Here is a 57,671-nt window from a genome sequence, read left to right on the forward strand (position 1 = left end):
ACGACAACGCTATCCCAACCGAATACCAACACAACTTAGGCATCCGGAAAGGACCAATGAAATAAAAAAGGGGCCCACCCCGGCGACACGCCGAGCGGACACACTTTTTGTCTATTAACCCTGACTTGCCTAGTCCCCTTCAATTTCCCTCCCCAAAGAAATCAAGCCCGCACCTACTTGAAAAATCAAGTGGGGCAGGCTCAACGGTTACAAGCTATGTTACTGACATATCAGCAATATCGTCAAGGTTGTGATCGCTACAAACAGGAACTACCCTTTCAGCGACCACTTCGCGCCATCGGCTGTATCCGTAACCTCAATGCCGGCCTCGGCCAGGCGGTCGCGTACCTCGTCGGCGGTGGCCCAGTCCTTGGCCGCACGAGCCTCGGCTCGGCGCTCCAGCTCGGCCTTCACCAGCACATCCAGGGCGCCCATCGCCACATCGGAGCCACCGGCGGAGGCCTTGGTGGATTCCAGCCACGTCTCGCTCAGCGGATCCACGCCCAGCACGGCAGCCATCGCGCGAACCTGCCCGGCGATCTCCTTAACCTGCTGCTTTGCCTCGTCCGTGGGCTTTGTGTCCAGTAGCTTGTTGCCCTCGCGAACCACGTCGTGGATCACGGCCAGCGACTGCGGTACGGCCAGATCGTCGTCCATCTTCTCCGCGAACTGCGCCGGGACTTCCCCGACCGGCAGCGCCTGCGGATCCACCGCAGTCTCGCCGGTGACGTACTCGGTGGCGCGCACCAGGAACTTTTCGATGCGGCGGTAGCCCGCAGCGGCCTCACCCAACGCTGCCTCGGAATACTCCAGCATCGAGCGGTAGTGCGCGCTGCCCAGGTAGTAGCGCAGCTCAACCGGCCGCACCAGCTTCAGCACGTTCGGGATAGAAAGCACGTTGCCCAGGGACTTCGACATCTTCTCGCCGGACATCGTCACCCAACCGTTGTGCATCCAATAGCGCGCGAACCCATCGCCCGCTGCCGTCGCCTGCGCTGCCTCGTTCTCGTGGTGCGGGAACTGCAGGTCCAGGCCACCGCAGTGGATGTCGAACTCACTGCCCAGGTAGGTCGTCGCCATCGCGGAGCACTCAATGTGCCAGCCGGGGCGGCCACGACCCCACGGGGTATCCCAGGCCGGCTCGCCCGGCTTGGCTGCCTTCCACATGGTGAAGTCGCGCGGGTCGCGCTTACCGGTGCCCGCAGATTCATCCTGATCCATCTCGTCCAGCTTCTGGCCGGAAAGGAAGCCGTAGTTATCGATCGTCGCGGGCTGAGCGTAAACATTGCCGTCTGCGGCGTAGCCGTGGCCGTTGTCGATGATGCGCTGCATGTACTCGATCATCTGCGGTACATGCCCTGTAGCGCGGGGCTCGATGGAAGGTGGGGTGACGCCCAACTGGTCATAAGCCCAGTTAAACGCACGCTCGTGCGTGGCGGCCCACTCCCACCACGGGCGGTTGTTCTCCGCGGCCTTGGTCAGGATCTTGTCGTCAATGTCAGTGACGTTCCTTACGAAAGCGACATCCAACCCCTTGGCCTCCAGCCAGTTGCGCAGAATGTCGAAAGCGACTCCGCTACGCACATGTCCGATGTGCGGGATCGACTGCACGGTCGCTCCGCACAGGTAGATCGAGGCATGGCCTTCACGGATAGGCTCAAAGTCGCGGAGCTGGCGGGCGGCAGTGTCGTAAATTCGCAAAGTCACACCACACAGTATAGGCATGCGCATCTGGCATCTTTTCCCATGCGTGTCAGTATCGTGGAAGACATGAGCACTCAAAACACCCCGCGATTCGCCACCATCCGCCTCAACAACCGGGGTGCATGGCGCCCAATCGCAGTCACCTCCTTCTCTGAGGAAGGTGGCGAGGGCAAGCTCCTCGCCGAATTCCCCTACAAGGCGCAGGTCAGCAACACGGAACTGGATTCCCTCCCCACCGTTTCCTTCACCGCCGACCAGCTGGGACCGGTCGTACCTAATCCCGGGAAAATTTTTTGTGTCGGCCTTAACTACCGGGAACACATCGCAGAGATGGGGCACCCGATCCCAGACCACCCCACCCTGTTCGTAAAATACGCCTCCGCCTTGGCGGGCCCGTTCGACGAAGTCGTTGTTCCCCCAGAGCTCTCCGCGCAGGCGGACTACGAGGGCGAGCTTGCTGTCATTATGGGCGAGTTCGGCCAGATCGCGGGCTACACCGTGATGAATGATTTCTCCCAGCGCGATTGGCAGTACCGCACCCAGCAGTGGCTACAAGGAAAGAACCTGGATCGCTCCAGCGGATTCGGCCCGTGGATGGTGCCGGCCGAACACTTCGATCCGATTGCGGAAGGGGCGGTGTTACGCACCTGGGTCAACGGCGAACTCCGCCAGGAGCACAGCGTTGCCGACCTGGTGTTTAAGCCGCAGGATCTGGTGGATTACATCAGCAATTTCGCCTCGTTGGCACCTGGTGACGTCATCGTGACGGGCACACCAGAGGGCGTCGGCCACGGCATGACCCCACCGCAGTACCTGGCCGATGGCGACGAGGTGCGCATCGCTATCGACGGCATCGGGGAAATCTGCAACCGCATTAACTGCTGAGCTGAGCCAAACGCGGCTCGGCCTTCTTGATGGCGCTCCGCACTGCCGCGAAAAGTAACAGGCAGATGGGAAGCGCAATTACAATCACACTGATCCTGGGCGACCAGAACAATGGCAGGTATCTACTAGGCAATACCGATATGAGCAGGCACTGGGCGGCAGTTAGTAGCAGCAGTCCATAGAAGCTCTTTCGCAGGTCCACTACGAGGCATGCGCCGAAAATCACCGACAGTGCAATGAGCGTGTACTGCAACATGCCTGGGTTGCCCAGGAGCGCGACAACGCCGCATTCGCCCAGGCAAAGACCAAGGAAAAGCCAGTCGCAGGCCGCCCACGTGCGAACAGTTAGTTCTTCCAACTGGGAAAGCCGGTTATCCCAGAACATCACCGCAGAGCTAACGATAGCGATGGAAAACACGAAGTTAAACGGGATAACTCCGGACGAGCTCCACGAAGCCCAAGGAATGGGAATAGTAGTCGTGCCGAACAGTACGGCGCCCACGACGCCGAATATCTGAAGCATCACCGCGTAGGTCGCGGAATGTCCACGCCAATATATCTGTGCTCGATGCTGGGCAGACACTATCCCTCCCTACACTCGGAGTTCGCCCGATTCAGGATGAACTTCACGTCCACTCCCTCATTCGTTCCATGCACCCCGCGCCATTGTCCGGAAGGCGTCAAGGTCGCTCGTTCCAGCTCTTCTTCCGTCAGATCGGGAAGAGACTCCGCTACAGATACGGGTTCCTGCGGAGTTCCCCAACACGATGGGGCCCCCTTAAGTGCAGGTTCGTTGCTGAGGAGCTCGACCAGGAGCGCGCGCTTTACTTCCTGTTGCTGATTCGAGTGAGCGAGCCAGATATCGCCGTCCCGTTGCGGTTCGGCGTCAATCAGCCTATAGGTAGTGACGCCCAGAGATTCCCACACCTTGCGGTTAGCATTTACCTGTTCAGATGGGGTTTCGCGCCAGTAACACACCGCTCCCTCGCAGATCATATGCTTTTGGGGGCGGGGCACCGCGGAGCTATAGTTTCCACCTTGGGCGATTCCGTAACCTAATCCACAGCTCACGCCGAGTAGAACAATGGCTGCCAAGCGGAGTGGCCACGCAGGCAACCCCGGAAGCCAGTTTCCATGAAAAGCCGCGATCAACAGCAACGAGCAAACGCATATGGCTCCCAGCACCAGCGCCGAAGCCTTCCACAGAATCGGGTCCACGCTCTGTGATACTTGGCAACAAGAGCTAAACGGCTGCCCGAACATTTGTCGCCACGCCACGTTTGAGAGCGACACCGGGTAAGCGACCAGGATATAAGGAAGAAGCAAGCCGACGGCGATCGCCACAATTGCTGGTAGGTACAGCCCTAAAGTTGCTCCCAAGCTCAGCCATGCCACGCCGTGAAGAGCAATAAAGACCAACCCTGTTGCAAGGAACCGTCCGGACTCTACGTAGCCGATATTCGCTAACTGCACTGCGAGGTACGCCAGCACCACTACCACCGCAAGCAATAGTGGCAGCGCCAAGGATCTGAGCCAGACTTTAAAAACATCCCGCACAGACCCGCGGGACTTAAAAAAGGAACGGAAGCGTGCCATCTCTTTGGCACCGACAAAGCCCAGGATTGGCCCCAGCGAATAGTAGAGGGCCAAACTGTTGGAGACTGCGTTGTCCTGCGTAGGCACCGGGTTGGCATTGGGTGCAATGCTCAGCAAACCAAGCACAGAAGCCGCGAGTACGAGAGCAACGTTGAGAGCATTAATCCTCGTCATGGCCACCGTTCCTGGAAAAGGCCGCCGCAAGGTTTCTCACAGTGTCGGAATAGCGAAGTAACTTTTCTGGCTCTAGTGGTTCACGCCCGATTCGTAGAAAATCGCCCAGGGGTCCCTGGAATTCGACTCTGCCTTCATGCAGCACGAGCACATGCTCGAACGGTTTCTCCACTTCCAAGGGCTGATGGCTAGAAACCCAAAGGCCAATGTCCGATTCCGCAATGGATCGATAGAGCCCTTGAAGTTCCCGTTTCGCCAGCGGGTCGAGTGCAGCGCTAGGTTCGTCTAGCAGAATGTGCTCCGCGTTAGAGTTCAGGGCGGTAGCGATTTGCACGCGGGCTTGCTGCCCGCCAGACAGCTTGCTGCATTGCTTATGTGCATGTGTTTTGAGTCCGACGAATTCAATCCAATAGGCTGCGGACCTCTTGCTCTCCGCCCAACCGGCACCATTTAGCCAAGCGACGTAGGAAACATAGTCGACCACACGCGCCCCATTGATGCTTTCGAAATGCTGCGGGACGTACACCGCTCGGCCCAACTTCGGCACAGCGCCCTTGGATGGTTTTAGCTGCCCGGCAAGCAACTTCATAAGCGTGGTCTTACCGGCACCATTGACACCCAATATCACCGTCGGGCTAGCGGGAACCTCGAGGGAGCGGACCTCGATCCCTTCATCAGAGCGCGGGTAGCTAAAAGAAAATGAGTAGCTATTCGACAAGGAAGTTCCAGACCTTTAGTGCGCGGAGATTCTGTTTGATGGAACAAACCTACGAAGACATAAAAGGATTGTCAATAACTAATTCTGCGCCTGCCACACAACCGCCGTCGCCACGGCCGCCACGCCCTCGCCACGGCCTGTGAAACCCATGTGATCGGTCGTGGTAGCAGAGACGGAGACCGGAGCACCGATCAGCTCCCCCATGATCTTCTCGGCCTCTTCGCGCCGGGTACCCATCTTCGGACGGTTACCCACCATCTGCACCGCCGCATTGCCGATCACGAAGCCCTTGGACTCCAGCAGCTCGCGGCACTCGCGCAGTAGGCGCTCGCCGGAGACGTTGTCGTATTCCTTGCGCCCCACCCCGACGAAACTACCCAGATCCCCCAGCCCTGCGGCAGAGAGCAACGCATCCACTACCGCGTGCGCCACCACGTCGCCATCGGAGTGTCCTTCGCAGCCATCCTGCCCCTCCCACAGAAGGCAAGCCATCCAGCAGTCCTTACCGGGCTGCACCTGGTGAGCATCCGTCGCAATACCTACGCGGGGAATGATGTGTGGAGTATTCAATTGCGGTCTACCTCTCGCCTCTGCTTGCGTTCTACTTGTCTGCCACTAGCTTTCTAGCCCTCGCTGCCATTCAGGATCATCTGCGCCACGCGGTAGTCCTGAGGCGTGGTGATCTTCATAGCCAGCGGGTCCGCATCCACCGCCACCACCGGAAAACCTGCCATCTCCATCAGCGAGGCATCGTCCGTCACCAGCGGCAGCGGCGAGGCACCCACCCGATCCACCGCGTGCGCGGAACTTATCTCCGTGGTGCGCAGGTACTGCTCGTTAGCCTCGATCAGCTTCTCCAAGTCGAATACCTGTGGCGTGGCAGCTGCCCGCAGGCTGGCGCGGTCTGGGGTCTGCTCCACGACCGTCTGCCCTGCGCGCGGGCCGGAGGTGGGGGCGTCAATAACTTTAATGGTGTCTACCACCGGCAACACCGGGATCGCACCGTACCAGGAACCATCTGCGACACCACGGCGTGCGCGGTCGACAACCTCGGCGATCATGGCGGGCGGGGTGAGGCAGCGGGCGGCATCGTGAACGGCGACGAAGCGCCCCTCAGTGGCCTCGCCCGCAGCATTTAGCCGCCGTTGGATCGCAACCAGCCCCGCGTACACAGAATCGAATCGCTCGCCGCCGCCGAGCTCCACGCTGACGGTCATGGGCGCCCACTCCGCGGCGTTGATGGGATCGCCGACGATGCTTTCGGCGTGGTCGCGCATGTTCTCGCTGACCAGCACGATCGCTTCTTCGATGTTTTGGGACGCCGCCAGGCCGTCCAACGACCTTTCCAGCAACGACCGACCGTTGAGCTCGACGAAAGCCTTTGGGGTGTCGAAGCCCAGGCGGGTACCGCTACCGGCGGCGGCGACGAGTGCGTAGACGTTCGCTGTCACAGCGCCTGCCCGGCTTAGTCTTCGCCGTCCAGCTCGTCGTCCAGATCGATGGAGCCACCGGACTTGGAATCCTCGTCCACGCCTGCGGCACGGGCTGCAGCGGCGGCCTCGCGGTGACGTTTGATGGCAGCCTGCATCTCGGCCAGAAGCGCGTCGGTCTTCTTGTCGTCCACACCCTCGGCCAGGGCGAGCTCGCCCACGAGGATCTGACGGGCCTTGGCCAGCATGCGCTTCTCACCGGCAGACAGGCCGCGGTCCTGGTCACGGCGCCACAGGTCGCGCACGACTTCGGCGACCTTGTTCACGTCGCCACTGGTCAGGCGCTCCTGGTTCGCCTTGTAGCGGCGGGACCAGTTACCCGCCTCTTCCACGTCGGTCTCGCGCAGCACGGAGAAGACCTTGCGCAGGCCTTCCTCGCCCACCACGTCACGCACGCCAACCTTCTCCGCATTCGCGGCCGGGACGCGCACGGAAAGGTCGCCCTGGTTAATGCGCAGCACCAGGTAGTCGACGGTTTCCCCCTTGAACTCCCGCTGCTCGATGCCCTCGATGACGGCGGCGCCATGGTGCGGGTAAACGACCGTATCTCCGACTGCGAACTCCATAAGTGTTCCTCTAACGTCCTTCCGAAAGGCTGTGACAGGCTGTGCCGGGCACTGACAGGCACTGCGTAAATACCCGAGTAAATACCCGTTAGATTCTACCGTAATCGACCGCACTACCCGCATTTGGGGCATAAAACCCCCAGCAAGCGCGCACTAGGGGGCACTAATTAACCTTAAAGGCCTCCTTGGCTAGGTGTACCGGCCCCCTACAAGCTAGGCTGGGTGCAGACGTTTTTATTCAACTGCTTTTAAGACATGCCTCAGATGGAGGAACGCATCGTGAAGACCCTCAAGGCCCAGCCGCTGAAGACGACCTTTGCCCGTGGTGCGCTGGCGCTGGTCGCAGCAGGTTCCGCACTCGCCCTGTCCGCGTGTGGTGCAGGTCAGATTTCCCAGACTTCCAGCCAGGTTGCCGCAGTCAACGGTGCTAGCGGCACCGCGGAGCACGCTGATGTGCAGGACGTGACGGTGGTTGTCGGTCCGGATAACGCCCTGGCGCTGAAGTTCACTATCACCAACGAGGACACCCACGGTGAGCCTGTCAAGGTTGAGTCCGTGAAGGTGGAGGGCAAGGAGATCTCCGGCCTGGAGAAGACCGAGATCCCGGCTGGCGGCTCCCTGGTTGCCGATGGCAAGTTCGCTATGGAAGACATTGAGGCCAAGGAGCAGAAGCAGCTGCAGTACGCCACCACCTCCATCAAGGGTCTGGATGACGTTTACGTAGGCGGCCACAAGAAGGTCACCTTCAAGCTGAATGTCGGCGAGGTTGAGCTGAGCGCTCCGGTTTCCGCTTACGTTCCGGAAGCAGGCCAGCTGCACCGTGACGAGGACGGCAGCCTGACCAACAAGTAGCCCCAAGAGCAAGCTTTCAGCGTAGGCTTCCTCAAAATCGAACAAACGCCGCCGCCGGACATTGGTTGTCCGGGGCGGCGTTTATTGTTGTGGGCATGGCAAGTAAGTCGAGCAAAGCGAGCCGGGTTTTCGTCTGCACCTCCTGCGACCACCAGCTGTCGAAGTGGATGGGGCGCTGCCCACAGTGTGGGGAATGGGGATCTCTGGAGGAGCGGGACACGCGCTCCTTGGGCTTAGGCGCAATGGGGCTCGCCGGTGTTGCGGGCGCTGCCGCCAGTGCGGGGCGCCGCGGTGGGGGACGCGGGTCCGGCGGCCTAGTTCCAGGGGCCAGTGCCCAACCGGTCACCCAGGTGGATCCGACCATCGCCAAGCACCGCCCCACGGGCATCGGGGAACTAGACCGCGTTCTAGGCGGCGGCATTGTCCCAGGCAGCGCTGTGCTGCTGGCGGGCGAACCGGGCGTGGGCAAATCCACCCTGCTGCTAGAGGTCGCCGCGGCGTGGGCTACGAAGGGCCATACGGTGCTGATCCTCACCGCGGAGGAGTCCGTGGGGCAGGTGCGCCACCGCGCGGAACGCACCGGCGCGCTGCACGACAAGCTCTATCTGGCCAGCGAGAACGACCTGGAGAATGGCCTGGCGCAGGTCGATGCACTAAACCCGGAGCTGATCATCGTGGATTCCCTCCAGACTATGCAGGCCACTGGGGTGGAAGGCGTTGCTGGTGGCGTGGCCCAAACCCGCGCGGTCACCAGCACGCTGACGACCCTGGCGAAGATGTCGGGCACGCCCGTCATCGCGGTGGGGCACGTGACGAAGGATGGTGCGGTCGCCGGCCCCCGCACCATCGAGCACCTGGTGGATGTCGTGTTGAACTTCGAGGGCGACAAGCACTCCTCCATGCGCTTTCTGCGCGGTATCAAGAATCGCTTCGGCGCCACGGACGAAGTCGGCTGTTTCGAGCAGACCGCCCACGGCATCCAGGAGGTCGCGGACCCCAGCGGTTTGTTCCTGCACCATCGCACCGAATCCGTGACCGGCACCGCAGTAACCGTCGTGATGGACGGGCGCCGTGCCATGGTCGGCGAGTTGCAAACTTTGGCACTTAACAGCGAGTTCAAGAACCCGAAGCGCTACATGACGGGCATGGATGCCTCGCGTGTGTCGATGGTGCTGGCCGTGCTCTCTGAACGCTGCGGGTTGCCGCTGGCGGACAAAGAGGTCTACGCCGCCACGGTCGGCGGGATGAAGATTCTGGAGCCCTCCGCGGACCTCGCCACCGGGCTTGCGCTGGCCTCTACTGCGAAGCGCACCCCGCTCCCCTTGGGCTTGGTCGCCCTCGGCGAGGTGGGCTTGGGCGGGGAAGTGCGGCGCATTCCGCAGCTCACCCAAAGGCTGGCGGAGGCCCACCGGCTAGGCTTCCACACCGCACTAGTGCCGAAGAACTGCCATTATGAGGCCCCGAGGGGCATGAAAGTAAAGGAGGTCTCCACGCTCTGCCAGGCCGTCAACTACTGCCTGTCTACTGACTAGGTCACCAGTCAAGCCATTACTGGCTACTGCAGGTTAAACGAGGCCGGCTGAGAAGTATTGTCGCCCACGTGGGCGTACAGCAGGTAGCTGCCCGGATCGACCGGCTTGCGGTCCTCGCACTTACCCGGAGCGGAGGTGGTACGCGACCAGGCAGCCATCTCGTAGTTCGCGGACTCGCCGGCCTTGATCTTCGTATCGCCTACGACCTCCGGCTCGTTGCAGTCGATGTCGCCCCACACGCGCTCATAGTTGCCCATGGTGAAGACCTCGAACTTCAGCGGGGAATCATCGAAATTGATGTCACAATCCGCGTTCGTCGGGTTCTCGATCTTCACGAAGAAGTTCGGCTGCTGCTCCGCGTTGAACGTCGGAGCACCCGGCCGAGCGGTGACGCGCAGGTCGGCAAGCGAGCAAGAATCCTTCTTCTCGTCCTTGTTCTCGTCGCTCTCGTCGTCCTTGTCTTTATCTTTGTCCTTTTCGGACGCCTTCTCGTCCTCCGAGTCGCTCGGTTCCGTACCCTTCGGCGGCTCCGGCGAGCTAGTCATATCCTGCTGCTCGGAGGTAGTGATGGCAGTCTCGGTGGACGCCGTGTTCTCGGAGTCCCCTCCTCCACTGACCAGGCTGATCAAAGCCCAGATCACACCGATAACAACGACCAAGATCACCACCGCAGCAATGCGGCGGCGGATATACACTTCGCGTGGCAACGGGCGCCTGTTGTCTTCATCAGTCACGCAACTAATGCTAAAGGCTGCCCGCTAAAAGACTGCGCATAGACACGGGATGAACGCCGCAAAACTCCTAGTGAACGCGCTGTGCGCCCTCAATATCCAACCCGTAGCTGACCAGCGGCTCGGCCAGGCCATCGGACAGGCGGTAACGCAGGCCCACGACGGCACAACGATTGTCTGCCAGACGCGCCTGAATCTCCGGCGAACGATCCACGATGTGGTCGGCGATCTCCGCCACGTGGTTGCGTTCGAAGGCGTCACTACTTTCCATGCCGCGCTTCTTCGCGGACAGCAACGAGGGCGTCACCTTTTCCACGAGCACGCGCTGGAAGCCCGCAGGCATGTCGCCGCCGTTCAACGCCTGGGAGGCAGCGGCAACCGCGCCACACTTTTCGTGCCCCAGCACCACAACCAGCGGTACCTCCAGGGAGTCCACCGCGAATTCCAAGGAGGCCAGCACGGACAAGTCGGTGATCTCGCCGGCGGTGCGGATCACGAAGACATCGCCTAGCCCCTGGTCGAAGAGGATCTCCACCGGCGCGCGGGAATCGGAACACGCCAACACCACGGCCTGGGGCTTCTGCCCCTCCTGCAGGGAAATGCGGCGGCTCAAGTCCTGGTGCGGGTGGTCGGAATCGCCGCGCATGAAACGTTCGTTGCCTTCGCGCAGGCTATCCCAAGCCTGCTGCGGGGTCTGATGTTGGCTAGAAGTCATGGTTCCATTGTGCACCGCGCTACAGTGATTCGTGCAATGAACTCCCCTTCCGCCGCCTCCCCCAACCCGCCCACCGGCTCGCACAGCAGCCTGCCTGCCAAGTTGAATTATTGGTACGCGCGCAATGCCCGCGACCTGCCCTGGCGCCACCCGGACACCAGCCCGTGGGCGATTCTGCTGAGCGAAGTCATGAGCCAGCAAACGCCCGTCGCCCGCGTGATTCCCCTCTGGCAGGCTTGGCTGGAACGCTGGCCCACCCCGGCAGATCTGGCCGAGGCGCCGCGATCCGAGATCTTAAAAATGTGGGCCAACCTGGGCTATCCCCGGCGCGCGCTGCGACTAAAGGAGTGCGCGGCCGCCTGCGTGGAACGCCACGGCGGCGAGGTACCCAGCGACATCGCCGAGCTCGAAGCCCTGCCAGGGATCGGCCACTACACCGCCCGCGCCGTCGCCGCCTTCGCCTTCGGCCAGGCCGTGCCGGTTGTGGATACGAATGTGCGCCGCGTCTACCGCCGCCTTGTCGACGGACGCTACCTACAGGGGCCCGCCCGCGCGCGCGACTTGGCGGATGTGGCCACGTTGCTGCCCCACGTCGATCCGGACCCTCGTTTAGTTGGACGCCAACTGCCTCCACCGCCCCAACCCCAGCCCACTGACACGGGCACCCGCTCCTGGGAGGGCACAAACACGGGCACTGACGCCACCAGCGGCGCAGACCGAGACGCCGCGAATCTGATGTGCGCTGCACTCATGGAACTCGGCGCTCTGATCTGCACCGCGAAAAGCCCAGCATGCGACCAGTGCCCCTTAATCGACGACTGCGCGTGGGTGCAGGCGGGCAAGCCGCAGCCGACGGAGGCGGAGGCACAGGCCGCGGCCCGGCGCGTGCAGAAGTTCGTGGGGACCGACCGCCAGGTCCGCGGAAAGATTATGGGGCTACTGCGGAAAGCGGGGGAAGGTGGCGTCACAAAGAAAGAGATAGACCTGCTGTGGCCCGCAACCGAACAACTCGAACGAGCCCTGCAATCGCTGCTCGACGACGGCCTGGTGACCCGCGACGGCGCAACGTACCATCTACCGCACTAGAAGCGGGCGGGAGCGCTTAGGTTCCGCGGGTGGTCATACCCTAAAGTAATGGGCATTACCCATATCTAAATAGGAATTTACTTATGTCGACATCTTCATCCTCGACTGCCAAGCGCCCGAGCATGACCGGCACGGTGGTCGCCGTTGGCCTCATGCTGTTCTCCATGTTCTTCGGCGCTGGAAACCTGATCTTCCCGCCGATGCTGGGCGTGGAATCCGGCGAGAACTTCACCCCTGCCATGACCGGCTTCCTGCTGACCGGCGTGCTCATGCCAGTGGTGACGGTCATTGCCGTTGCGATCTCCGGCGCCGGCGTACGCGACTTGGCCTCCCGCGCGGGTGCGCTGTTCGGCCTGATTTTCGCCATCGTTGCCTACCTTTCCATCGGTGCGCTCTACGCCGTACCGCGCGCCGCTGCGATCGGCTACGAGCTTGGCGTGGAGTCCACCTTTGACCTCTCCGGCGGCTGGTGGCGCCTGGCTGGCACGTTCGCCTTCTTCCTGATCTGCTTCCTGCTGACGCTCTGGCCCGGCAAGGTCGTGGACACTTTGGGCAAGGTTTTGACGCCCATCCTGCTGATACTTCTAGCTGCCCTGGCCATTATCGGCCTGCAGAAGCTGAACTCCCCCAGCATTCCCGCCACCGAGGAGTACACCTCCAACCCGCTGGTCAGCGGTATTTCCCAGGGTTACTTCACGATGGATTCCATCGCGGCGCTAGCCTTCGCGCTGATCGTGGTGAGCTCCTTTAGCCAGAAGGGCGAGACCGACCACAAGCGCATCGTCAAGCTCTCCGGAGTGGCAGCTTTCACCGCAGGTTTCTTCCTGATGCTGGTTTACCTGGGCCTCGGCCTGGTTGGCGCCCGCATGCCAGAGAAGGAAAACTACAGCGACGGCGCGGCAATCCTGAGCTCGGCTGCGCAGCTAACCATGGGCAACGCAGGCGAGTTCGTGTTCTCGATGATCGTGCTGCTGGCCTGCATCACCACCGTGGTTGGCCTGACCGCGGCGACGTCCACGTTCTTCCACGAGCTAGTTCCGGCCATCAGCTACCGCTGGTGGGCGACCATCCTGACGCTCGTTGGCCTCGCTATCGCCAACCTGGGTCTGGAAAAGATCCTGAACGTCTCCGGCCCGGTGATCGGCCTGATTTACCCGCCGGCGATCGTACTTATCGCGCTTTCCTACGTGCACCTGCTGTGCCGCCAGCACAAGCTGGTGTTCTCCTACCGCATCGGCGTGGCCGTGGCCTTCCTGTTCTCCTTCATCGACTTCCTGGCCGCCCTGAACGTGCCGGTCGACGATCTGCAGAGCGCCTTGAGCTGGATCCCGCTGATGGATGCAGGCATGGGGTGGCTGCTACCCACCATCCTCCTGACCGCCATTGGCTTGGTCATCGACCTCACCCGCAAGGTGCCAAACGACGAGGACAAGGACGTAGATCTGGAGGCTCTGGATCCGTTCACGGCGAACGTGGACGCCGAAGGCACCGAAGACAGCGCTGAAGTAGCCGCAGACAGCGCAACCGATGCCCCCGTTTCGCGGAGCTAATTAGCGATACCTAATACTTCGGGCGGAGAAAACACTTAGGATCCCCCTATGACGTTTTCTCGTAGAAGTTCCAACCGTTCCCGTACCCTAACCGCCACCTTCGCAGTGCTGCTGCCCGCAGCCATCGCCGCTTCCGGAATGACCCCAGCCGCCGCAGCACCCGGCGGACTCTATGGCTCCGTCGAGGGATCCGCCTCCAAGGCCGCCGCTACAGGCAGCGGCAAATCCGTAGTGGGTTCCCTGCCTAACTACGACCCAGATGGCTTCTACTCCTCTCTGCCTTTGCAGGTGAAGGGCAAGCCAGGGGAAATCATCAAGACAGCCCCCAGCAACTTTGCCCTCGGAATCCCCTTCGTCGATTGGACGAATAGCGAGGCCCAGCGCGTGGCCTACGTTTCCACCAACTCCCGTGGCGAGACCGTACCCGTCACCGGCACCGTGCTGGTGCCCCGCGCTCCCTACACCAGTGGCGGGGAGCGCCCGCTGCTGGTCGTAGCTCCGGGCACCCAGGGCAGCGGCGATGCGTGCGCCCCAGGCAAGCTGCTGCCAATGGGCTTGGAGTATGAGGCCGCGCCCGTTGCCGCCGCTCTCTCCCGTGGCTGGGCCGTCGCACTGACAGATCTGAACGGCCTGGGCACTCCGGCGCAGCACACTTACATGAACCGCGTGGATCAGGGCAACGCCACCTTGGACATGGCCCGCGCGGCAAAGAACATGCCTCGGGTACCGAAGGCCGCGCCGGTCGCGGTGTGGGGTTACTCGCAGGGCGGCGGTTCCTCCGCTGCAGCTCTGGAGCTGGCTCACACCTACGCCCCGGAGATCAACCTGAAGGCGGGCTACGCCGGCGGAGTGCCGGCGGATTTGGCTATGACTGCCACCGCCATCGACAACGGTCCGCTGGCCGCCGCCCTGGGCTACACGCTGAATGGTTTCCTCGTCTCCAATCCGGAGATCCGCGGCGCCGTGGAGGAAAAGATGAACGACAAGGGCAAGGAGTTCGTCCGCCAGACCGCAAGCGAATGCATCCCCGAATCCCTCGCGCGGCACGCCTACACGGATACGCGCACGCTGACGAAGAACGGCGAGTCACTCACGGAGCTGCTGGAGCAGGAGCCGTTTAAGAAGCTTGTTGACGCCCAACGCATCGGCAGCCGCTCACCCCAGGTCCCTGTGTACGTGGGCCATGGCACGAACGATGACACGATCCCGGTTGAGCAGAGCCGCCGCATGGCCCGCCAGTGGGCGGAGGGTGGCACGAAGGTGAACTACGCGGAGCACAATATCCCGCGCACGTTCCCGCTGGGCGATCACATGGTGCCGATGATCACGCACCTGCTGCCTGCCCTGGACTGGGTGGATAACGTGATCCACGATCGCCCAGTGCAGTTCAACAAGGCCTAGTTAACAAGGCCTAGCCAAAAGGCTTAGTTAGCCTTTCTGATTCCAGTCATCGCTGGAATCTGCGGCGTCAAAACCCTTATCCTCCGGCACGTTGCCCTCGGCGGCGACAGAGACCGCCTCCTGGGCCTCGTCAGCGGCGAAGTCCTCCTCACCGACCTCCGGCAGGGGCTTTGGCTTGGTGCCGAAGACGAACTTCGCATCGTCGCCCTTGGACTCGCCGTCCCAGTTCTCGACGTCGACGGTGACGATCTCGCCGGCGCCGATCTCGCCGAACAGGATCCTCTCGGACAGGTGATCCTCGATCTCGCGCTGGATCGTGCGGCGCAGCGGGCGGGCGCCCAGTACCGGATCGAAACCACGCTTGGCCAGCAGGGACTTCGCCTGCTCGGTGAGCTCCAGGTCCATGTCCTTCGCCTGCAGGGCGGTGCGCACGCGGCCCAGCAGCAGATCCACCATCTGCACGATCTGCTCGCGGGTCAGCTGGTGGAAGACCACGATGTCGTCGATACGGTTCAGGAACTCCGGGCGGAAGTGCTTCTTCAGCTCGTCGTCGACCTTCTGCTTCATCCGCTCGTACTGGGTGTCCTCGTCGGCCTCACCAGAGGAACTGAAGCCCATGCCCACAGCCTTGGAGATGTCCCTGGTGCCCAGGTTCGAGGTGAAGATCAAGACGGTGTTCTTGAAGTCCACCATGCGATCCTGGCCGTCGGTAAGGCGACCATCCTCCAGCACCTGCAGCAGGGTGTTGTAGATCTCCGTGTGGGCCTTCTCGATCTCGTCGAACAGCACCACGGAGAAGGGCTTGCGGCGGACCTTCTCGGTCAGCTGGCCGCCCTCGTCGTAGCCGACGTATCCCGGAGGCGCACCGAACAGGCGGGATGCCGTGAACTTGTCGTGGAACTCGCCCATGTCGATCTGGATCAGCGCGTCGTCGTCGCCGAACAGGAACTCGGCCAGTGCCTTCGACAGCTCGGTCTTACCCACACCGGACGGGCCGGCGAAGATGAACGAACCGGACGGGCGCTTCGGGTCCTTCAGGCCGGCGCGGGTGCGACGGATGGCACGGGAGACGGCCTTGACGGCATCGTCCTGGCCGATGATGCGCTTGTGCAGCTCGTCTTCCATGTGCAGCAGGCGGGTGGACTCTTCCTCGGTGAGCTTGAACACGGGGATGCCGGTCCAGGTGCCCATGACTTCGGCGATCTGTTCCTCGCCCACCTCGGCGACTTCGTCCAGCTCGCCGGCGCGCCAGGCCTTTTCCTTCTCCGCGCGCTCTTCGCCCAGCTTGCGTTCGTCGTCGCGCAGGGCTGCTGCCTTCTCGAAGTCCTGGTCGTCGATGGCGGCTTCCTTCTTGCGGCGCACCTCGGCGATCTTGTCGTCAATATCCTGAATAGCCTTCGGGGCGGTCATGCGCTTGATGCGCATGCGGGCGCCGGCCTCGTCGATCAGGTCCACGGCCTTATCCGGCAGGAAACGGTCGTTGATGTAGCGGTCCGCCAGCTGGGCTGCGGCCTTCAGCGCACCGTCGGTGATGGATACGCGGTGGTGCGCCTCGTAGCGGTCGCGCAGACCCTTCAGGATCTCCACGGTCAGCTCCACGGAGGGCTCCGGGACCTGTACCGGCTGGAAGCGGCGCTCCAGCGCGGCGTCCTTCTCGATGTGCTTGCGGTACTCGTCCAGGGTGGTGGCACCGATGGTCTGCAGTTCGCCGCGGGCCAGCTTCGGCTTCAGGATGCTGGCAGCGTCGATCGCACCCTCGGCGGCACCTGCGCCGACCAGGGTGTGGATCTCGTCGATGAACAGGATGATGTCGCCGCGCTGGTTGATCTCCTTCAGCACCTTCTTCAGGCGCTCCTCGAAGTCACCACGGTAGCGGGAGCCCGCCACCAGGGAGCCCAGGTCCAGGGAGTACAGCTGCTTATCCTTCAGCGTCTCCGGCACCTTGCCGTTGACGATGTCCAGCGCCAGGCCCTCGACCACGGCGGTCTTACCCACACCGGGCTCGCCGATCAGCACCGGGTTGTTCTTGGTGCGGCGGGAAAGCACCTGCATTACGCGCTCGATCTCGTTCTCGCGCCCCACGACCGGGTCCAGCTTGCCATCCTTCGCTGCCTGAGTGAGGTTGCGGCCAAACTGGTCCAAAACCAGTGAGTTGGACTTCTGGCCGGGGCGGCTCGGCGCGCCCTCCGGGCTGCTGCCCACACCGGCGGTAGCGGGCTCGCCGCCACCGCTTTCTTCCTCGTTCCCCTCGTAGCCGCTGAGCAGCTGGATTACCTGCTGACGCACGCGGGACAGGTCTGCACCGAGCTTGACCAGCACCTGCGCCGCCACGCCTTCACCCTCGCGGATGAGGCCCAGCAGGATGTGCTCGGTGCCGATGTACTTGTGGCCCAGCTGCAGCGCTTCGCGCAGCGCGAGCTCCAGTACCTTCTTGGCGCGCGGGGTGAACGGGATGTAGCCGCTCGGCGGGTGGCCACCGGTGCCGATGATGTCCTTGACCTCGGTGCGCACGGCGTCCAGGGAGATGCCCATGGATTCCAGGGCCTTCGCTGCGACACCTTCGCCTTCTTGGATCAGGCCGAGCAGGATGTGCTCGGTGCCGATGTAGTTGTGATTCAGCGCGCGTGCTTCCTCCTGCGCCAACACAACGACGCGGCGCGCGCGATCCGTGAACCTCTCGAACATGGTGTGCTCCCTTTTTCAAAAGATGTAGCTTGCGTATTCGCCAATGTTGCCCACCTTAGCCGTGAGCGTGGACAACTCATATCGCCTTTCACACAACACTGTGTTGTTGTTGCTTTATTCCGACGCCACCTCGGCCTCAACCACCCACATATCAGCAGGTAAACAGGCATTCTGAACTTAAGTTTCTAAGCTGTACGCCGTCAGCGAACGCGCCCTTTAAACCCCTATTCCGCAGCTCCCCCACAACCTGTCCCTTCATAGTTATTTTTTCAAACCGAGAACTTTTTAACCCAGAAACATTAAAGTGATGCACGCCACTAAAGCTCGGGGCAGTGGTGCACAAGGGATCCGTCCGGAGAGGAACCCCAACAAAACCACCCCAGGGATTCCACCCCAGAGATACCGCCCAGTGAAACCGCCCCAGAGAAGCCAACCCAGAGAAACCAACCCTGGGAAGCCAACTCAGTAGAGACCAACCCAAGGAGAGTCACCCAGAAATGAACGCAGCAGCAGCCGCCCAGTTGCCCAAGCCCTCCCTTACCGACCAGATCGGGACCGCCGGCACACTTCTTAAAGGCACACTGCCCCTGTTCAAATCGGGCGTCCTGGGATCTATGGGCCCCGTCGCAGCCGGCAAGGCCCTCAAGGGAATCATCCAGTGGAGCTTCCTGCCCGCCGGCCTGCTGGCCATCGGGGCCGCGCGCGACCCCTACCACACGGCCATCATCGACGACGCCGGTTCGATGACCTACCAAGAACTGCACGAGCAGTCCACCGCCCTGGCGCAAGCCCTCTTCCGCACCGGTGTTCGCGAACGCGACCGCATCGGCGTCCTGTGCCGGAACCACCGCGGCTTCATCCTCGCCCTGTGTGCACACGGTCGGTTGGGCACGGACATTGTGCTATTCAACACTGGGGCGTCAGCAAAGCAGACCCAGGCCGTGCTACAGGAACAAAAAATCGACATCCTGTTCATCGACGAGGAGTTCCTGCCACTGCTGCCAAAGGATTTCGACGCCTGCCCCGTCGTCGTAGCCTGGGAAAACGGCGATACGCTGGGACTTACCCGCGAGGCGGAGGAAGCCCTGAAGAAGGCCTCCAACGTTAGGGATGCGATCGACAGTGGCGACTACGCCACCCGCAGCGAAGACTGGCCCTCCCTGCACGAGGTGCTGAGCACCACCCCGGAAAACCTCTCCATCCCCGCCCGTCCGCGTCAGGGGCGCACCATCATCCTGACCTCCGGAACCACCGGCACCCCGAAGGGCGCGCGCCGACCGGAGCCGAAGACGTACATGCCGGCGTCCTCCATCATGAGCCGCATCCCGATGCGCCACCACCGGCCGTCGTTCCTCTCCGCGCCAATGTTCCACACCTGGGGCTTCGCGCAGATTCAGCTGGCTCTCGCGCTGCGCAACACCATGATCATGCAGCGCCGCTTCTCCCCCGAAGCTGCAGTGAAGCTGATCAAGAAGAACCGCCCATACACCATTGCAATGGTGCCGACGATGCTTCGCCGCATGCTGGAGGTCGTGCCGGAGAACCTCAACTCGGGCACGAAGATCATCGCCACCTCTGGCGAGGCGCTGCCACCGAAGGTAGTGCGTGAGACGCAGGAGAAGTTCGGCGACGTGCTGTACAACCTCTACGGATCGACGGAGGTCAGCTGGGCTTCCATCGCCACTCCGGAAGATCTGCGCAAGCACATCAACACTGCAGGTAAGCCGCCGATGGCAACGACGCTGAAGGTCCTGGACGACAACGGCAAGGAGCTGCCAAACGGGGAGATCGGACGCATCTTCGTGAAGAACGACATGCTGTTCGAGGGCTACACGCGCCCCGGCTCCGACAAGGAGATTATCGACGGTATGGTCGCCACCGGAGACCTGGGCTACTACAACGACGAGGGTCTGCTGTTCATCTCTGGCCGTAGCGACGACATGATCGTCTCCGGCGGTGAGAATGTCTTCCCGCAGGAGACCGAGGACGTGATCAACTCCATGGATTGCGTCGCCGAGTCCGCCGTGCGTGGCGTGGACGACCCGGAGTTTGGCCAGGCGCTGTGCGCGTGGGTCGTGCCGGAGGGCAAGAGCGCCGCCGAGCTGACTGACGAGGAGAAGGCGGAGTTCGAGGAGAAGGCCAAGACGGAGGTCAAGGCTCACCTGGCGCGCCACAGTGTGCCGCGCTACTTCGTCTACCTGGACAAGCTCCCCCGCAATGCGGTAGGCAAGGTAGTCCCGCGCGAGCTGCCGCAGCCCTAGCCAGCCGTCCGCTCGTAGCCGCCCATCCCGCAGAGGGCATCCCAGCTGACTTAAATGTCGGAAAAGTTGCAAAACGTTATTGGGCACAATTTTCGCTAATGGAAAAGCCCTGCTCAGAGAGGCATACAACAAGAGCTGAAAGTAGCAAGTTTGCAGTTTTGCAACTTTTCCGACATTTAGCACCCTGCAGAGCTAACTGAGAGAGTGGGCGCAAGCAAATGCGCCATAATGAGGGGCATGACTAACAACAGCTCCGACATCAACCCCAGCAACCCAAGCCCCAGCGACCCCAGTGGCTCGGTCAATCCAGCCAGCTCTAGCAACCCAAGTCCCAGTAACCCCAGCCCCCTCCGCCCGCGCGTGCTGTCCATCGCCGGCACGGACCCGACAGGCGGGGCGGGCACGCAGGCGGACCTGAAGTCCATCATGGCGGCGGGCGGCTACGGCATGTCTGTCATCACCGCGCTGGTCGCGCAGAACACGCAGGGCGTGCGCGAGATCCACACTCCCCCGCTGAATTTCCTCCGCGCGCAGCTGGATTCCGTCTTCGACGACGTCACCGTCGATGCCGTGAAGATCGGCATGCTCGGCGGCACGGAGACCATCCAGACCATCCGCGATTACCTGCAGGATCACCAGGTCACGACGGTGTTGGACCCGGTGGCGGTGGCTTCCTCGGGCGACCGGCTGCTCACTGCGGACGCCGAGGACGCACTGCGGGACTTCGCTGCCGCTTCTTCGGTTGTGACGCCGAACCTCCCCGAACTAGCACTCCTGACCAAGACCGAACTGGCCACCAGCGAGCAGCAGGCCGTGGACATTGCCGCGAAGTGGGCGCGGGAAACCGACACCACCGTCATCGTGAAGTTGGGTCACCTGGATGGACCGGAGGCCGGAAACATTGCAGTATCTCCTGCCGGGAAGACGCACAAGGTCAGCTCCCCGCGCGTGGAAACAAAAAACACCCACGGTACGGGGTGTTCTTTGTCTTCCGCCCTAGCCACTCGGCTGGGCGCAGGTGATTCGCTAGAGGATGCGTTGGATTGGTCCACTAAATGGCTCAACGAGGCCATAGCCAATGCCGACCGTTTGCTAGTCGGTAAAGGCCATGGCCCCGTTGATCACTCGGTGCACCTGTTCTAGGCAGCTAGCCGGCTAGGCGCGGGCTCGAGCGCGCGGCTCGCAGCCAGACTGCTAGCCAGCTAGGCGCGGGCAGCAGGCGCGCAGCCAGCTACTACGTGAGTTCCTTGGAGGAAAGACCCAGCTCCCGGCGAGCAACAACCAGCTGCTGAATCTGCTGGGTGCCCTCGAAGATGTCCAGGATCTTGGAGTCGCGAGCCCACTTCTCCAGCAGGTCACGCTCGGAGTAGCCGTAAGCGCCGGCGATCTCAACCGCACGCAGGGTCAGGTCGGTAGCCATACGGCCGGCCTTCGCCTTGCACTCGGAAGCTTCCTTGCTGTTCGGCTGCTTGTTGTCGGCCATCCAGCCTGCGCGCAGGGTCATCAGGTATGCAGCTTCCCAGTCGCTCTCCAGACGAATGTACTCGCTGGCAGCTGCGGGCTGGTTCCACTCAGGGGCGTCATAATCGATCTCTACACCTGCGTCGGTGAGGATCTCGCGCAGCTTCTCCAGGGCAGCGCGGGCAACACCAACGGCCATGGCGGCAACCATCGGACGGGTGTTGTCGAAGGTGGCCATCACACCGCCGAAGCCCTTCTTGGTGTCCACCTCCGGGGAGCCCAGCAGGTTCTCCTTCGGGATGCGGACGTTGTCCAAGATGAAGTGCGCGGTGTCGGAGGAGCGGATGCCCAGCTTGTGCTCCAGGCGAACCAGCTCGAAGCCCGGGGTATCGCGCGGGATGACGAAGGACTTGATGGCTGCGCGGCCTGCGGACTTGTCGACGGATGCCCAGACGACAACGTGGGTGCAGCGCTCGCCGGCGGTGACGAAGATCTTCTCACCGTTCAGTACGTACTCGTCGCCATCCAGCTTGGCGGTGGCGGCAACAGCTGCGGAGTCGGAGCCGAACTGCGGCTCGGTGATGGCCATGGCGGCCCAGATCTTGCCGAAGCGCTCGAGCTGCTCGTCATCGGCGACGGCTGCTACGGCTGCGTTGCCCAGACCCTGGTAGGGGATGGACAGGGTGAGTCCCACGTCGCCCCAGCAGGTCTCGATGACGTTGAGGATGGAGGCCATGTTGCCGCCATTCTTGACGCCCTCAGTCTTCTTCTTGTCATCGCCGCGGCCACCGGAGGCACCAGCCATTGCCTGGCCGGCGTCTGCCATGCCCTCGACCAGGCTGGCCATGGTGTCCAACTCGACGGGGCGCTCGTGCTCCGCGAGGTCGTACTTGCGGGAAATCGGGCGGAAGATTTCGGCGGCGGCCTGGTGCGCTTGGTTCTGGCCCGCCTTCAAACGCTTGGGGAGTTCCAGATTAATCATGATGTGGTTCCTTCAAGTTCCTAGTGCTTATTCGATATGGATTCGAATTGTGGCGGGGTTAGACGACGACTACGCCCTCGGCGATGCCGATGGCGCGCATGTCGCGGTACCAGCGCTCGACCGGGTGCTCCTTGGTGAAGCCGTGGCCACCGAGCAGCTGCACGCCGTCGAGGCCCATGACCATGCCCTTGTCGGATGCGTAGCGGCGAGCAAGGCCAGCTTCGCGGTTGAAGGACAGGCCCTGATCCAGGCGGGAAACACCGCGCAGCAGGATCAGGCGCAGGCCGTCGAGCTCGATGCGCAGGTTGGCGACCATGAAGGCCACTGCCTGGCGGTGCGAGATCGGCTCGCCGAATGCTTCGCGCTCATTGACGTACTTCTTGGTGTACTCGAGGATGGCCTCGCCGGTGCCGGCTGCCAGTGCGGCCCAGCCCAGGCGGGAGCGGCGGATGATCTCTGCGTAGTTTTCCTTGCGCTCGTCGGCGGCCAGGTCCTTGCCGCCCAGCAGCTGACTGGCGGGAACGCGGACATCCTTCAGCAGCAGGCGACCCAGGGCGGCGGCGCGCAGACCCATGGACGGGTCAGCCTCAACGACCAGGCCCTCGGTGTCGGACTCGACGATGACGAAGGTGTTCTCGCCGTCGAGGTTCACTGCGATGACGAACAGCTCGGCCTTACCTGCGTTCGGAACCATGGTCTTCACGCCGTTGATGACGATATCGTCGCCCTCGCGGACGGCGGTGGTCTGCAGAGTGAACGGGTCGAACAGCGGGCGGGACTCGGAAACGACCACTGCGGAAGCCGGGACGGACTCGCCCGCGAACTCCGGCAGGTAGGTCTTCTGCTGAGAGTCGTCACCGTAGTTGGTGATGACGTTGGCCACGCCAGCCGGTGCCAGGATGGCGACGGCCTGGCCCATGTCGCCGAATGCCAGAGCCTCGGCGATCAGGGCGTTGGTGGTGGCGCCGGAGGCGGAGGCGATGCCCTCGTACTCTTCCGGCAGGTTGATCAGGGCAACGCCCAGCTCAGCGGCAGCTTCCAGCAGGCCCTCTGCCGGCTCGGATGCCTCATTCTGGTCGTGGCCGGTCGGGCGCAGGCGCTCTTCAGCAAACTCGCGCACGGCTGCGACGATCATCTCCTGATCCTCAGTCGGAGTCAGGTCGAACGGTGCCTTGCCCGGTGCCGGCGCCTCGGTCGGGACCGGCTGGTTGTTCTCGTCGGTGGTCTGGTTGGCCAGGCGAACCGGCTTGCCCGAGCCCTTGATCTTCTTGAACTGGCGGTTCACGGCACCGAGGGTGCGCATTCCGGTCTTGGTGGACTGGTAGGCAACGCGGTCCACCTTCTTGCTCAGACCGTACTTCTCTGCCAGGTCGGAGCCGGTGAACTTCGTCAGGACTCCCATGACGGTACCGATTGCGTCTCGCTTGATGTTGTTCAGGCCAGGAGTTGAATCGGCACGCTTGCTTCGGTCGCTCATTTCGTGCGGCCACCTTTCACTGGTTGTCAGCGCAAATCTCATATCTGCATGTGCGGATAATTATGTACGTAGCATAAACCAGGATAATGGCGCGCATCACACTTTGGGTCAAAATATAGATTGAATTACACCCACACGGGCGAGCTGCACGCCAGCTACTCCCCCAGTTTTCGAGCCGCCCGCGCCCACTTTTCGCGGGCGCGCACCCCTACTCCTGTGCCCCTCCCCCTCGTGGCCAGTCGACCAACCCCGTGGCCGGTCGACTGTCGCTGATCGGCTGCCGTTAGTTGTCGCGCTCCGGCTTCACGATCGGGAACAGCACGGTCTCGCGGATGCCCAGGCCGGTCAGGGCCATCAGCAGTCGGTCGATGCCCATGCCGGTACCGGCTGTCGGCGGCATGCCCTGCTCCATGGCAGCCAGGAAGTCCTCGTCCAGGCGCATGGCTTCATCGTCGCCATTGGCGGCCAGGCGTGTCTGATCCTCGAAGCGCTCGCGCTGGATAACCGGGTCGATCAGCTCGGAATACCCGGTGGCCAACTCAAAGCCGCGGACGTACAGGTCCCACTTTTCTGTCACACCCGGCTTGCTGCGGTGCTGGCGGGTCAGCGGGGAGGTCTCCACGGGGAAGTTACGCACGAAGATGGGGCCTTCCAGCTGGTCCTCGCATAGGACCTCCCAGATCTCCTCTACTAGCTTGCCGTGGCCCCAGCCGCCCTTGGCGGGAACGTCAAGGCCGATGACCTTGGCGATCTCCTTCAGTTCCTCAACGGTGGAGTCGATCGTCACCTCTGGCTGGCCGGGGTACTTGCGTGCAAGCGCCTCGTTCAGCGAGGGGTACATCTCGATTTCCTTCCACTCCCCGCCGAAGTCGAACTCGGTGCCATCGGCGAGGCGCACCTTGCCGGTGCCTTCCAGGTCGGTGCCCTTGGTCAGCTGGTCCACGATGTACTTGATGGATTCGCGGGTGGTGCGGGCGCAGTCGTTGTAGTCGCCCCATGCAGCGTAGGTCTCCAGCATTGCGAACTCCGGGGAGTGGGACTTGTCCACGCCCTCGTTACGGAAGTTGCGGTTGATCTCGAAGACGCGGTCAATGCCGCCCACCACGGCGCGCTTCAGGAACAGCTCCGGTGCGATGCGCAGGTACAGGTCGATGTCCAACGCGTTGGAGTGCGTGACGAACGGACGGGCCGCCGCGCCGCCGTGCAGGGTCTGCAGCATTGGGGTTTCGATCTCTACGAAGCCCTCGCCCTCCATGTAGTCGCGCAGCGCGCGGATGACCTTCACGCGCGTCATTGCGTTCTTGCGGGCCTCCTCGCGCACGATCAGGTCGTTGTAGCGCTGGCGCACGCGGGTCTCTTCGTTCATCTCCGCGAACGCCACGGGCAGCGGGCGCAGAGCCTTGGCAGCCATGACCCACTCGCTGGCCATGACGGACAGTTCGCCGCGGCGGGAGGCAATCACGCGACCGGTCACGCCGATAAAGTCGCCGAGGTCAACGTCGGCCTTCCATGCCGTGAGTGCGTCTTCGCCGACCTCCGCCAGGGAGAGCATGGCCTGCAGCTGCGTACCGTCGCCGTCCTGCAGGGTGGCGAAGCACAGCTTGCCGGTGTTGCGCATGAAGATCAGGCGCCCAGTCACGCTAACTACGTCCTGGGTTTCTTCGCCTGCGGAGAGGTAGGTGACGCCCTCTGCCTCCACCGGCTGCTCTTCAGTTTCACCGTCAGTCTTCTTCACTGCCCACTTTGCGCGCACCTCGGCCAGAGAGTGGGTGCGTGGCACCTCTACCGGGTAGGCGTCCTTGCCGGATTCGAGGATGCGCTGCCGCTTTTCACGGCGGATGCGTAGCTGTTCGGGCAGGTCTTGTGCGGGGGTATTTGCTGCGTCAGTCACGCTTACAAAGCCTAGCGCATGAGGGGGACGGGTAATCGATTGAGGCATGCAGGTCGCCCGGGGGTGTTAGCTTTAGGGAACATAAGCCGTTTTGTTCCCCTTACTCCTAGGTAACTCCCTCCAGTCATTAAGTTTCACCAGCCACAACCGGTAATGGTCCGGAAATAGTCATAACTAGAAATACATAACTAGAAAACAAAGGAAGCTCTCGACATGCCTTCTTCACGCCCCTCTTCCCGCACCCGCACCCACGCCCGTGATTACGCCCGCGCTCTGGCAGCCTGTCTAGCTGCGGGCGCTTTGACCTTCACCGCCAGCTGCTCTGCTTTCCAGCGCCCGGAGGGCGCCAGCGAAGAGATCTCCTACGGGGGACAGAAGGGCGACTCCGGTGGTAACAAAGGGCAGCCCGCTCCGAGCAGCTACTCGGAGGTTTCCACGGAGATTAGCGATGACCAGCTGCGGGAGATCTTCGCCGACGGGAAGTTCAACGACTGCAAGCTGGATCAGAAGTTTTACGATAGCGCTTACTTGGATGGCGGGAAGATGATTCCGCTGGATTCGGCCGATGTCTATGTCAATGCGGAGACTTGTTCTGGTTATGTAAAGCCACAGATCAGTGGTGACCAGCCCGAAGAGCTAAACGATACATCGGTATATGCCGGACTATCCGCCACCAAGCATGGCTCCAACCTCGACGATATGGCCACCAACGATGCCGAATGGAACGATCTATCCGATGAGGGGCTTAAGGGGTGGAAGTCTATCACGATGAACGACATGTGTGTGCTTTCCGGCCCGGAGGGAACCCCTCTGGAATACGCGGAGGTTATCTCCACCTACACCTGCGACCCCGTCAAACCGCTGTTGCGTTCGCTGACGAACCTGGCTAACCGCTACCAGGAGCTAGAGGGCAAGGAAGCGAACATCGGCGGAGCCGACGGCCCGTTGGAGATCGGCGATCGCATTGAAATGGATCTCGTGGACGATAGCTTCCGCGAAGCCCGCGACAAGGCCAAGGGCAAGGACGAGTCGACCACCGAAGAGGTGGGAATCGGCAAGGTGGAGATGAAACTGAAGGATTCTGCGATCCTCATCGACAATCCGCGGGATTACAACAAACTCTGCGTCAAGGTGGAGTATGCCTACAAGGACAAGGCACCGCTTACTCCTCCGACCGAGATCGGCGTACAGGCTCCCAACGGTGAGTTCGAGGTGTTGAGGGCGGAAGGCGCTCTGCAAGCCTTGTCCGATGAGGGCAAAGGTAGCCAGAGTTACTGCTCGGAGGTTGGCGTACGATTCAGCAACACCGACTTCATTGTTACTGGTTTGAAGACGCTCTCGGCGACTAAAGAAGCTCTAGAGAAAGAAGGAATCCCGCTGTGGCGCCTACACGTAGAGCGCAACGACGACGGGAACTACGAGATCAGCTAGGCCTCCGGGTGGCGCGGGTTCTTTAGTCCCGAGCCGTCCGGCACGTGGGCTGGGTCGCCGCCGAGCTCCACCTGCTTGTTGTTTTCATCCACGAAGACCACGCGCGAGGCGTAGTTCTTCAGGTCTTCCTCGCTGTACTGGGCGTAGCCGATGATGATGACGAGGTCGCCGGGGCTGATCAGGCGCGCGGCGGCACCGTTGATGCCGATCACGCCGGTGCCCCGGTCGCCGGTAATGGCGTAGGTCGTCAGGCGATTGCCGTTATCGATATCGACGATATCGATCTGCTCGCCTTCGAGGATGTCGGCAGCTTCCATCAGATCAGCGTCGATGGTGCACGAGCCGACGTAGTGCAGGTCGGCCTGAGTGACCGTCGCACGGTGGATCTTTGACTTCAGCATTGTTCGCAACACGGGTGAACACCTTACCCGGGGCTAACCAAATAAGCTATTTAGCTGTTATTTTGTGCGGCGCCCACGCAACGCTCTGGGGACGTCCAAGCGGCACGCGAGCTCTGCTCGCGCAAGCGTTGCTCAAAGCGAGCCGCTTAAGCGTTCCGGTGCGCGCCGTCGCTCGGCAGGGCGACCACGAACTCGGGCTCGTTGAATCCCTTCTCCGCGAAGGCCCTGGCCACTGCCGCGGCCGTCGCCTCCACCTGATCCTCGCGCAGCAGCGCTATCGCGGAGCCACCGAAGCCGCCACCGGTCATGCGGGCACCCAGCGCGCCTTCGGCCATCGCAACGTCCACAGCAGTATCCAGCTCCGGGACGGTGACCTCGTAGTCATCGCGCAGGGAGGCGTGGCTGCCCTGCATCGACCGCCCGAAGGCCTCCATATCCCCGGCGCTGACCTGGCGGATCGCTTCGGCGGTACGGTCGATCTCACTGACCACGTGGCGCACGCGGGCGGCCACCACCACCGGATCCATGTCGTTGGACTTGGCCCAGCCCACGGAGGCGTCCTCGGCCTCCTCGGCGAAGCGCAGGCTGCTAACGCCCAGGTCGGCGGTCACCCCGTCAATCACGGCGCGTCGCGCGGCATATTGCCCGTCGTTCAGCTGGTGCGGGGCGTTCGTGTTCATAATGAGGATCGCCAGCCCCCGCGCAGCAATGTCGAAAGGCACTTGGGTAGCGCTATCTTCGGCAAAGTCGATGGCCAGCGCGTGGCCGGCCTGACCGAACAGCGAAATACGCTGGTCAAGCCCGCCCGTCGAGGCGCCGACTACCTCGTTCTCTGCTCTTATGGACGCCCCCATGAGCCCGCTGCGAGCCGCATCATTGAGGGGCGCGCCGCCGTATAGGTCGTAGGCCGCGAGAGCCGCCGAGCATTCCAGTGCAGCGGAACTGGAGAGCCCCGCGCCGACGGGAACGTCTGACTCGATGGCAAGATCCAGCCCACCGACAGGCATCAGACCAGCCTCGGTAGCGGCCCAGATTGCGCCGACGGCGTACCCCGCCCAGTTGGCGGGGTTGCCGGGGCCGACCTCGGCGACGGGGATCTCAAAGTGGACAACCTCCGCGGGCTCGCCGAAGCGGGAGGCCACACGGTACACACCGTCGTCGTTCTTGGCGGCTGCCACGTAGGTGCGCTGGGAAAGCGCGAAGGGCAGGCTGATGCCATCGGCGTAGTCGACGTGCTCGCCGATCAGGTTCACGCGCCCCGGCGCGGACCACACGCCCGCCGGTTCGTAGCTGTAGACCTGCTGGAACAGGGACTGCGCGTCGGCAGTGCCCTGCTCCTCGGAGCGGGTCTGCAGCCAGCGCGGGGTAGCGGCGTTCTGTGCTGAGTTGGCTTGGCTAGTTGGCATTGTCGGCAACCTCCCGGAAGCGCTCGGCGATCCTCTCCGGGGTGGTGTCGGAGATCCAGGCCTCCTGGCCCGACTCGCTACCGGCCAAGAACTTCATGCGTCCTGGGGAGCGCATCATCGAATACAGCTGCAAGTACAGGCGACCGTTCTCCCGGTCCTCCCCCACCGGCGCCTGGTTCCAGGCGGCGATGTAGGGGGTGCGCTCCACACCCTCGAAGAAGCGATCCATGCGGCCCAACAGATCCAGGTAGAAGCGGGTCAGCTCGTCCTTCTCCTCGTCGCTCAGCGCCGCGAAATCCGGGACCGCCCGGTTAGCCATGAGGATGACCTCCACCGGCCACTTCGCTGCCGCCGGGACATAGGCCGTGAAGTGCTCACCGGCCAAAAGTACGCGGGTGCCGGATGCCTTTTCGGCGGACAAGGTGGCGTCAAAAAGATCCTTTCCAGTTTGCTCCCTAAACGCCCGAGCGCGTGCAGCGACCTCGGCGGCGCGCGGCGGGACGAAAGGATAGGAGTAGATCTGGCCGTGCGGGTGCTGCAGGGTCACGCCGATCTCCTTGCCACGGTTTTCGAAGGGGAACACGTAGCGGATGCCCTCGATGGCGGAGAGCTCGGCGGTACGGTGCGCCCAGGCCTCGACAACCGTGCGGGCGCGCTCGTAGGGCAGATCCCTGAACGAGGAGTTCACGTCCGGGGTGAAGCAGACGACCTCGCAGCGGCCGATGGCGGGCTTGCGAGGGAACAGCTCCTGGCCGTCGACGTTCGTAGCGAAGTCCTTTGGCACCTCCATGTGGACCGACAGGGACGGGAAGCGGTTCTCGAAGACCACCACGTCGTAGTCGTCGGCGGGCACCTCGGTGGGCAGCTCGCCGGGCTTGGTGGGAGCCAGCGGGTTCTCGTTGGCCGGGGGCATGAACGTGCGGTTCATGCGGTGCGCGGCGTAGACGTACCACTGGCCCGTCAGCGGGTCCTGGCGCATCTCGGATTCCGTGGTAGCTTGCGGCAGATCGCGGGAATCGTGCAGCTCGCGCTGCTTCTCCCCCGCAACGTAGGCCGGCTCGTCGTCGAAGTACAGCAGCTCGCGGCCGTCCGCCAGCGTGGTTCGGGTTACTTTAAATTCGTGCTGCACAGCGTGGATCACTTCCTAAAAAGTCCTTGGGTGGGGATGGTGCTTAGTTTAAAAATGCCCGCCTCCGGGTGGGGCGGGCATGTGCGTTACTTAGATCGCGAGGCCGGTGAATCGGCGGGATCAGCGGGATCAGCGGGATCTGCAGACTCCGCGGTGTCGGCAGGTTCGTCGATCTTGACCGGATCCAGCTTGGTCCACAGGAAGAAGACCGCCGCCACGACGACCATGGCAAGCCCGCAGACCAGGTTATACGTTTCGTTCTTCGGCTCGCCGGTGGTCACATCCATGCCCGGGTCCAGCAGGAAGTAGCTGAGCAAAAGCACAAGTCCGTACAGGCCCATGAGGGAGCCGATGACGTTGCGGATGTCGAAAGCGCCGGCCATGTGGGAACGCTTGGTTTTCTTAGCCGTCTTGTTAGCCGTGTTGTTAGCCATTGTGTCCGTTCACTCCTTTCTGAAAGTTTAAGCGCTCTTAGGCGAACACGATGTTGAGGACGAGCACCATTGCCAGACAGAGGATGCCCAGCGGGACGGTGCGGCGGTACCACGGCAGGGTGGCCTCGGCGGCGTCCGTGAGGTTCTCCTTCGGAGTGACGGACTTAACGAAGCCCACCAGCTCCTCGTCCGGCTTCGGCTCGGTGAACAGGGAGACTAGGACGGAGGCGATGATGTCCGTGACGAACGCCAGGGAGGCCGCAACGAAGGCCGTACCCTGACCCGGCAGGTTGAAGAACGTTGCGTCGGTGCTGCCGAAGGTGGCCACAGCCCAGTAGACGATTGCCACGCCCGTACCGGAAACCAGACCCACCCAACCTGCGGTGGGCGTCATACGCTTCCAGAACATACCCAGGATGAAGGTGGCGAACAGTGGCGCGTTGAAGAAGCCGAACAGCGTCTGCAGGTAGTCCATGATGTTGCCGAAGTTGGAGGCCAGCAGGGCGGTGAACACGGCAATGACGGTGGCGCCGACGGTCGCGATACGGCCGACCTTGAGGTAGTACTCGTCGTCGCGATCCTTGACGATGTAGGACTCCCAAATGTCGTAGGAGAACACGGTGTTGAAGGCGGAAATGTTAGCCGCCATGCCGGCCATGAACGCGGCTAGCAGACCCGCGATGGCCACGCCCAGCAGGCCGTTCGGCAGCAGGTCGCGCATCAGGTACAGGATCGCGTCGTTCGGTTCGGCGGAACCATCCATGATCGGGGTGACGGTCGCGCCGGCGACCATGCCCGGGATGACCACCAGGAACGGGATGAACATCTTCGGGAATGCACCGATGATCGGGGTCTTGCGTGCAGACGACAGCGAATCGGCTGCCATGGAGCGCTGTACCTCCACGAAGTTGGTGGTCCAGTAGCCGAAGGACAGCACGAAGCCCAGGCCAAAGACCAGGCCGATCGCGGAGACGATCGGGTTGTCGAAGCCCGAGATTTCAGTACCTGGCCAGGTGTGGAAGTGCGACGGGTCTGCAACCTTCTCCTGCAGGCCGGACCAGCCGCCGACTTGGTGCAGGCCAATCATCGTCAGCGGCAGCAGGGCCGCGATGATCACGAAGAACTGCAGCACCTCGTTGTAGATGGCAGCGGAAAGGCCACCGAGGGTGATGTACGACAGCACGATTGCCGCGGCCACCACCAGCGTGACCCACAGCGGCCAGCCGAGCAGGGAGTTAACCACCTTGGCCAGCAGCAACAGGTTCACACCGGCAATCAGCAACTGGGCTACGGCGAAGGAGAGGCCGTTGACCAGGTGTGCGCCCTTGCCGAAGCGGCGGAGCATGAACTCCGGCACGGAACGCACCTTGGAGCCATAGTAGAAAGGCATCATCACGATGCCGAGAAACACCATCGCCGGGATCGCGCCGATCCAGAAATAGTGCATGGTTTCGAAGCCGTACTGCACGCCGTTGGCCGAGTGGCCCACGATTTCTACGGCACCCAGGTTAGCGGAGATGAAGGCCAGGCCCGTCACCCATGCGGGTAACGAGCGGCCGGAGAGGAAGAAGTCGATTGAGCTGGACACTTTGGACTTTGCGGCCCAACCGATGCCCAGGACGAACGCGAAGTAGAGGGCGACCAGCGCGTAGTCTACCCAGCTCGCGTCCAGGCGTAGTCCTTCAGCCGTCATAGCTGCGAACCTCCAGGAACGTCATGTTCCCGTCCCAGGCGCCAATCGTCTTATTTTTCAACTACCAGCGACGAGAACTATTGGATACTTTATGCATCTCGCATTCTAACGCCGCGGGGCGTACTAACGGAAATTTTTTTCTATTTCCAAAAGTACTTTTTCTAATTTGTGACGCCCTCACTCGGAACAAAAGAAATTCCACATTCGAAGCTGTGTTTTTCGCCTGGTTGTAGGCGAATGAGGTCTCGGCCGGAGCGTAGAGCGTCCGGCGGACACGTCATCGGCTCGACGGCCAGGGCCCGCCCCACGCCGGGATAGCCTTCGCGGCGGGCCGGGTCGGCCGTGAACACCTGGAACCAGTCGAAGCCCTCGCCTACCCATAGGCGCACGCCCTCGCCGTCGAGGTTCAGCAGTCGAGCTTCGGCCAGTGCCTCCTCCTGCGCACCGATCTCGCCGAAGCAGTGATCCAGCCACACCCCGGCCATGCGCTGGCCGAATTCCACATCTGGCAGCACCCGGCGAGCCGGAAACTCTGGGCCGGCGGGCAGGTTACGCACGGAATCCAAAGGCAGATTCGTGCTGACAGGCAGGTGCAACACGCAATCATCAAGCGGGGCTCCCAGAGCGCTCAGGTATGGGTGCCAGCCCAGGCCGAAGGGGCAGGAAGCATCGGCCTCGTTGCGGACGTCGAAGACGGCACGCAGCCCCTCATTCGCATCGAGCGACCACGTCACCCGCATGCGCAGCGGCCACGGCCATCCCTGGCGCAGGCCGGTGGACAGCTCCAGCGTCACGAAGTCCTCGCCTTGGTCGGCAACGTGCCAGGCCATCTGCCCCACGAATCCGTGGATCGCGGTGGCGCGGCCCGGCTCCGTGATGTCCAAACGGTGCAGCACGCCGTCGTGGGCGAAGACCCCGTCGGCTGTGCGGTTCGGCCATGGGGCCAGCACAATTCCGGAGGATAGCGGCGGGTAGGCGCCCTCTGGGTAGGAAACCACCAGGGGCTTGCCCGCGTAATCCAGGCTGCGCAGTCCGCCACCGAAGGTGGAGATGCTGGCGCAGTACTCCCCGGCTGAAATATCCACGAAGGGGTGCGAGTGGCGCTTCAAAGTTTCGAGTTCGTCGCTCATGGTCCTACTCAGCTCTACTCAGTTCTGCTCAGTTCTACTCACCTGCGTTGTCCGCGGGCTCGCCGCCGTCGTCCAGCCCCTTGAAACCAGTTCCCAGGGGCACGCCCACGTTGTCGATCAAGCGCGTGGTTCCAACGCGCGCCGCCACCAGCAGGCGGGCCTCTCCGTCCTCCGGAGTGTCGGAAAGGTCCGTACCGCGCAGCTCAAGATAGTCGACGTCCACGCCCGAGGCGGCGTCCAGAATAGATCCGGCAGTCTGCAGCACCGCCGCAGGGCCCTGCTCGGCCACGAAAGCACCGGCGGTCAGGGCGGCGGACAGGGTGAGGGCAAGCTCGCGCTCCTCGTCGGAAAGGTAGACGTTGCGGGAGGACTTCGCCAGACCATCGGCCTCGCGCACGATCGGCACGCCGTGGACCTGTACCTCCATGTTCAGGTCCGTAACCATCTGCTGGATCAGCAACAGCTGCTGATAGTCCTTCTCCCCAAAGAAGGCATGGCCGCAGTGTGTGATAGTGAAGAGCTTGTTCACGACCGTCAGCACGCCCGCGAAGTGGGTCGGGCGGTGGGCGCCCTCCAGAATGCGGCCGACCTCGCCCGGGTGGATAGTCGTGCGCGGCCCGTTGGGGTACATCTCGCGGGGGCTGGGAGCAAATACCGCGTCCACGCCCGCAGCCTTCAGCTTTGCCACGTCCTCATCGAGGGTGCGCGGGTAGGCATCCAGGTCCTCCCCCTCGGCGAACTGCAGGGGGTTCACGAAAATACTGACCACAACCAGTGCGCCCGGGATCTGCTGGGCGGCCTGCACCAGCGAGAGGTGCCCCTCGTGCAGCGCGCCCATCGTGGGCACCAGCGCCACGGGGCGGCCCGCCTTGCGCATGGCGCGGGTGAGCTGCCCGATTTTCTCGATCTCGGTGAAAACCTCTGCTTGGCCAGGTGTGAACGTCATGGCTCTTACTCTAGATCCAGCAGTCTTTCGACCTCAATAGCCCCCGCTTTAAGCGCGGTGCGGCGAGCCATCGCAGTGTAGGCGGCCTCGGCTGGCCCCTCCTCGGCTGAGCCTTCCCCGTCCCCCAGTTCTCGCAGCGCGGCGCGGTGGCGCATCACGGCCTCTGCGTCGTCGCGGGCCACCGGACCGGTCAGCCCGTCCATGCGTTTTTCCAGCGCGTTATCCACCGCGGCGTGGGCGATGCGGCGCAGCAGCAGGGCGCTGTCGGGGCTCTCCCCTGGCGCTTCCATCACACGGTCCAGGATCTCTTGGGCGTCCGTCAGAAGGGTCACCAGGTGGTTGGCCGCGTGCGCCATCCCCGCGTGGTAGGCCGCCCGGCGGTGTTCGGGGATAGCAACGGGCACTCCGCCGAGGCTGGCCACGAGGGTTTGCGCGACCACATCGCCGACTTCGGAGTCGCTGGTCACACCCCATGCGCAGCCGTCCAGCCGCTCGCTATCGGCCGGGGTGCCGGTGAAGGTCATCGCCGGGTGCAGAGCCAGCGGCAGCGCGCCAGTATCGGTGATCGGCTGCAGGATCTCGCAGCCAAACGCCCCGGAGACGTGCGCCACGATCTGCCCATCGCGCGTGTGCTGCGCAACTTCCTCCACCACCTCGGGCAGCTTCGGATCCGGCACCGCCAGCACCACGAGCGCGGCGTGGGCGGTGCTGTCTAGGTTGATGCGGGGGATGTTCGGGATTCTTTGGGACGCCAACTCTTCCGAACGTGCCGAATGCGCATAGATGCCGTGCACGTGGTGGCCGGCGCGTGCGAAGGCCTCCGCCAAAGCCACGCCTACTTTCCCGGCGGAGATAATGCCGACGGAGAGGCGTGGCTGTTGAATATCCGAGCTAGTTTCCGGGCCTGTCACAGGTTGGTTTTACTTCTCTCGATTCTTGAAGCGCTGCATCAGCTCTGCGACCGTGAGGCCGTTTTCCACCTCGTCGGCGCGACGGCGACCGTGGGTGGTTGCCGTTGCCTCAGTCTGCGCCTCAGCCTGCCCAGCCTGCTTCGCGGCAGCGTCCTGGGCGCCAGCTTCCTGGGCGGCGCTAGTGCGGGCACGGCTGGGGCGAACGGCTTCGGCGCTCGGCATCTGCGCGCGGCGCTTCTGGGCGGGCTTGGGCTGAGTGGGCTTTTGCTGAGTGGCCTTGTGCTCTGCGCGCTTCGCCTCGTCCATCGCGGTGGTGTCCACAACCAGCGGCAGCTGGGAGGTCTCCTCGGAGTCCTGGCCGGTCCAGTTCACGGCGGCGAAGGTTCCGCTGTTGAACTTCGGCTTGCTGCGGTGCTGCGCCTTGTGCGGCTGGGCTTCCTGCTGGCCCGCCGACTTCTGTCCCGCCGACTGCGTCTGACCTGCAGTCTGCCCGGCTACGCGTCCGGCAGAACCGCCTGCAGCTCGGGGCGCCTGTCCGCCGGTGCTGTGCCCCAGCTCGCGGACTCGCTCGGCGGTCGCACGCACGGCGCGCTGCTCGCCCTCGTCGAAGTTCTCACCGGTCAGCTCCGCCAGCTGCTTGCGCATGTGAGCCAGCTCCGCACGCAGCTCCTCCAGGTGTTTATCGCGCTGGTCCTGGGACTTCTTGGCCTCTGCGGCATACTTCGCCTGTGTTGCAGCCTCGCGCTTTTCCAGCTGTGCGCGCTCGTGTTCCAGCTGCGACTGGAAGTAGCTCTCCTGGTTCTCCGCCTGCTCGCGCGCCAGCTTCAGGGCACCTGAGTAGCGCAGCACCAGCACCACGCCGAAGAAGGCAGCCCAGAGGGCGGCGATAAGCGCCACCTTCAGCCAACCATCGGAATCCATGAACAGCATCAGCACGCTGGCCAGCAGCGCCAGAACCACCAGGCCAAACATGAGGAAGCGGGAGAGCCCCGAAGGCTCGTTGGCCGCCACGGAAGAGCCCTGGAAGTTAGAGTCGTCCTCATACCCCAGGGGTTCCAGGGACTGGCGCCCGTCAAAGGGCTGCGACTGCGGCTGGTGAGACTGCTGTGGCTTAGGAGTCTGCTGGAAGCTCATGGACAACACACTACCCAACGTCGAGCCCGTTGGGCGTTAATGGCGCATCTGGCGGTGGCGCTTCGCAGCTGCGCTCCAACCAAACCCCAGCCGCAACGGCCGCCAGAGCCCCCAGCGCTCCGGCGATCACGCCCGGCGCATCAGCCTCCGCGGCCATGAGGTGCCCCGCGTTCGGCAGAACATAAAGTCCCGCCCCGACGAACACTCCCAGGAACACCGACCCGGCCCACGCCGTGGCCTGGCCGAGCGCCAGCCACTGAACCACAGTTGTCGGCTGCATCTGCGTGCGATCCATCCCCACCCCGCTGCTGCTGCCGATGCGCTTGCGGATCACCCAGCCCGCCACGGCGCACACGATTGCAAAGACCCACAACAACACGGAGCCGGTGGTCTTAATCGGTGGGAAGCTTCCATAGAAGCTCAGCGTGCTGACCCAGGCGATGAGGGCGCATACGATCGCCACGACAGCTAGCGTGGAGATCTTCGTGCGCTTCAGCGGGCTCATGTGCTGCCTCTGTATTCCTCGTCTTTAGTTCTCGCCAGGATCCGATAGTTCGGATCGATCCGCCGGGACGATGGCTTCCCGTTCGGCCGGATCAACCTCTTCCAGCCATTCCAGGATGCCTCGTCCGCCCAAGGTACACCAGGGTTCCCTGGCCAACTGCAAGTCGCTCAGCGGCACCAGCACAAACGCCCGCTCGTGGGCGTAGGGGTGCGGAATAACCAGCTCAAACCCCCACTTCCCCTGGGACTGTAGGGGCTGGGACTGGGCGTCAAAACCAAAAAGAATGTCCACATCGACGGTGCGCGGGCCCCACCGAACCTCGCGCTCCCGCCCCGCGACGGCCTCGGCGAATTGGCAGTGGTGCAGCAGCGCGAGCGGATCCAGCGACGTGCGCAAGGCCACCACGGAGTTGCGGAACTCCTGCTGCTCCACCCCACCCCACGGCGGGGTGATGAAGATCCGCGACTTCTCCACAATCTCGATGGCCGGGTGCATCGCCAACAGCTCGTAGGCGCGTTCGATCTGTGCGGTGGGGCTGCCCACGTCGCCGGGCATGTTCGAGCCGATTCCCAGGAAGGCCGTGATCATCGCTTGGACCTCCGAGCTACCACCCGCACGTCGCCGAACGGGTGGGCGATCGGCGCCTGCGGCTTGTGCACCGTGACCTCCACGGCGTACACCCCGCCCAGCTCTGCGATCTGGTCCGCGATGTTCGAGGCCAGGGTTTCGATCAGGTCGTGGCCTTCCTGCACCTCCACCGCGTTCACCGCGATGTCAGCCAGCTGCACGTAGTTGATCGTGTCTTCCAACGAGTCCGAATCTGCCGCGGCGCGGAAGTCCGTCCACACCACCATGTCCACGATGAACTTCTGGCCGGTGTCCTTTTCGTGCGAAAACACGCCGTGGTGGCCGAAAGCCTCCACGCCGATGAGCTCGATGCGGTCAGCCACGTCGCGCCCTCCATTGCTCGTCGATGTCGGGGCCGCGTCCGGTGGCCATCGCGTGTGCGACGTCCACTGCGGCCCGTGTCGGGGCTACCTTATGCACCCGGACGGCCCACGCGCCAACTGCCGCCGCCAGCGCGGAGGTGGCCGCCGTCGCATCGTCCGCCGATTCCGGGCTGCCGGGGTTGCCGTCGCTCGCGGGGCGCAGCGCGGTGAGAAAACGCTTGCGCGAGGCCCCCACCAGCACCGGATAGCCCATCTGCACCAGCCGGTCGGTGGCGCCGAGCAACTGCCAGTTTTCCTGCGGAGTTTTCGCGAACCCGATGCCGGGGTCCAGGTAAATCTGTTTCTTTGTGACGCCTACCGCCTCCGCCGCTTCGATCCTCTGCTCGAGCCAACCGATGACGTGGCCGACGATGTCCTCGCCGTGGTCGTGGTAGCCCTCGGCTCCGGCGAAGTCCGCGGCGTTTCCCTTGTTCCAGTGCATCAGAATGATCGGCAGGCCGGATTCCGCGGCCAGCGGAAGCATGTCTGGATCCGCCAGGCCGCCGGAGACGTCGTTGAGGTAGGTGACGCCCGCTCTCCAGGCGGCCCGCGCCGTGGATGCCCGCATCGTATCGATGCTGGTGGCGATTCCCCGGCGGGACAGCTCCTCGATGACGGGGGTGATGCGGGCGGCCTCGACCTCTGGGGCGACACGGGTGGCGCCCGGGCGGGTGGACTCTCCGCCGACGTCGATGATGTCCGCGCCGTCGGCGACCATCGCCTCGGCGTGAGCCAGCGCGGCCGCGGTGTCCGGGTAGGCCCCGCCGTCGGAGAAGGAATCCTCAGTGACGTTGAGGATGCCCATCACGAGAGTGCGCTGGGGGTTGTTCGCGCTGGGGTTGTTCGCGCTGGGGTCAGTCACAGCAGAACCCGTCACGGCCGAATCAGCGCCATTGCCTCTGCGCGGGAGGCCGCGTTCTTCTGGAATCCGCCACGGACCGCGGAGGTCACCGTGTTGGCGCCGGGCTTACGGATGCCGCGCATGGCCATGCACAGGTGCTCGGCCTCCAGGACAACGATCACTGCGGAGGGGTCCAGTTTGTCCACCAGCGCGTCGGCCACCTGCGAGGTCAAGCGTTCCTGAACCTGCGGGCGCTTTGCCAGGCCGTCGATCAGGCGGGCCAACTTGGACAGGCCTGTGACCTTGCCGGATTCACCGGGGATGTATCCGATGTGCGCCTTGCCGAAGAAAGGCACCAGGTGGTGCTCGCACATGGAGTAGAAGGTGATGTCGCGCACGAGCACCAGCTCGCGGTGATCCTCGCTGAAGGTCTTGTTGAGAACCTCCGTGGGGTCCTCGTACAGCCCGGCGCACGTCTCGCGGTAGGCGCGAGCCACACGGGCCGGGGTTTCCTGCAGACCCTCACGGTCGGGGTCTTCGCCGATGGCGAAAAGGAGTTCGCGGATGGCCGCCTCTGCCCGCTCCTGGTCGAAGGAGCCGGGGTCGAGCGGCTGCTGTGGGTTATTCACTACTTGTCTTCCTGCCTGTGCTGGCCACCGGACTCGTTGCCGTTGTAGCCACCGTTGTGCTTATCCCAAGGGAACGTCTGCTCCGGCATCTCACCGCGGCGGTAACGCGCCTGCGATTCCTGTGAGTCTTGCGGACGCTGCTGCTCTGCCTGCGCGGACTTCTCTGCCTGTGGTCCAGGCTGCGAGGGCTGCACAGCTTGCTTCTGCTGCGCGGGCTTCTCCGGCTGCTCGTTGTCGGGCAGGCGGAAGCCGCGCTCCTCCGGCGCCACCGGGCGGGCGGTGCCCTGACCCTGCTGGGCGTGCTGACCCTGCTGACCATGCTGACCATGCTGGCCATGCTGGGCTTGCTGGCTCTGCTGGGTCTGCGGGAACTGCTGCTGGCCCTGCTGCAGGCGCTCGGCCTGGCGCTGCTCGTTCTGCGCCTTGCGCTTTTCCATGCGGGCACGGCGGGCAGCGGAGAAGAAATTGGTCTTCTCCGGAGGCTCCTCGCCACGCTCGTGGGCCAGCTCGACCGGGGTCTTCACCGGCTCGCGGTGGTCGCACGGGCGATCCAGATCCTGCATCGGGAAGATGTCTGCAACCTCGCGGGTATCGATGCCTTCGAAGATGGCCTCCAGGTCCGGGCGGCGCAGAGTCTCCTTCTCCAGCAGCTTGGAAGCCAGGGTGTCCAGGTAGTCCCGGTTCTCACGCAGCACGTCGTAGGCCACCTGCTGGGCCTTGTTCATCAGCATGCGCACCTGCTCGTCGATCTGGTTGGCCACATTCTGGGACGGCTGATTGCCGCTCTGGCCGCCACGGCCGACAAACGGGTCGCCGTCGTCCTGGCCGTACTTCACAGCACCCACAACCGGGCTCATGCCGTACTCCACCACCATCGCGCGGGCGATGTTCGTAGCCATCTCAATGTCCGCAGAAGCACCAGTGGTCGGGTTGCCGAAGACCAGCTCCTCGGCAGCGCGACCGCCCATGGCGAAGACCAGGCGGGCGAACAGCTCGGAGCGGTTGTACATGCCCTTGTCGTCCTCGGGGGCGGTCATGGCGTGGCCACCGGTGCGGCCTCGCGCCAGGATCGTCACCTTGTAGACGCGGTCGATGTCCTTCATCGCCCAGGCGGCCAGCGTGTGGCCGCCCTCGTGGTAGGCGGTGACCTTCTTCTCGTGCTCAGAGATGATCTTCGAGCTGCGGCGCGGTCCACCCACCACGCGGTCGGTGGCCTCTTCCAGCGCGTCGGCGGTAATCACGTTGCCGTCCACGCGAGCGGTCAGCAGGGCGGCCTCGTTCAGCACGTTCTCCAGATCCGCGCCGGACATGCCCGCAGTGCGCTTGGCCAGCGACTTCAGGTCCACGTCCTTGGCCAGCGGCTTGTTCTTCGCGTGCACGTTCAGGATCTGCTCGCGGCCCGCCAGGTCCGGGTTGGTCACCGGGATCTGGCGGTCGAAGCGGCCCGGGCGCAGCAGCGCCGGGTCCAGAATGTCCGGGCGGTTGGTGGCGGCCATCAGGATCACTCCGTCGCGGTCGCCGAAGCCGTCCATCTCCACCAGCAGCTGGTTCAGGGTCTGTTCACGCTCGTCGTGACCGCCGCCCATGCCGGCGCCACGCTGGCGGCCGACCGCGTCGATCTCGTCGACGAAGATGATGCACGGCGAGTTCTCCTTCGCCTGCTTGAACAGGTCGCGCACGCGAGAGGCACCCACGCCGACGAACATCTCCACGAAGTCGGAACCGGAGATAGTGAAGAAGGGCACGCCTGCCTCGCCGGCCACGGCGCGGGCCAGCAGCGTCTTACCCGTACCGGGCGGGCCGTACAGCAGCACACCACGCGGGATTTTCGCTCCCAGCGCCTCGTAGCGGCTCGGGTCGGTCAGGAAGTCGCGGATCTCGTCCAGCTCCTCCACAGCCTCGTCGGCTCCGGCGACGTCGTCGAAGGTCGTGTCCGGGTTGTCCTTATTCAGCTGCTTGGCAGTGGACTTACCAAAGCCGAAGGCGCCCATGCCGCTGCCGCCCTGCATGCGGGACAGCATGAACATCAGCAGGCCGAAGATCAACAGCATCGGCAGCAGCATCACCAGCAGGCTGCCCAGGAAGCTATCCTCAGTGACCTTGGTGTTGTACTTCTCCGCCTCGGACTTCTTCACCGCGTCGAAGATCTCAGGCGCGGCCCGACCGGGGTACTTCGCGATGACCTGCTCGATGTCCTTCTTGCCTTCGACCTCGATAGAGTCCTTCAGCTTCAGCTGTACCTGCTGCTCACGATCGTTGATCTGAGCTTCCTTGACGTTCTTGTCTTCCAGCTGCTTCAGGGCTATTGAGGTCTCGACCTCGTCGTAGCCGCGGGCGTCATCAGTTAAAACACCGAACGCATAGATCGCGATGAGGATCACAGAGACAATGCCCGCGATCCTCAATACCTTCTTCTTGTCCATATTTCCTAGAGTGTTGTTGGTTTAAATTGCCGTGCGAACAGCGCTATTTGGAGCTTAATGGATTTCAGCCCAGCGCTTTACTGGTAAACGCGCGGGTGCAGGGTGCCCACGTAGGGCAGGTCGCGGTAGCGCTCGGCAAAGTCCAGGCCATAGCCCACAACGAACTCGTTGGGGATGTCAAAGCCGACCTCGGCCAGGTCGATCTGCACCTTCTGCGCCTCCGGCTTGCGCAGTAGCGTAACGACGGACAGGGACTTCGGGTTGCGGTTGCGCAGGTTCTTCAGCAGCCAGGAAAGGGTCAGGCCGGAGTCGATGATGTCCTCAACGATCACCACGTTGCGCCCCTCGATGTCGCGGTCCAGGTCCTTCAGGATGCGCACCACGCCGGAGGAGCTAGTGGAGTTTCCGTAGGAGCTCACGGCCATGAACTCTAGCTGCGTCGGGATGTCGATCGCCCGCGCGAAGTCGGTGATGAAGAACACCGCGCCCTTCAGCACGCAGATCAGGATGAGGTCGTCTTCCTCGTCGCGGAAGCGGTCAGCGGTGGCCTTGGCCAGCTCGTTGATGCGGGCGTGCAGCGTTTCCTCGTCGATGAGGATACTTTCTAGATCGTCGCCGTAAGGGTTTTCCGGGACATTGAAGTTCTTCTCGCTGTGCATCGCAGACCTCGTTTTCCTCGTTTGTTTCGCAGTGCTTTCGCAGTGTGGCTTCGCTGACTTGGCTCCGCTGCATTGGCTTCGCCGTTTTGTGCCTGCCTGGCATTCTAGCGCGCAGCTACGACCTGGGGACAGTCGCTAACTGCAGGTACCCATCGCGACGTTGCACGACCAGGCGGTGGGTGCGCCGTTGCAAGGTGGATGCAGGTTGGTTCTGTGGCCACGGCACTGCTGCCCCTCCCTGCCCTTTCCATGCGATGACCAGCGCGTCTATCGCGTTGAGGTGCGCGCTCGTGAGGGGTCCGGCTTTGTCTGCCAGCCATTGTTTGAGCACCCTACGCCGCAGTGCCGCTGGTTGCTGTTGTAGTTCAGTGCAGTTTAATGACGCCCCCTCCTCCGCCGCCTGCAGCTCCCGTCCAGCGAGCTCGTCGAGTAGCTCGACGTCTTCGCGGAGCATCCGCGCGGTGCGGGCCATGTTCGCACCGATGTGCTCCCCGAGCGCATCTTGCAGGTAGGGCAGCACATGGGTGCGGATGCGGCTGCGCAGGAAGGTGTCGCTGGAATTGTGCGGATCCTCCCACCAACTAAGGCCGGCGGCGCGGCATTCTGCCTCCGTATCCGCGCGAGTGCAGTTCAGCAGCGGACGGCCGAGCCACACGGCCCCCGCGGCCACGGCCGCGTGGTCGGTGTGTACGGATCGCATCCCGGCGATGGCTTCCGCCCCGGATCCGCGGACCAGCCCGATGAGCATCCCTTCTGCGTCGTCATCCGCCGTGTGAGCCACCAAGAGAGGCCGCCCGGCGGCTGCCACGCCGAGGACTTCGTAGCGCGCCTGGCGCGCCGGCCCCTCCCCTGGGCCTTCCACTTCGACGGTGCGGATCTCCGCCGCCGCCCCGAGGGAGCGCGCGGTATCCGCGGCCTGCCGCGCCACCTGTGCGGAGCCTTCCTGCAGCTGATGGTCCACCACCACCGCGTGTACCTTCACCCCGCAGCGCAGCAGGCCGTGCACCAGTGCCAGGGAGTCTGCCCCGCCGGATAGCCCCACTGCCACCCCGGCGCGAACCTGTTCCGCGCGCGCTGCGAACTCGGGGCTGGTTTCCAGCTCTCGCAGCCATGCCCGGATCTGCGACTGCACACTCATGGCTTACTCGGCTGAACGCACCGCGTTCGCCAACCGATCCAGCGCCGGGCGGGCGGAGTTCGGATCGGACTCATTGGAGAGGAACGCAAACGTCAGCGCCCGCCCCGAGTCCGTCATAACAGTCCCGGCCAGGGCGTTCACTCCGGAAAGAGTGCCAGTCTTGGCGCGCACCCAACCGGCGGAGTCCTCCGCACCGGAGCCGGAACCATAGCGCGCCTCCAGGGTGCCCTCCACGCTGGCCACCGGCAGCATGTCCAAAATGTCGCGCACCTCCTTGTTGGAGAGCACCCCGTCTAGCTCGTGGGCAGTCAGGCGGTTCTTCTCGCTCATGCCGGAGTTATCAAAGAGCGTTGCATCCTTGGTATCGATGCCGTGTTCCTTCAGCACGTCGAGGGTCGCGCTCGTGGCGCCCTCGAAGGTCTGCGGTTTACCTCGAGCCTCCGCAATCTCCCGGCCAATGGCCTCGGCCATGATGTTGTCGCTGTGCACCAACATGTCGCGCAGGCGCACGCTCAGCGGCGCGGACTTAACGCTTGCGATGGGGTCTTGGTCACCGAGACTGGGCGTCACTTCCTTAGAAACAGTGACCTCCGCATCCGCGCCGAGCGCATCGGCGAGAGCGCGCCCCACATCCTCGCCAGGGTTGTGGGAACGGGCGGAGTCGGAGGTATAAGGATCGAGGCGCCCGGCATCGAGCATGACGGCATCCAGGTTGGCGACATTGCCGCCGTCGATATCCTCGCGATCCCAGGTCTTGTTGAAAAGGTCGCCGGAGCGGATCGAATTGTCCACGACGATGGAGGTCACGGCCTGGCCGCCCAGCTTCTTCTTCACCTTCTCGGCCAGCTTGGCTACCGAGGCGGCATCGGTGAAGAAGCCCTCGCCATCGCGGGACAGCGAAACATCGCCCTCGCTGCGCAAGACCAGCCGACCCGGGTCGTTCGGGTCTTGCAGTAGGTCGGTGGACCAGCGGCTATCTTCGTCCAGCGCCAGGATCGCGGCGGCTGCGGTGTACAGCTTGGTGGCAGAAGCCGGGGTGAGCTTCCGGTTTTCGTCCTTCGCCCACAGCACCTCGCCGGTCTCAACATCAGTGACGGAGGCGGACAGCACCCCCAGCGCCGGATCCGCCGCGGCGCGCTGAATAGCGGCCTGCACATCCGGCACGTCCCCCTCGGGCGCGTGCATCACCGGGGTGGGCTCCGCCAACTGCTCGGCGGCCGGCACCTCGTAGCGGCCATTCATCGACCACACCACAGCAGCCCCCACTACGACCGCCACGACGATCACGAAGGCGAGGATGCTCCACAGCCATACTTTCAGGGACTTCCGCTCACTCACTCGTTTCACCCTAGCCGAAAAAAGGCGCTCGGTTAGAATGGTGCGCATGAGCAAAAAAATCGAAGTAACTGTTGAAATCCCGAAGGGTTCCCGCAACAAGTACGAAATCGACCACGAGACCGGCAAGGTCCACCTCGACCGCTACCTGTTCACCCCGATGGCATACCCGGCCGACTACGGCTTCATCGACCACACCCTGGGCGAGGACGGCGACCCGCTGGACGCACTGGTAATCCTGCCAGAGCCGGTCTTCCCCGGCGTAATCGTTGAGGCCCGCCCGGTTGGCGTGTTCAAGATGACCGATGAGGCCGGCGGCGACGACAAGCTGCTGTGCGTGCTGGACGACGTGCGCTTCGACCAGTTCCAGGACATCGAGGACATCGACCAGTTCACCAAGAACGAGATCGAGCACTTCTTCGTCCACTACAAGGACCTGGAGCCGGGCAAGGAAGTCAACGGCTCCGGTTGGGGCAACGCCGAGGAAGCAGTGAAGATCCTCGACGAGGCCATCGAGCGCTACAAGGGCTAACTCACAGCCGCTTGCCGGCGGGCGGCGATCTGGTGCACAACCTCAATGAGCACCGCCCCGCCCGCACCCACGGCCAACCCCGTGAACATCAGCTTCAGGTTGCCCGTGTGCAGAATCAACAACTCACGTAGCGGCGGCACCAGGAAGATCACCAGGTAGCCGCCCACACAGCCGGCCAGCAGAAGCACCTTCCACCAATTCAGCGGCCGCGCCACAATACCCAGCACCCACAAACCCATGACGATCAGCGCCAGCAGCACGGCAGTACCGGCCTGTTGCCGCTGAATTTCCGGCACCTCCGCGCCGGGGTAGATGATGATCCACATCGTCACGCAGATGCCGCCGATGAGCACGCCGGAGGGAATCGCCAATGACAGCACGCGCCTGACGAATCCATCCCGCGGACGTTCCGTGTTCGGGGCCAGCGAAAGAATGAACGCCGGGATGCCGATGGTGAACCAGCCGGTGATAGTCACGTGAATCGGCTGGAACGGGAAAGAGATTCCCAGCACCGCCACCACCAGCGCCAGCACCACCGAGTACACCGTCTTCGTCAGAAACAGGTGCGCCACGCGCTCGATGTTGCCGATCACCCGGCGTCCCTCGGCCACCACTCGCGGCAGTGCGGAGAACTTGTTCGTCAGCAGCACTAGCTGCGCCACGCTGCGCGTTGCGGGTGCGCCCGAGCCCATGGCCACTCCAATGTCTGCCTTTTTCAGCGCCAGTACGTCGTTGACGCCGTCGCCGGTCATGGCCACCGTGCGGTCCTGGCGGTGCAAAGATTCCACCATCTGCTGTTTTTGCTCCGGGCTGACCCGCCCGAAGACATTTCCCCGTTTGATCTCCGCATCGAAGGCTTCGTCGTCCAGGCCGTTCAGCGTGCGGGCGTCCACCGCCACGAGCTCCCGTTCGGTCGCCTTGCGCGCGACCGCCGCCACGGAATCCGAGTTGTCGCCGGAGATCACTTTGATGTCCACGTTCTGCTCGTCGAAGTACGCGAGCGTTTCGCGGGCGTCGGAGCGCAGTTGCTGCCGAAGCACCACGAGCACCGGTTTGGTCAGCTGCGGGGCGGAATCCATGCTGAGGTCGTCCGTGTTGGCCCAGGCCTCCCCGTCGGCGCCTTCGAGCTTGCCGAACACGAGGATGCGCAGCCCCTGATCGCCCAGCTGTTTGGCCGTTTCTGCGGCGCGACCGCCTTCGCGCAGAAGCACGTCGGGGGCGCCCATGATCCAGGCGGTGGCGTCCGAGCAGGCGAACCCGGAGAACTTGTAGCGCGAGTTAAAGGGAATCTCGTGGCCCTGCCACTGGTCGGGCTCCACACCGCGCTCGCGCAGCCCGGCCACAATGGAGCGGGCAGTGTCGTTCAGGTCGTCCTGAGCGTTCAGCATGGAGGCGAGGTTGCGCGCCCAGGCTTCGTCCGCTTCGCTACCGTCCGCGGCGACGATGGAATCCAGCTCCATTTCATTGGTGGTGAGGGTGCCGGTTTTATCGGTGCATACCGTATCGACGCGCGCGAGACCTTCGATAGCGACGAGCTCATTGACCAGGGCTTTGTACTTGCCGAGGCGAATCACGCCCGCAGCGAAGGCGATGGAGGTCATAAGAACCAGCCCCTCCGGCACCATCGGGACGATCGCCGCAGCCATGGAAAGGATGGATTCGCGCAGACCCGTATCGGAGCGAACCAGCTGGGTCCAGATCGTAAGGATGCCGGTGGGGATAAGCAGCCAGGTGATTACCTTGAGGATGCTGTTGATGCCATTCATAAGCACAGAGTCGGTCAGCGAAAACTCGCTGGCCTGCGAGGCCAGGCGTGCGGCATAGGCCTCGTCGCCCACCTTATCTGCGCGGAAAACTGCGGAGCCTTCGTTGACGAAGGATCCGGAGAGGATCTCGTCGCCCTCGCCCTTGCTCACAGCATCGGCCTCGCCGGTCAGCTGGGACTCGTCGACGCGCAGCGAGCCGGCCACCACCGTGCCGTCCACCACGACCTCGTCCCCACTGCGCAGCTTGATGATGTCCCCGAGGACGACCTCGTGCTGCGGGATGGTCCTTTCCTCACCGTCGCGGATGACGGTGGATTCCGATTCGCCGACGATGCGCAGTTTGTCGAGGGTCTTCTTCGCACGCAGCTCCTGGACCACACCCACCGCGGAGTTAGCAATAATGAGCAAGCCGAAGGCGGCGTTGATGACCGAACCGGTAGACAGAACGATCGCGCACAGCACGCCGAGGATGGCATTGACGCGGGTGAAGATGTTGGTGCGCAGGATCTGCGCCACGCTCCGGCCCGTTCCGCGGCTCTGCGTATTCACCTCGCCGCGCTGCGTGCGCTCCTCTACTTCGGCGGCTGTGAGACCTCGCGAAAGGTCAGCCTGTTCTTCGGCATCGGCTTGCTCGCTGGCGTGCGCCAATTCAACCTCCTGCGTAGACGACCCGGCGGCATTCCACCGGGGTGCCCCATCCATTTAACTCCATCTCGCTGGTTGTCCACACCTTTGCCACCTTGCCTACAATGGGGCGCCATGAGTGATTTCGAAACAGTACAGCCCACCGATGTTCCTGCTGGCGCCCAGCTGATCGACATTCGTGAGGTGGATGAATACAACCAGTGGCACGCCGAGGGCGCGACCAACCTGCCACTCTCCGAGCTACAGGCCCGCTACGGCGAGCTGGATCTGAACGAGGACATTTACCTGATTTGCCTGTCCGGCGGGCGCTCTGCACGCGCCTGCCAGTGGCTGGAGCAGAACGGCATCGACGCGATCAACGTCGCCAATGGCACGGCCGGTTGGCGAGACGCCGGACTCCCCATCGTGGGGCAGCCCCACAATTAGACAAGACCCATGGTCGGCGTTATATTTGTGGCATGTCCGAAAACACGCCGCTACCCGCTGACTTGTTGTCTTCGCCCTCATTCCAGCTTGAGCGCCTACGCCGCCGCACCCGCGACTTCGTAGAGACCGCGCTCGCGGATAAGGGCTTCAACCTGCGCGAATTCTGGGTTCTTGCGTGCCTCGTCGATGGCGATGCAGCAAGCCAGGCCACACTAGGCGAAATCCTTGGAGTGGACCGCTCCGACATGGTTCGCCTGGTTGACTCCCTGGAAGAGCGCTCCCTTGCTAAGAGGGTTAAGGATCCCAAGGATCGTCGTCGCCAAATCATCTCGGTGACCAAGAAGGGCACTAAGACCTACACCAGTCTCTCCCCTCTGGTCGCCACCGCAGAGGATAAGGCGCTGGACGAATCCACTTCCAAGCAGCTTAAGCACTTGAGCAAGCTGGCAAAGGCCATTATCTCTACCGAGGAGGCCTAGGCGAAAGGTGCAGATTCCTTCCCGGTACCTCCGTTCCCACGAGGCACCGGAGCCACGCACGCTCATCGACATTGTGCGTGCGACAGCTTCGGCGTGCCCTGAAGCCCCCGCCATCGACGACGGCAAGGGGGTCATTACCTATTCCGAGCTGCTCGACGAGATCAACGAAACCGCCGAGTGGCTGCATAAACGTGGCCTCGGGCGCGGCGACCGCATCGGCATTCGTGTGCCCAGCGGTGATCGCTCGCTCTACATCGCTATTCTGTCCACCTTGGCCGTCGGTGCTGCCTATGTACCTGTTGACGCCGACGACCCGGAGGAGCGAGCCTCCCTCATCTTCGGCGAGGCCGGCGTGGCCGCGATTTACGGCGCTGACGGGCTGCAACTAGTCGACGCACACCTGCAGGCAGCCCCTGGGGCAGCCTCCAGCAAGGCATTCGGCCCGGACCTGGAGACCGATGCGTGGATCATTTTCACCTCCGGTTCCACCGGCAAGCCGAAGGGCGTGGCGGTCACCCACCGCAACGCGGCTGCCTTCGTGGACGCGGAGGCAGAGATGTTCCTGCAGGACGAGCCACTGGCCCCCGGAGACCGCGTGCTGGCCGGACTGTCCGTGGCCTTCGACGCCTCCTGTGAGGAAATGTGGCTGGCATGGCGCCACGGCGCCTGCCTGGTACCCGCCCCGCGCGCCCTGGTCCGCTCTGGCGTGGATCTGGGCCCTTGGCTGGTTTCCCGCAGCGTCACGGCCGTTTCCACCGTGCCGACCCTGGCCGGTCTCTGGCCCGATGAGGCCCTGGATGCCGTGCGTCTGCTGATCTTCGGCGGCGAAGCCTGCCCGCCAGAGTTGGCCGCCCGCCTGGCCACCGATTCCCGCGAGCTGTGGAACACCTATGGCCCGACCGAGGCCACCGTCGTGGCCTGCGGCACCACCATGGACGGAGTGCGCCCGGTTTCCATCGGCACTCCCCTGCGCGGCTGGGATCTGGCTGTCGTTAACGAGAACAACCAGCCGGTGGGCTGGGGCGAGACCGGCGAGCTGATCATCGGCGGCGTCGGCTTGGCCCGCTACCTGGATCCGGAGAAGGATGCGGAAAAGTTCGCGCCCATGCCGGAGCTCGGCTGGGAACGCGCCTACCGCTCCGGCGACCATGTGCGCCTCGAGGAAGACGGCCTGTACTTCGTCGGTCGTATCGACGACCAGGTGAAGATCGGTGGGCGTCGAATCGAACTCGGTGAGGTAGACGCCGCGCTGTCCGCCCTCCCCGGAGTACGCAGCTCCACCGTCGTGGTGCAGACCACCGGCGGTGGCGACAAGGTGCTGGTGGGCTACGTCTCCACCGAGGGCAACGTCGAGGACTTCGACCAGCAGCAGGCGCTAGACCAGCTGCGTGATTCCATGCCCGCTGCCATGGTTCCTCGCCTGTGCGCGCTGGACGAGCTGCCGGTGACGACCTCCGGCAAGGTGGACAAGAAAGCCCTGCCATGGCCGCTGCCTTCCAGTGGCAACGCGGAGTTCGACAACCCCACCCAGCAGTGGCTGGCGGGGCTGTTCGCCGACGCGCTCGGCACGGCCGTAACCAGCCCGGATGCGGACTTCTTCAACCTCGGCGGCACCTCCCTGGGTGCGGCCACGCTGATCAGCCGCGTGCGCCGGGAGGTTCCGACCGTCAGCGTGCGTGATCTCTACGATCACTCCCGCCTGGGCGCGCTGGCAGACCACATCGACTCTCTGCGAGAAAAGTCCGGCAGCGCGGGCACTGGCCAGGCCGCACAGGCTAAGGACGTCACACCCGCCAAGCCGGTGGGCATCGGCACCCGCCTTGCGCAGGCCCTGATCCAGATTCCGGCGCTCACCCTCGCGGGCGCGCAGTGGGTCACCTGGATCCTGGTATTCAACGCGATCCTGTTCCACGGTTCCTCGTGGTCGGGCGACGTGCCGTGGGTGGTAGACGTTCCTTGGGCCGTGGTCATCGCCGCGGTGATCGTCTTCGCCACCCCGCTGGGCCGCCTGCCTTTGTCCGCACTGTTGATCCGCCTGATTACGGCGGGCATCGGCGAGGGCGACTATAAGCGCGGTGGCTCTGTTCACCTGCGCATTTGGGCTGCGGAGCGCGTGGCGGATTCCTCCGGCGCGCGCGATGTCTCCGGTGCTGCATGGATTACCACTTATGCCCGTTGGCTGGGCGCGAAGGTCGGAAAAGGCGCTCAGATGCACACCCTGCCGCCCGTCACTGGCCTGCTAACCCTGGGCAAGCACTGTTCCATCGAGCAGGAGGTGGATCTTTCCGGCTACTGGCTGGAGGGCGATGTGCTGCATGTCGGCAGAATCGAGGTTGGCAAGGACGCCTCCGTCGGCGCCCGCTCCACCCTGTTCCCCGGTGCCCGCATCGGCGCCCGCGCTCACATCGAGCCCGGCTCAGCCGTCACGGGAGCCAAGAAGGTCAAGGCCGGTTCGCAGTGGGCAGGTTCGCCTGCGGTGAAGGTCGGCAAGGCCCGCAATCGTTTCCCGGAGCACGCCGCCCCACGCCGCACCCTGTGGTTCTGGCTCTACGCGCTGAGCGCCATCGCGATGTCGTTCCTGCCCCTGGTGGCTCTGTTCGTCGCTGCAGCGTTTGTGCTGTGGCTCGTTCCTGTTGACGCCCCCTTGCTGGTGCTTCCCATCGCCGCAGTTGGTGGTCTGGTGGCATTTGCAACGTACGCAGCACTGACGTGGCTGTCCGTCCGTCTGCTGTCCACAGGCCTGAAGCCGGGCGTGGTGGCCGTGCGCAGCCTCAGCGGCTGGCGCGTCTGGGCAGTTGAGCGCCTGATGGACAGCGCCCGCACTCAGCTGTTCCCGATGTACGCGGCACAGTTGACCCCGCTGTGGTTCCGCAGCCTGGGCGCCAAGGTGGGCAAGGATGCGGAGATCTCCACCGCCGTGATGGTGCCGCGCTTCGCCGAGGTGCGCGAGGGCGCGTTCCTGGCGGACGACACGATGGTCGGCGGCTACGAGCTCGGCGGTGGCGGCTGGATGCTTACCGGTAACACGAAGGTGGGTAAGCGATCCTTCCTGGGCAACTCCGGTATCGCCGGCCCGGATCGCACGCTGAAGAAGAACTCCCTGGTGGCCGTGCTCTCCTCTACCCCGGTGAAGACGAAGTCCGGCAGCAACTGGCTGGGCTCCCCGCCGGAGCGCCTGCGCCGCGTGGCCGTGGAGGCCGGTGGCGAGTCCCGCACCTACAACCCGGGCTTCGGCCTGAAGGTGGCTCGCGGCATCGTGGAGACCCTGCGCCTGCTGGCGCCGATGACCTCCGCCATGATTGCGGCGGGCGTGGTGCTGGCGCTGCAGTGGATGCTGCTGAACCAGGGCATCTGGCAGGCCTTCGCGGTCTCCGGCCTGGTTCTGGTCGGCGCTGGCTTCGTGGCCGCAGCCGTGACAGTACTGATGAAGTGGCTGTGTGTGCAGCGCATCAAGCCAGGCGAGCACGAGCTGTGGTCGGCCTTCGTATGGCTCAACGAACTGCAGGACCAGTTCGTGGAGACCGTGGCCGGCCCGTGGTTCCTGGCGAACACGATGGGCACGGGCAGCCTGAACATGTTCCTGCGTGCGTTGGGCGCGAAGATCGGCCGGGGTGCGTGGCTGGATTCCTACTGGCTGCCCGAGGCGGACCTGGTCAGCATTGGCCGGGGCGCCAGCGTGGGCCCGGGTTGTGTGGTGCAGACGCACCTGTTCCAGGACCGTGTGATGAGCCTGGATACCGTCACCCTGGGCGACGGCGCGACGATGGGATCCCACAGCGTGGCTCTGCCCGCCGCAGCGATCGAACAGGCGGCGACGGTCGGCCCGGCGTCACTAGTTATGCGCGGCGACCACGTGCCCGCCGCAACGAAGTGGCAGGGCAATCCAATCGAGATCGTGGAAAGCTAGCCTCTACATACACAAGCCCCGGTCGCCCTACGCAGGGCAGCCGGGGCTTGTTCGCGTACTGGCTTTTTCTGGCCAGCCCGGGTGGGTGCTATTAGTCGCCGATCTGATCGCGGCCGCGCTTGACGATCTTCGGATCCGGCTCGCCAACGACCTCGTGGTCCTTGTCCGCGTACTCGAACTTGGACAGGACGTAGCGCATCGCGTTGATGCGGGCGCGCTTCTTGTCGTTGGACTTAATGGTGATCCACGGGGACTCGTTGGTATCCGTGTAGCGGAACTGCTCTTCCTTGGCACGGGTGTAGTCATCCCACTTATCCAGGGAGGCCAGGTCCATCGGGGAGAGCTTCCACTGGCGAACCGGGTCCACCTGACGGATGGCAAAGCGGGTGCGCTGCTCCTTCTGGGTGACGGAGAACCACAACTTAGTCAGAGAGATGCCCGAGCCCATGATCATGTTCTCCAGCATCGGAACCTCACGCAGGAACTCCGCGTGCTGATCGTTGGTGCAGAAGCCCATCACGCGCTCGACACCAGAGCGGTTGTACCAGGAGCGGTCAAAGAAGACGATCTCGCCGCCGCACGGGAAGTGCTGGACGTAGCGCTGGAAGTACCAGGAGGTGGACTCGCGCTCGGAGGGCTTCTCCAGGGCCACAGTGCGGGCACCACGGGGGTTCAGGTGCTCGTTGAAGCGCTTGATGGTGCCACCCTTACCGGCAGCATCGCGACCCTCGAAAATAATGATGTGCTTCTGGCCGGTGTCCTTGGTCCAGTTCTGGAACTTCAGCAGCTCGATCTGCAGGGCGCGCTTGGTGGTCTCGTACTCGTCGCGGCTCATACGCTCGTCGTAGGGGTACTGGTCGCGCCAGGTATCAACCCGATGGCCGTCCGGAGTGATCAGTACCGGATCGTCTTCATCCGAGTCGTCCACCAAGTAGCCCTCGGTAGCGGCAAGATCAACCATGTGGAATTCTTCTTCGGCCATGTGCCTGGGTTCTCCTTCGCCTGAAGATTTTTAAATTTAAGTAGCACTTTCCATTCTAGTGCTTTTAGCCCAGCTATACAGATGTGCCGGAACCATACGGGGTAGGAAAGGCATGAAAAAACCCCGGCCGAAGCCGGGGTTTTAGCTGTTAAGCGGAAGCTTACTTCGCAGCCTTGCCGTTAACCCACTCGTTGATAACGCCGGCAACCTTGCCCAGGCCCTCGAAGATGCTCTTGAAGCCGCCGAAGAAGTCGGTCAGCTGGGTGAAGATGTTGTTGATCTGCTCGAACATACTAGTTTCTCCTCTTGTAGAGATTGGGGGCGCCAGTTCCTCTGAGCCCGATAATTTTCTTGTGGTAGTGACGCCCCCTCTAGGCCGTCTGGGGAATAGAGTAGCGGATCTGCGAAAAGCTACAACCCCTGGGCGGATCCTTCTTCAGATCCACCCCCACCAGGGGGTAACAATTCGATAAAGATCCAGCTCAGGGGCTGTTTTTACGGCGAGTCTACCTAGGTTAAATCAAGGAAAACTAGCTATTTTTAGCTGTTTTACACGGGGCTTAGAAGCCGCCCATGCCGCCCATCTCGTCGGCACCAGGCATTGCCGGTGCCTCCGGCTCCGGCTTGTCCGCGACGACAGCCTCGGTCGTCAGGAACAGTGCCGCGATGGAAGCAGCGTTCTGCAGCGCGGAACGGGTGACCTTCACCGGGTCGGAAATGCCAGCACCCAGCAGATCGACGTACTCGCCGGTTGCAGCGTTCAGACCCTCGCCTGCAGGCAGGTTGGCAACCTTGTCCACGACTACGCCCGGCTCTAGGCCAGCGTTGTGAGCGATCTGCTTCAGCGGGGCTGCCAGGGCCGCGCGTACGATCTGCACACCGGTAGCCTCGTCACCTTCCAGGCCCAGGTTGTCGTCCAGCACGTTGGCGGTCTGCAGCAGGGCTGCGCCACCGCCGGCGACGATGCCCTCTTCTGCGGCTGCCTTAGCGTTGCGCACGGCATCCTCGATGCGGTGCTTGCGCTCCTTCAGCTCCACCTCGGTGGCGGCGCCGACCTGCAGCACTGCAACGCCGCCGGACAGCTTAGCCAGGCGCTCCTGCAGCTTCTCTGCGTCGTAGTCAGAGTCCGCGTTCTCGATCTCCTGGCGGATCTGCTTGATGCGGCCAGCCAGCTGCTCTGCGGAGCCTGCGCCGTCGACGATGGTCGTATCGTCCTTGGTCACCACGACCTTGCGGGCGGTGCCCAGCATCGGCAGGTCTGCGGTCTCCAAGGAGAGGCCAACCTCTTCGGCGATGACCTGGCCGCCGGTCAGGATCGCGATGTCCTGCAGCTGCGCCTTACGGCGGTCGCCGAAGCCCGGTGCCTTCACGGCGACAGACTTGAAGGTGCCGCGGATCTTGTTAACAACCAGGGTGGACAGAGCCTCGCCCTCGATGTCCTCGGCAACGATCAGCAGCGGCTTGCCGGACTGCATGACCTTCTCCAGCAGCGGCAGCAGATCCTTGACGTTGGAGATCTTGGAGCTAACCAGCAGGATGTACGGGTCCTCCAGCACAGCCTCGCCGCGCTCCACGTCGGTGGCGAAGTAGCCGGAGATGTAGCCCTTGTCGAAGCGCATACCCTCGGTGACCTCGAGGTTCACGCCGAAGGCGTTGGACTCCTCGACGGTGATTACGCCGTCCTTGTTCAGCTGGCCGTCGCCAACCTTGTACATAGCCTCGGCGATCAGCTCGCCGATCTTCTCGTCAGCAGCGGAGATGCCGGCGGTAGCGGCGATCTGCTCCTGGGTCTCGATCTCCTTGGCGTGGCTCAGCAGCTCCGCCGTGATCTTCTCCACGCCAGCCTGGATGCCGCGCTTAATGCCCATCGGGTTGGAGCCAGCGGCAACGTTGCGCAGACCCTCGCGTACCAGGGACTGTGCCAGGACGGTAGCGGTGGTGGTGCCGTCGCCAGCGACGTCATCGGTCTTCTTGGCGACTTCCTTGACCAGCTCGGCGCCGATCTTCTCGTAGGGGTCTTCCAGCTCGATTTCGCGAGCGATCGTCACACCGTCGTTGGTGATCGTCGGGGCGCCCCACTTGCGCTCCAGGACGACGTTGCGTCCCTTCGGGCCGAGGGTTACCTTAACCGCGTCTGCCAGGGTGTTCAGACCCTTTTCCAGTCCGCGGCGTGCTTCTTCGTCGAATGCAATCATCTTAGCCATGAGGCTTTTCGATCCTCCGTTTAGAGTTGGCGACACATACGGCTCAGATCAAGCGCCCGCGACGGCATGGGTGAATGAATGTCGCGACATTCACCCTCACTTCATCTGACGGTTATTTTCTGGCACTCCCTTAGTTCAAGTGCTAAACCCGTTTTTAGCACTCTCCCCCATCGTCTGCAAGGTGCCGTGCATACAAATCGACTGTCCCGTCCGGTCGCTACAGTAGTTATCTATGAGCGATACCAACAGTGAATCCAACAGCGCATCCAACACCTCGCAGCTAGACCTGGCCCGTACCGCCATCGCGGAGCAGATGCCACAGCTCAAGGAAGATCTCACAACTCTCGTCTCCTTCGAGTCGGTCCACTCCACGCCGGGTCTAGAGGAAGCCAATGCCGCCGCCGCGCAGTGGGTCATCGACGCATTCACCAGCGTGGGCATCCCCGTCGAAGGCCACATCACCACCGACGGCTCCACCTCCGTCATCGGCCTGCGCGAGCCCGCCGAGGGCTACCCCACGATCCTCCTCTACTCCCACTTTGACGTGCAGCCCGCCGGCGACATCGAGGCGTGGACCGATGACCCGTGGACCCTCACCGAGCGCGATGGCCGCTGGTATGGCCGCGGTACTGCCGACTGCAAGGGCCACGTGGCCATGCACGTTGCTGTGCTGCGTGCTCTTTCTATTCTTTCGGACGCCCACTTCCCCGCCGCCAAGAATCTCGGCATCCGGATCGTCGTCGAAGGCTCGGAGGAGCGCGGTGGTTATGGCCTGGAGGACCTGCTGGCCGAAAAGCCGGAGCTCTTCGCCGCCGACACTTTCCTCATCGCCGACTCCGGCAATGACGCCCTGGGCGAGCCGAGCCTGTGCACCGCGCTGCGCGGTTCCGCGCCGGTCACGGTGCGCACCCGCACGCTGGCACAGCCGATGCACTCCGGCCAGTTCGGCGGCTCAGCTCCGGATGCACTGGTCGAGCTAGTGCAGCTTCTTTCCACTCTCCACGACGAAAACGGTTTGGTGGCCGTCCCGGGCTTGGAGCCGAAGGAGCGCTGGGGTGGCGTCGGACCAACAGAACAGGAATTCCGCGACAACGCCGGGGTAACCGACGGCGTGGAGCTGTACGGCGCCGGCGAGTGGCAGCCAAACGACCTGACGGTAATGAATCCGTCAATCACGATAACGGGCTTGGATGCGCTGTCGGTGGCGGACTCGGTGAACTCCGTGCCCGCAACCGCAGCGGCCGTGGTGAGCCTGCGCGTGCCGCCGGGACGCGAGCCGCAGGAGTGCCAGGATCTACTGGTCAAGCACCTGGAGAGCCAGAAGACAAACGCGCAGGTGGAGATCGAGCGCGGTTCCCTGGCCGAGGCATTCCAGGCGGATACCTCCGGCCCGGCGCTACAGCGGCTCAGCGAGGCGCTGGGCGAGGTGTACGGCAAAGAGACGATGGAGGTTGCTTCCGGCGGGTCGATTCCGCTGACGAACAAGCTGCTGAGCGCGTATCCGCAGGCGGAGCTCGCGCTGTACGGCATTGAGGAGCCGAAGTGCGCCATCCACTCCGCGGACGAATCCGTGGATCCGGGCGAGATCGAGGCCATCGCGACAGCCGAGCTGCTATTCCTGTTGCGCACCGCAGAGGCGCACAGCTAGTCGCCCAGAATCTCACCTAATGAGAAATGGGTAACAGTTTGAATCTCAGAGTGAGACGGATTACATTATTTAACTAGCAGTACTTTATATAGGTACCCAACTTTATTTGGGCACCCATTCAGCGGGTGCCCAAGGCCAACTAGATCTTGTTCCAGAAAATCGAGTCATCATGAACGTTTCCTCTACGAACA

50 protein-coding genes (1 of these 50 running past the window's edge) are annotated in these 57,671 nt (G+C 63.4%); 15 read left to right on the plus strand and 35 right to left on the minus strand.

Annotation, left to right across the window (positions count from 1 at the left end):
• Positions 1-270: 270 nt before the first annotated feature.
• Positions 271-1,707 (minus strand): cysteine--tRNA ligase, encoded by a 1,437-nt coding sequence (gene cysS, locus MHX66_RS04300; RefSeq protein ID WP_239200391.1) that lies wholly within the window; start codon positions 1,705-1,707, stop codon positions 271-273.
• Positions 1,708-1,770: 63 nt separating this feature from the next.
• On the opposite strand from cysS, the gene MHX66_RS04305 reads away from it, so the two are divergent.
• Positions 1,771-2,589 carry a fumarylacetoacetate hydrolase family protein gene (locus MHX66_RS04305; RefSeq protein WP_239200394.1) on the plus strand — a complete coding sequence of 273 codons (819 nt, stop codon included), beginning with the start codon at positions 1,771-1,773 and terminating at the stop codon, positions 2,587-2,589.
• On the opposite strand, the gene MHX66_RS04310 is transcribed toward MHX66_RS04305, so the two are convergent.
• The 6 genes from MHX66_RS04310 to MHX66_RS04335 all read right to left on the minus strand — a co-directional run bounded on the left by MHX66_RS04310 (position 2,579) and on the right by MHX66_RS04335 (position 7,133).
• A complete protein-coding gene (locus MHX66_RS04310) occupies positions 2,579-3,172 on the minus strand; it encodes a hypothetical protein (RefSeq protein ID WP_239200397.1) in 594 nt (197 codons plus the stop codon). The genes MHX66_RS04305 and MHX66_RS04310 overlap by 11 nt on opposite strands.
• A complete protein-coding gene (locus MHX66_RS04315) occupies positions 3,172-4,359 on the minus strand; it encodes an ABC transporter permease (protein ID WP_239200414.1) in 1,188 nt (395 codons plus the stop codon). Before MHX66_RS04315 ends, MHX66_RS04310 begins: the two co-directional genes overlap by 1 nt.
• Positions 4,346-5,077: an ATP-binding cassette domain-containing protein gene (locus MHX66_RS04320; RefSeq protein WP_239200417.1), complete on the minus strand. Its 732-nt coding sequence runs from the start codon at positions 5,075-5,077 to the stop codon at positions 4,346-4,348. Before MHX66_RS04320 ends, MHX66_RS04315 begins: the two co-directional genes overlap by 14 nt.
• Before the next feature lie 78 nt (positions 5,078-5,155).
• Complete coding sequence (gene ispF, locus MHX66_RS04325) at positions 5,156-5,647, minus strand: 2-C-methyl-D-erythritol 2,4-cyclodiphosphate synthase (RefSeq protein ID WP_239200439.1); 492 nt, start codon at positions 5,645-5,647, stop codon at positions 5,156-5,158.
• 53 nt (positions 5,648-5,700) lie between these two features.
• The gene (locus MHX66_RS04330) at positions 5,701-6,528 is read right to left on the minus strand and encodes a 2-C-methyl-D-erythritol 4-phosphate cytidylyltransferase (protein ID WP_239200442.1); all 828 of its coding nucleotides are present in this window, start codon (positions 6,526-6,528) and stop codon (positions 5,701-5,703) included.
• Positions 6,529-6,542: 14 nt separating this feature from the next.
• Positions 6,543-7,133: a CarD family transcriptional regulator gene (locus MHX66_RS04335; RefSeq protein WP_049049590.1), complete on the minus strand. Its 591-nt coding sequence runs from the start codon at positions 7,131-7,133 to the stop codon at positions 6,543-6,545.
• A 279-nt stretch (positions 7,134-7,412) separates the two neighbouring features.
• Here MHX66_RS04335 and MHX66_RS04340 point away from each other — a divergent pair, with 279 nt between their 5' ends.
• Together MHX66_RS04340 and radA are read left to right on the plus strand one after the other, a co-directional pair.
• Positions 7,413-7,985, plus strand: a complete 573-nt coding sequence (locus tag MHX66_RS04340) for a hypothetical protein (RefSeq protein WP_239200445.1) — start codon at positions 7,413-7,415, stop codon at positions 7,983-7,985.
• A gap of 95 nt (positions 7,986-8,080) precedes the next feature.
• The gene (gene radA / locus MHX66_RS04345) at positions 8,081-9,517 is read left to right on the plus strand and encodes a DNA repair protein RadA (protein WP_239200448.1); all 1,437 of its coding nucleotides are present in this window, start codon (positions 8,081-8,083) and stop codon (positions 9,515-9,517) included.
• A gap of 23 nt (positions 9,518-9,540) precedes the next feature.
• On the opposite strand, the gene MHX66_RS04350 is transcribed toward radA, so the two are convergent.
• Both MHX66_RS04350 and MHX66_RS04355 read right to left on the minus strand, forming a co-directional pair.
• A complete protein-coding gene (locus MHX66_RS04350; protein WP_053088969.1) occupies positions 9,541-10,251 on the minus strand; it encodes a hypothetical protein in 711 nt (236 codons plus the stop codon).
• A gap of 67 nt (positions 10,252-10,318) precedes the next feature.
• A complete protein-coding gene (locus MHX66_RS04355) occupies positions 10,319-10,963 on the minus strand; it encodes a carbonic anhydrase (protein ID WP_034987350.1) in 645 nt (214 codons plus the stop codon).
• Between the two features lie 36 nt (positions 10,964-10,999).
• Here MHX66_RS04355 and MHX66_RS04360 point away from each other — a divergent pair, with 36 nt between their 5' ends.
• The 3 genes from MHX66_RS04360 (at position 11,000) to MHX66_RS04370 (ending at position 15,000) form a co-directional block, all read left to right on the plus strand.
• Positions 11,000-12,049: an A/G-specific adenine glycosylase gene (locus MHX66_RS04360; protein ID WP_239200451.1), complete on the plus strand. Its 1,050-nt coding sequence runs from the start codon at positions 11,000-11,002 to the stop codon at positions 12,047-12,049.
• A gap of 83 nt (positions 12,050-12,132) precedes the next feature.
• Positions 12,133-13,599: a branched-chain amino acid transport system II carrier protein gene (gene brnQ / locus MHX66_RS04365; protein ID WP_239200454.1), complete on the plus strand. Its 1,467-nt coding sequence runs from the start codon at positions 12,133-12,135 to the stop codon at positions 13,597-13,599.
• Between the two features lie 48 nt (positions 13,600-13,647).
• The gene (locus tag MHX66_RS04370; RefSeq protein WP_239200457.1) at positions 13,648-15,000 is read left to right on the plus strand and encodes a lipase family protein; all 1,353 of its coding nucleotides are present in this window, start codon (positions 13,648-13,650) and stop codon (positions 14,998-15,000) included.
• A 27-nt stretch (positions 15,001-15,027) separates the two neighbouring features.
• On the opposite strand, the gene MHX66_RS04375 is transcribed toward MHX66_RS04370, so the two are convergent.
• Entirely contained in the window at positions 15,028-17,685 is a 2,658-nt protein-coding gene (locus tag MHX66_RS04375; RefSeq protein WP_239200460.1) for an ATP-dependent Clp protease ATP-binding subunit, read from the minus strand.
• Positions 17,686-18,182: 497 nt separating this feature from the next.
• Here MHX66_RS04375 and MHX66_RS04380 point away from each other — a divergent pair, with 497 nt between their 5' ends.
• Positions 18,183-19,946, plus strand: a complete 1,764-nt coding sequence (locus tag MHX66_RS04380) for an AMP-binding protein (protein ID WP_239200463.1) — start codon at positions 18,183-18,185, stop codon at positions 19,944-19,946.
• Positions 19,947-20,183: 237 nt separating this feature from the next.
• Positions 20,184-21,089: a bifunctional hydroxymethylpyrimidine kinase/phosphomethylpyrimidine kinase gene (gene thiD / locus MHX66_RS04385; protein ID WP_239200466.1), complete on the plus strand. Its 906-nt coding sequence runs from the start codon at positions 20,184-20,186 to the stop codon at positions 21,087-21,089.
• A 91-nt stretch (positions 21,090-21,180) separates the two neighbouring features.
• Here thiD and MHX66_RS04390 read toward each other — a convergent pair whose 3' ends face one another.
• The 3 genes from MHX66_RS04390 to lysS all read right to left on the minus strand — a co-directional run bounded on the left by MHX66_RS04390 (position 21,181) and on the right by lysS (position 25,805).
• The gene (locus MHX66_RS04390) at positions 21,181-22,389 is read right to left on the minus strand and encodes an acyl-CoA dehydrogenase family protein (RefSeq protein WP_239200469.1); all 1,209 of its coding nucleotides are present in this window, start codon (positions 22,387-22,389) and stop codon (positions 21,181-21,183) included.
• A 58-nt stretch (positions 22,390-22,447) separates the two neighbouring features.
• Positions 22,448-23,866 carry an acyl-CoA dehydrogenase family protein gene (locus MHX66_RS04395; protein ID WP_071055969.1) on the minus strand — a complete coding sequence of 473 codons (1,419 nt, stop codon included), beginning with the start codon at positions 23,864-23,866 and terminating at the stop codon, positions 22,448-22,450.
• 283 nt (positions 23,867-24,149) lie between these two features.
• Complete coding sequence (gene lysS / locus MHX66_RS04400) at positions 24,150-25,805, minus strand: lysine--tRNA ligase (RefSeq protein ID WP_255717183.1); 1,656 nt, start codon at positions 25,803-25,805, stop codon at positions 24,150-24,152.
• A gap of 165 nt (positions 25,806-25,970) precedes the next feature.
• On the opposite strand from lysS, the gene MHX66_RS04405 reads away from it, so the two are divergent.
• Positions 25,971-27,188: a hypothetical protein gene (locus MHX66_RS04405; protein WP_239200474.1), complete on the plus strand. Its 1,218-nt coding sequence runs from the start codon at positions 25,971-25,973 to the stop codon at positions 27,186-27,188.
• Here MHX66_RS04405 and panD read toward each other — a convergent pair.
• The 18 genes from panD to dacB form a co-directional block, all read right to left on the minus strand.
• Positions 27,185-27,601, minus strand: coding sequence for an aspartate 1-decarboxylase (gene panD / locus MHX66_RS04410; RefSeq protein WP_034965414.1), 417 nt, complete (start codon positions 27,599-27,601; stop codon positions 27,185-27,187). The two genes, MHX66_RS04405 and panD, sit on opposite strands and share 4 nt — an antisense overlap.
• 134 nt (positions 27,602-27,735) lie before the next feature.
• On the minus strand, positions 27,736-28,995 hold the full coding sequence (gene galK, locus MHX66_RS04415; RefSeq protein ID WP_239200476.1) for a galactokinase: 1,260 nt from the start codon (positions 28,993-28,995) through the stop codon (positions 27,736-27,738).
• Entirely contained in the window at positions 28,985-30,136 is a 1,152-nt protein-coding gene (galT, locus tag MHX66_RS04420; RefSeq protein ID WP_239200478.1) for a galactose-1-phosphate uridylyltransferase, read from the minus strand. Before galT ends, galK begins: the two co-directional genes overlap by 11 nt.
• A gap of 74 nt (positions 30,137-30,210) precedes the next feature.
• Positions 30,211-30,558 (minus strand): hypothetical protein, encoded by a 348-nt coding sequence (locus MHX66_RS04425; protein ID WP_239200480.1) that lies wholly within the window; start codon positions 30,556-30,558, stop codon positions 30,211-30,213.
• Between the two features lie 37 nt (positions 30,559-30,595).
• Complete coding sequence (locus MHX66_RS04430; RefSeq protein ID WP_239200482.1) at positions 30,596-32,251, minus strand: sodium:solute symporter family protein; 1,656 nt, start codon at positions 32,249-32,251, stop codon at positions 30,596-30,598.
• A 161-nt stretch (positions 32,252-32,412) separates the two neighbouring features.
• Positions 32,413-33,381, minus strand: coding sequence for an aldose 1-epimerase family protein (locus tag MHX66_RS04435; RefSeq protein WP_239200484.1), 969 nt, complete (start codon positions 33,379-33,381; stop codon positions 32,413-32,415).
• A 34-nt stretch (positions 33,382-33,415) separates the two neighbouring features.
• Positions 33,416-34,327, minus strand: coding sequence for a pantoate--beta-alanine ligase (gene panC / locus MHX66_RS04440; RefSeq protein WP_239200486.1), 912 nt, complete (start codon positions 34,325-34,327; stop codon positions 33,416-33,418).
• Positions 34,328-34,332: 5 nt separating this feature from the next.
• On the minus strand, positions 34,333-35,238 hold the full coding sequence (locus MHX66_RS04445) for a DUF2520 domain-containing protein (protein ID WP_239200488.1): 906 nt from the start codon (positions 35,236-35,238) through the stop codon (positions 34,333-34,335).
• Positions 35,239-35,247: 9 nt separating this feature from the next.
• Positions 35,248-36,372 carry an MrpF/PhaF family protein gene (locus tag MHX66_RS04450; RefSeq protein WP_239200490.1) on the minus strand — a complete coding sequence of 375 codons (1,125 nt, stop codon included), beginning with the start codon at positions 36,370-36,372 and terminating at the stop codon, positions 35,248-35,250.
• A 10-nt stretch (positions 36,373-36,382) separates the two neighbouring features.
• Complete coding sequence (locus MHX66_RS04455) at positions 36,383-36,877, minus strand: DUF3180 domain-containing protein (RefSeq protein WP_239200500.1); 495 nt, start codon at positions 36,875-36,877, stop codon at positions 36,383-36,385.
• Positions 36,878-36,901: 24 nt separating this feature from the next.
• The gene (folK, locus tag MHX66_RS04460) at positions 36,902-37,465 is read right to left on the minus strand and encodes a 2-amino-4-hydroxy-6-hydroxymethyldihydropteridine diphosphokinase (protein WP_239200510.1); all 564 of its coding nucleotides are present in this window, start codon (positions 37,463-37,465) and stop codon (positions 36,902-36,904) included.
• Positions 37,462-37,827 carry a dihydroneopterin aldolase gene (gene folB / locus MHX66_RS04465; protein WP_035004717.1) on the minus strand — a complete coding sequence of 122 codons (366 nt, stop codon included), beginning with the start codon at positions 37,825-37,827 and terminating at the stop codon, positions 37,462-37,464. The genes folK and folB overlap by 4 nt, the downstream gene beginning before the upstream one ends.
• Positions 37,820-38,743: a dihydropteroate synthase gene (folP, locus tag MHX66_RS04470; protein ID WP_239200512.1), complete on the minus strand. Its 924-nt coding sequence runs from the start codon at positions 38,741-38,743 to the stop codon at positions 37,820-37,822. The genes folB and folP overlap by 8 nt, the downstream gene beginning before the upstream one ends.
• Entirely contained in the window at positions 38,740-39,336 is a 597-nt protein-coding gene (gene folE, locus MHX66_RS04475; protein WP_011272992.1) for a GTP cyclohydrolase I FolE, read from the minus strand. Before folE ends, folP begins: the two co-directional genes overlap by 4 nt.
• Positions 39,336-41,759: an ATP-dependent zinc metalloprotease FtsH gene (ftsH, locus tag MHX66_RS04480; RefSeq protein WP_239200523.1), complete on the minus strand. Its 2,424-nt coding sequence runs from the start codon at positions 41,757-41,759 to the stop codon at positions 39,336-39,338. Before ftsH ends, folE begins: the two co-directional genes overlap by 1 nt.
• A 77-nt stretch (positions 41,760-41,836) precedes the next feature.
• Positions 41,837-42,418: a hypoxanthine phosphoribosyltransferase gene (hpt, locus tag MHX66_RS04485; protein WP_005296857.1), complete on the minus strand. Its 582-nt coding sequence runs from the start codon at positions 42,416-42,418 to the stop codon at positions 41,837-41,839.
• Between the two features lie 115 nt (positions 42,419-42,533).
• Entirely contained in the window at positions 42,534-43,556 is a 1,023-nt protein-coding gene (tilS, locus tag MHX66_RS04490; protein ID WP_239200525.1) for a tRNA lysidine(34) synthetase TilS, read from the minus strand.
• Positions 43,557-43,559: 3 nt separating this feature from the next.
• Entirely contained in the window at positions 43,560-44,894 is a 1,335-nt protein-coding gene (gene dacB / locus MHX66_RS04495) for a D-alanyl-D-alanine carboxypeptidase/D-alanyl-D-alanine-endopeptidase (protein ID WP_239200527.1), read from the minus strand.
• Positions 44,895-44,940: 46 nt separating this feature from the next.
• Here dacB and MHX66_RS04500 point away from each other — a divergent pair, with 46 nt between their 5' ends.
• Positions 44,941-45,423, plus strand: coding sequence for an inorganic diphosphatase (locus tag MHX66_RS04500; RefSeq protein WP_034987400.1), 483 nt, complete (start codon positions 44,941-44,943; stop codon positions 45,421-45,423).
• Here MHX66_RS04500 and MHX66_RS04505 read toward each other — a convergent pair.
• Complete coding sequence (locus MHX66_RS04505; RefSeq protein WP_239200537.1) at positions 45,420-47,891, minus strand: HAD-IC family P-type ATPase; 2,472 nt, start codon at positions 47,889-47,891, stop codon at positions 45,420-45,422. The two genes, MHX66_RS04500 and MHX66_RS04505, sit on opposite strands and share 4 nt — an antisense overlap.
• Before the next feature lie 57 nt (positions 47,892-47,948).
• On the opposite strand from MHX66_RS04505, the gene MHX66_RS04510 reads away from it, so the two are divergent.
• From MHX66_RS04510 to MHX66_RS04520, 3 genes are read left to right on the plus strand one after another with little or no spacing between them, the layout of a single operon-like run.
• On the plus strand, positions 47,949-48,260 hold the full coding sequence (locus MHX66_RS04510; RefSeq protein WP_035004725.1) for a rhodanese-like domain-containing protein: 312 nt from the start codon (positions 47,949-47,951) through the stop codon (positions 48,258-48,260).
• A 32-nt stretch (positions 48,261-48,292) separates the two neighbouring features.
• Positions 48,293-48,739 carry a MarR family winged helix-turn-helix transcriptional regulator gene (locus MHX66_RS04515; RefSeq protein ID WP_239200553.1) on the plus strand — a complete coding sequence of 149 codons (447 nt, stop codon included), beginning with the start codon at positions 48,293-48,295 and terminating at the stop codon, positions 48,737-48,739.
• 7 nt (positions 48,740-48,746) lie between these two features.
• On the plus strand, positions 48,747-52,646 hold the full coding sequence (locus MHX66_RS04520; RefSeq protein ID WP_239200563.1) for a Pls/PosA family non-ribosomal peptide synthetase: 3,900 nt from the start codon (positions 48,747-48,749) through the stop codon (positions 52,644-52,646).
• Between the two features lie 91 nt (positions 52,647-52,737).
• On the opposite strand, the gene ppk2 is transcribed toward MHX66_RS04520, so the two are convergent.
• The 3 genes from ppk2 to groL form a co-directional block, all read right to left on the minus strand.
• The gene (ppk2, locus tag MHX66_RS04525) at positions 52,738-53,628 is read right to left on the minus strand and encodes a polyphosphate kinase 2 (protein WP_034987296.1); all 891 of its coding nucleotides are present in this window, start codon (positions 53,626-53,628) and stop codon (positions 52,738-52,740) included.
• 160 nt (positions 53,629-53,788) lie between these two features.
• Positions 53,789-53,920, minus strand: a complete 132-nt coding sequence (locus MHX66_RS04530) for a PorACj family cell wall channel-forming small protein (RefSeq protein WP_239200565.1) — start codon at positions 53,918-53,920, stop codon at positions 53,789-53,791.
• A gap of 268 nt (positions 53,921-54,188) precedes the next feature.
• Positions 54,189-55,832, minus strand: a complete 1,644-nt coding sequence (gene groL / locus MHX66_RS04535; protein ID WP_049049725.1) for a chaperonin GroEL — start codon at positions 55,830-55,832, stop codon at positions 54,189-54,191.
• 232 nt (positions 55,833-56,064) lie between these two features.
• Between groL and MHX66_RS04540 the strand changes: the two genes are divergently transcribed.
• Both MHX66_RS04540 and MHX66_RS04545 read left to right on the plus strand, forming a co-directional pair.
• The gene (locus MHX66_RS04540; RefSeq protein ID WP_239200567.1) at positions 56,065-57,480 is read left to right on the plus strand and encodes a dipeptidase; all 1,416 of its coding nucleotides are present in this window, start codon (positions 56,065-56,067) and stop codon (positions 57,478-57,480) included.
• Between the two features lie 169 nt (positions 57,481-57,649).
• A protein-coding gene (locus MHX66_RS04545; protein ID WP_239200569.1) for a hypothetical protein crosses the window boundary here: on the plus strand, positions 57,650-57,671 show its 5' portion. 599 nt of this gene lie beyond the right edge of the window; only the first 22 of its 621 coding nucleotides appear in the window; its start codon is at positions 57,650-57,652; the stop codon falls past the right edge of the window.

The sequence above is a fragment of the Corynebacterium sp. ACRPH genome (assembly GCF_022347285.1).
Lineage (GTDB): Bacteria > Actinomycetota > Actinomycetes > Mycobacteriales > Mycobacteriaceae > Corynebacterium.

Bases quoted from the DNA above. Each gene is read 5' to 3' on its own strand.
- MHX66_RS04305 (WP_239200394.1), top strand. From the start codon at position 1,771: ATGAGCACTCAAAACACCCCGCGATTCGCCACCATCCGCCTCAACAAC.
- MHX66_RS04315 (WP_239200414.1), bottom strand. From the start codon at position 4,359: ATGACGAGGATTAATGCTCTCAACGTTGCTCTCGTACTCGCGGCTTCT.
- MHX66_RS04335 (WP_049049590.1), bottom strand. From the start codon at position 7,133: ATGGAGTTCGCAGTCGGAGATACGGTCGTTTACCCGCACCATGGCGCC.
- radA (WP_239200448.1), top strand. From the start codon at position 8,081: ATGGCAAGTAAGTCGAGCAAAGCGAGCCGGGTTTTCGTCTGCACCTCC.
- MHX66_RS04355 (WP_034987350.1), bottom strand. From the start codon at position 10,963: ATGACTTCTAGCCAACATCAGACCCCGCAGCAGGCTTGGGATAGCCTG.
- MHX66_RS04360 (WP_239200451.1), top strand. From the start codon at position 11,000: ATGAACTCCCCTTCCGCCGCCTCCCCCAACCCGCCCACCGGCTCGCAC.
- brnQ (WP_239200454.1), top strand. From the start codon at position 12,133: ATGTCGACATCTTCATCCTCGACTGCCAAGCGCCCGAGCATGACCGGC.
- MHX66_RS04370 (WP_239200457.1), top strand. From the start codon at position 13,648: ATGACGTTTTCTCGTAGAAGTTCCAACCGTTCCCGTACCCTAACCGCC.
- MHX66_RS04375 (WP_239200460.1), bottom strand. From the start codon at position 17,685: ATGTTCGAGAGGTTCACGGATCGCGCGCGCCGCGTCGTTGTGTTGGCG.
- MHX66_RS04380 (WP_239200463.1), top strand. From the start codon at position 18,183: ATGAACGCAGCAGCAGCCGCCCAGTTGCCCAAGCCCTCCCTTACCGAC.
- thiD (WP_239200466.1), top strand. From the start codon at position 20,184: ATGACTAACAACAGCTCCGACATCAACCCCAGCAACCCAAGCCCCAGC.
- MHX66_RS04390 (WP_239200469.1), bottom strand. From the start codon at position 22,389: ATGATTAATCTGGAACTCCCCAAGCGTTTGAAGGCGGGCCAGAACCAA.
- MHX66_RS04395 (WP_071055969.1), bottom strand. From the start codon at position 23,866: ATGAGCGACCGAAGCAAGCGTGCCGATTCAACTCCTGGCCTGAACAAC.
- lysS (WP_255717183.1), bottom strand. From the start codon at position 25,805: ATGCCTCAATCGATTACCCGTCCCCCTCATGCGCTAGGCTTTGTAAGC.
- MHX66_RS04405 (WP_239200474.1), top strand. From the start codon at position 25,971: ATGCCTTCTTCACGCCCCTCTTCCCGCACCCGCACCCACGCCCGTGAT.
- galK (WP_239200476.1), bottom strand. From the start codon at position 28,995: ATGCCAACTAGCCAAGCCAACTCAGCACAGAACGCCGCTACCCCGCGC.
- MHX66_RS04425 (WP_239200480.1), bottom strand. From the start codon at position 30,558: ATGGCTAACAACACGGCTAACAAGACGGCTAAGAAAACCAAGCGTTCC.
- MHX66_RS04430 (WP_239200482.1), bottom strand. From the start codon at position 32,251: ATGACGGCTGAAGGACTACGCCTGGACGCGAGCTGGGTAGACTACGCG.
- MHX66_RS04435 (WP_239200484.1), bottom strand. From the start codon at position 33,381: ATGAGCGACGAACTCGAAACTTTGAAGCGCCACTCGCACCCCTTCGTG.
- panC (WP_239200486.1), bottom strand. From the start codon at position 34,327: ATGACGTTCACACCTGGCCAAGCAGAGGTTTTCACCGAGATCGAGAAA.
- MHX66_RS04450 (WP_239200490.1), bottom strand. From the start codon at position 36,372: ATGAGCTTCCAGCAGACTCCTAAGCCACAGCAGTCTCACCAGCCGCAG.
- MHX66_RS04455 (WP_239200500.1), bottom strand. From the start codon at position 36,877: ATGAGCCCGCTGAAGCGCACGAAGATCTCCACGCTAGCTGTCGTGGCG.
- folK (WP_239200510.1), bottom strand. From the start codon at position 37,465: ATGATCACGGCCTTCCTGGGAATCGGCTCGAACATGCCCGGCGACGTG.
- ftsH (WP_239200523.1), bottom strand. From the start codon at position 41,759: ATGGACAAGAAGAAGGTATTGAGGATCGCGGGCATTGTCTCTGTGATC.
- hpt (WP_005296857.1), bottom strand. From the start codon at position 42,418: ATGCACAGCGAGAAGAACTTCAATGTCCCGGAAAACCCTTACGGCGAC.
- tilS (WP_239200525.1), bottom strand. From the start codon at position 43,556: ATGAGTGTGCAGTCGCAGATCCGGGCATGGCTGCGAGAGCTGGAAACC.
- MHX66_RS04500 (WP_034987400.1), top strand. From the start codon at position 44,941: ATGAGCAAAAAAATCGAAGTAACTGTTGAAATCCCGAAGGGTTCCCGC.
- MHX66_RS04505 (WP_239200537.1), bottom strand. From the start codon at position 47,891: ATGGATGGGGCACCCCGGTGGAATGCCGCCGGGTCGTCTACGCAGGAG.
- MHX66_RS04510 (WP_035004725.1), top strand. From the start codon at position 47,949: ATGAGTGATTTCGAAACAGTACAGCCCACCGATGTTCCTGCTGGCGCC.
- MHX66_RS04515 (WP_239200553.1), top strand. From the start codon at position 48,293: ATGTCCGAAAACACGCCGCTACCCGCTGACTTGTTGTCTTCGCCCTCA.
- ppk2 (WP_034987296.1), bottom strand. From the start codon at position 53,628: ATGGCCGAAGAAGAATTCCACATGGTTGATCTTGCCGCTACCGAGGGC.
- MHX66_RS04530 (WP_239200565.1), bottom strand. From the start codon at position 53,920: ATGTTCGAGCAGATCAACAACATCTTCACCCAGCTGACCGACTTCTTC.
- groL (WP_049049725.1), bottom strand. From the start codon at position 55,832: ATGGCTAAGATGATTGCATTCGACGAAGAAGCACGCCGCGGACTGGAA.
- MHX66_RS04540 (WP_239200567.1), top strand. From the start codon at position 56,065: ATGAGCGATACCAACAGTGAATCCAACAGCGCATCCAACACCTCGCAG.